40 protein-coding genes, 7 pseudogenes and 1 riboswitch (1 of these 48 only partly in view) are annotated in these 57671 nt (G+C 63.7%); of the genes and pseudogenes, 28 read left to right on the top strand and 19 right to left on the bottom strand.

Annotated elements, in window-relative coordinates; translation table 11 throughout:
• Nucleotides 1-38: 38 nt before the first annotated feature.
• The gene (locus ACZ5KU_RS14620; RefSeq protein WP_425357966.1) at nt 39-746 is read right to left on the bottom strand and encodes a methyl-accepting chemotaxis protein; all 708 of its coding nucleotides are present in this window, start codon (nt 744-746) and stop codon (nt 39-41) included.
• A 150-nt stretch (nt 747-896) separates the two neighbouring features.
• A pseudogene (locus ACZ5KU_RS14615) lies at nt 897-1883 on the bottom strand (nitrate- and nitrite sensing domain-containing protein); the annotation flags it as partial.
• Between the two features lie 539 nt (nt 1884-2422).
• Here ACZ5KU_RS14615 and mexE point away from each other — a divergent pair.
• The 9 genes and pseudogenes from mexE to ACZ5KU_RS14570 all read left to right on the top strand — a co-directional run bounded on the left by mexE (nt 2423) and on the right by ACZ5KU_RS14570 (nt 15763).
• Entirely contained in the window at nt 2423-3679 is a 1257-nt protein-coding gene (gene mexE / locus ACZ5KU_RS14610) for a multidrug efflux RND transporter periplasmic adaptor subunit MexE (protein WP_054062230.1), read from the top strand.
• Nucleotides 3680-3691: 12 nt separating this feature from the next.
• Nucleotides 3692-6870, top strand: a pseudogene (locus tag ACZ5KU_RS14605) (efflux RND transporter permease subunit).
• Nucleotides 6867-8291 carry an efflux transporter outer membrane subunit gene (locus ACZ5KU_RS14600; RefSeq protein ID WP_464737360.1) on the top strand — a complete coding sequence of 475 codons (1425 nt, stop codon included), beginning with the start codon at nt 6867-6869 and terminating at the stop codon, nt 8289-8291. Before ACZ5KU_RS14605 ends, ACZ5KU_RS14600 begins: the two are co-directional and overlap by 4 nt.
• A 231-nt stretch (nt 8292-8522) precedes the next feature.
• On the top strand, nt 8523-9812 hold the full coding sequence (locus ACZ5KU_RS14595; RefSeq protein WP_464737359.1) for an HAF family protein: 1290 nt from the start codon (nt 8523-8525) through the stop codon (nt 9810-9812).
• 66 nt (nt 9813-9878) lie between these two features.
• A complete protein-coding gene (locus ACZ5KU_RS14590) occupies nt 9879-10262 on the top strand; it encodes a hypothetical protein (protein WP_464737358.1) in 384 nt (127 codons plus the stop codon).
• 201 nt (nt 10263-10463) lie between these two features.
• Complete coding sequence (locus ACZ5KU_RS14585) at nt 10464-11363, top strand: bestrophin family protein (protein ID WP_054058148.1); 900 nt, start codon at nt 10464-10466, stop codon at nt 11361-11363.
• Nucleotides 11364-11441: 78 nt separating this feature from the next.
• Nucleotides 11442-12494: a tetratricopeptide repeat protein gene (locus ACZ5KU_RS14580; RefSeq protein WP_054058149.1), complete on the top strand. Its 1053-nt coding sequence runs from the start codon at nt 11442-11444 to the stop codon at nt 12492-12494.
• Nucleotides 12495-12590: 96 nt separating this feature from the next.
• On the top strand, nt 12591-14093 hold the full coding sequence (locus tag ACZ5KU_RS14575) for an ATPase domain-containing protein (protein ID WP_054058150.1): 1503 nt from the start codon (nt 12591-12593) through the stop codon (nt 14091-14093).
• Complete coding sequence (locus ACZ5KU_RS14570) at nt 14090-15763, top strand: response regulator (protein ID WP_464737357.1); 1674 nt, start codon at nt 14090-14092, stop codon at nt 15761-15763. Before ACZ5KU_RS14575 ends, ACZ5KU_RS14570 begins: the two co-directional genes overlap by 4 nt.
• A gap of 1 nt (nt 15764) precedes the next feature.
• Here ACZ5KU_RS14570 and ACZ5KU_RS14565 read toward each other — a convergent pair whose 3' ends face one another.
• The 6 genes and pseudogenes from ACZ5KU_RS14565 to ACZ5KU_RS14540 form a co-directional block, all read right to left on the bottom strand.
• Nucleotides 15765-16142 carry a response regulator gene (locus tag ACZ5KU_RS14565; RefSeq protein ID WP_054058152.1) on the bottom strand — a complete coding sequence of 126 codons (378 nt, stop codon included), beginning with the start codon at nt 16140-16142 and terminating at the stop codon, nt 15765-15767.
• A 64-nt stretch (nt 16143-16206) separates the two neighbouring features.
• Nucleotides 16207-17400 carry a hybrid sensor histidine kinase/response regulator gene (locus ACZ5KU_RS14560; protein ID WP_054062234.1) on the bottom strand — a complete coding sequence of 398 codons (1194 nt, stop codon included), beginning with the start codon at nt 17398-17400 and terminating at the stop codon, nt 16207-16209.
• Nucleotides 17394-17999 carry a chemotaxis protein CheB gene (locus ACZ5KU_RS14555; protein WP_054058154.1) on the bottom strand — a complete coding sequence of 202 codons (606 nt, stop codon included), beginning with the start codon at nt 17997-17999 and terminating at the stop codon, nt 17394-17396. Before ACZ5KU_RS14555 ends, ACZ5KU_RS14560 begins: the two co-directional genes overlap by 7 nt.
• On the bottom strand, nt 17996-18811 hold the full coding sequence (locus ACZ5KU_RS14550) for a CheR family methyltransferase (RefSeq protein ID WP_054058155.1): 816 nt from the start codon (nt 18809-18811) through the stop codon (nt 17996-17998). The genes ACZ5KU_RS14555 and ACZ5KU_RS14550 overlap by 4 nt, the downstream gene beginning before the upstream one ends.
• A pseudogene (locus tag ACZ5KU_RS14545) lies at nt 18811-20070 on the bottom strand (response regulator); the annotation flags it as partial. The gene ACZ5KU_RS14550 and the pseudogene ACZ5KU_RS14545, both read right to left, overlap by 1 nt.
• Before the next feature lie 71 nt (nt 20071-20141).
• A pseudogene (locus tag ACZ5KU_RS14540) lies at nt 20142-22302 on the bottom strand (CHASE3 domain-containing protein); the annotation flags it as partial.
• A gap of 252 nt (nt 22303-22554) precedes the next feature.
• Between ACZ5KU_RS14540 and ACZ5KU_RS14535 the strand changes: the two are divergent.
• The 6 genes and pseudogenes from ACZ5KU_RS14535 to ACZ5KU_RS14510 all read left to right on the top strand — a co-directional run.
• Nucleotides 22555-22911: a response regulator gene (locus ACZ5KU_RS14535; protein WP_464737356.1), complete on the top strand. Its 357-nt coding sequence runs from the start codon at nt 22555-22557 to the stop codon at nt 22909-22911.
• A gap of 132 nt (nt 22912-23043) precedes the next feature.
• A riboswitch (cobalamin riboswitch) is annotated at nt 23044-23267 on the top strand.
• 97 nt (nt 23268-23364) lie between these two features.
• Nucleotides 23365-23550 carry a CbtB domain-containing protein gene (locus ACZ5KU_RS14530; protein WP_054058157.1) on the top strand — a complete coding sequence of 62 codons (186 nt, stop codon included), beginning with the start codon at nt 23365-23367 and terminating at the stop codon, nt 23548-23550.
• Between the two features lie 23 nt (nt 23551-23573).
• Entirely contained in the window at nt 23574-24284 is a 711-nt protein-coding gene (locus ACZ5KU_RS14525) for a CbtA family protein (protein ID WP_054062237.1), read from the top strand.
• Between the two features lie 22 nt (nt 24285-24306).
• Nucleotides 24307-24705, top strand: a complete 399-nt coding sequence (locus tag ACZ5KU_RS14520; RefSeq protein ID WP_464737408.1) for a cobalamin biosynthesis protein — start codon at nt 24307-24309, stop codon at nt 24703-24705.
• Nucleotides 24706-24871: 166 nt separating this feature from the next.
• Nucleotides 24872-25618, top strand: coding sequence for a precorrin-4 C(11)-methyltransferase (gene cobM / locus ACZ5KU_RS14515; protein WP_054058160.1), 747 nt, complete (start codon nt 24872-24874; stop codon nt 25616-25618).
• A gap of 19 nt (nt 25619-25637) precedes the next feature.
• Nucleotides 25638-26048, top strand: a pseudogene (locus ACZ5KU_RS14510) (NUDIX hydrolase); the annotation flags it as partial.
• A gap of 144 nt (nt 26049-26192) precedes the next feature.
• Here the strand turns inward: ACZ5KU_RS14510 and nfuA are convergent.
• Nucleotides 26193-26777 carry a Fe-S biogenesis protein NfuA gene (gene nfuA, locus ACZ5KU_RS14505; protein WP_054058162.1) on the bottom strand — a complete coding sequence of 195 codons (585 nt, stop codon included), beginning with the start codon at nt 26775-26777 and terminating at the stop codon, nt 26193-26195.
• A gap of 57 nt (nt 26778-26834) precedes the next feature.
• A complete protein-coding gene (locus ACZ5KU_RS14500) occupies nt 26835-27713 on the bottom strand; it encodes an EamA family transporter (protein ID WP_464737355.1) in 879 nt (292 codons plus the stop codon).
• Nucleotides 27714-27834: 121 nt separating this feature from the next.
• Here ACZ5KU_RS14500 and ACZ5KU_RS14495 point away from each other — a divergent pair, with 121 nt between their 5' ends.
• A complete protein-coding gene (locus ACZ5KU_RS14495; protein ID WP_054062240.1) occupies nt 27835-28617 on the top strand; it encodes an AraC family transcriptional regulator in 783 nt (260 codons plus the stop codon).
• On the opposite strand, the pseudogene ACZ5KU_RS14490 reads toward ACZ5KU_RS14495, so the two are convergent.
• Nucleotides 28602-30892, bottom strand: a pseudogene (locus ACZ5KU_RS14490) (fatty acid cis/trans isomerase). The gene ACZ5KU_RS14495 and the pseudogene ACZ5KU_RS14490 sit on opposite strands and share 16 nt — an antisense overlap.
• A 155-nt stretch (nt 30893-31047) precedes the next feature.
• Here ACZ5KU_RS14490 and metH point away from each other — a divergent pair.
• The 4 genes from metH to ACZ5KU_RS14470 all read left to right on the top strand — a co-directional run bounded on the left by metH (nt 31048) and on the right by ACZ5KU_RS14470 (nt 37783).
• Complete coding sequence (gene metH, locus ACZ5KU_RS14485) at nt 31048-34758, top strand: methionine synthase (protein WP_054058166.1); 3711 nt, start codon at nt 31048-31050, stop codon at nt 34756-34758.
• A 131-nt stretch (nt 34759-34889) separates the two neighbouring features.
• A complete protein-coding gene (locus ACZ5KU_RS14480) occupies nt 34890-35108 on the top strand; it encodes a DUF2970 domain-containing protein (protein WP_273820755.1) in 219 nt (72 codons plus the stop codon).
• Nucleotides 35109-35646: 538 nt separating this feature from the next.
• Nucleotides 35647-37305: a nitrite/sulfite reductase gene (locus ACZ5KU_RS14475; protein WP_054058168.1), complete on the top strand. Its 1659-nt coding sequence runs from the start codon at nt 35647-35649 to the stop codon at nt 37303-37305.
• Nucleotides 37289-37783, top strand: coding sequence for a DUF934 domain-containing protein (locus tag ACZ5KU_RS14470; RefSeq protein WP_464737354.1), 495 nt, complete (start codon nt 37289-37291; stop codon nt 37781-37783). Before ACZ5KU_RS14475 ends, ACZ5KU_RS14470 begins: the two co-directional genes overlap by 17 nt.
• Nucleotides 37784-37903: 120 nt before the next feature.
• Here ACZ5KU_RS14470 and ACZ5KU_RS14465 read toward each other — a convergent pair whose 3' ends face one another.
• Both ACZ5KU_RS14465 and sohB read right to left on the bottom strand, forming a co-directional pair.
• Nucleotides 37904-42733 (bottom strand): NEL-type E3 ubiquitin ligase domain-containing protein, encoded by a 4830-nt coding sequence (locus tag ACZ5KU_RS14465; RefSeq protein WP_464737353.1) that lies wholly within the window; start codon nt 42731-42733, stop codon nt 37904-37906.
• 126 nt (nt 42734-42859) lie between these two features.
• The gene (gene sohB, locus ACZ5KU_RS14460) at nt 42860-43891 is read right to left on the bottom strand and encodes a protease SohB (protein ID WP_464737352.1); all 1032 of its coding nucleotides are present in this window, start codon (nt 43889-43891) and stop codon (nt 42860-42862) included.
• Between the two features lie 206 nt (nt 43892-44097).
• Between sohB and ACZ5KU_RS14455 the strand changes: the two genes are divergently transcribed.
• Both ACZ5KU_RS14455 and ACZ5KU_RS14450 read left to right on the top strand, forming a co-directional pair.
• A complete protein-coding gene (locus ACZ5KU_RS14455) occupies nt 44098-44808 on the top strand; it encodes a histidine phosphatase family protein (protein WP_464737351.1) in 711 nt (236 codons plus the stop codon).
• A 57-nt stretch (nt 44809-44865) separates the two neighbouring features.
• Nucleotides 44866-45180, top strand: coding sequence for an SCP2 sterol-binding domain-containing protein (locus tag ACZ5KU_RS14450; protein ID WP_464737350.1), 315 nt, complete (start codon nt 44866-44868; stop codon nt 45178-45180).
• Between the two features lie 78 nt (nt 45181-45258).
• Here the strand turns inward: ACZ5KU_RS14450 and ACZ5KU_RS14445 are convergent, their stop codons facing one another.
• From ACZ5KU_RS14445 to ACZ5KU_RS14420, 6 genes and pseudogenes are all read right to left on the bottom strand, one after another.
• Nucleotides 45259-46794 carry an ABC transporter substrate-binding protein gene (locus ACZ5KU_RS14445; RefSeq protein ID WP_081005945.1) on the bottom strand — a complete coding sequence of 512 codons (1536 nt, stop codon included), beginning with the start codon at nt 46792-46794 and terminating at the stop codon, nt 45259-45261.
• Nucleotides 46791-47804 carry an ABC transporter ATP-binding protein gene (locus ACZ5KU_RS14440; protein ID WP_054062247.1) on the bottom strand — a complete coding sequence of 338 codons (1014 nt, stop codon included), beginning with the start codon at nt 47802-47804 and terminating at the stop codon, nt 46791-46793. Before ACZ5KU_RS14440 ends, ACZ5KU_RS14445 begins: the two co-directional genes overlap by 4 nt.
• Nucleotides 47801-48789: pseudogene (locus ACZ5KU_RS14435) on the bottom strand (ABC transporter ATP-binding protein). The gene ACZ5KU_RS14440 and the pseudogene ACZ5KU_RS14435 overlap by 4 nt, the downstream one beginning before the upstream one ends.
• Nucleotides 48786-49643: an ABC transporter permease gene (locus ACZ5KU_RS14430; RefSeq protein ID WP_273820748.1), complete on the bottom strand. Its 858-nt coding sequence runs from the start codon at nt 49641-49643 to the stop codon at nt 48786-48788. Before ACZ5KU_RS14430 ends, ACZ5KU_RS14435 begins: the two are co-directional and overlap by 4 nt.
• A complete protein-coding gene (locus ACZ5KU_RS14425; RefSeq protein WP_054058942.1) occupies nt 49640-50587 on the bottom strand; it encodes an ABC transporter permease in 948 nt (315 codons plus the stop codon). Before ACZ5KU_RS14425 ends, ACZ5KU_RS14430 begins: the two co-directional genes overlap by 4 nt.
• Entirely contained in the window at nt 50584-51477 is an 894-nt protein-coding gene (locus ACZ5KU_RS14420) for a proline iminopeptidase-family hydrolase (protein ID WP_054058943.1), read from the bottom strand. Before ACZ5KU_RS14420 ends, ACZ5KU_RS14425 begins: the two co-directional genes overlap by 4 nt.
• A 167-nt stretch (nt 51478-51644) precedes the next feature.
• Here ACZ5KU_RS14420 and ACZ5KU_RS14415 point away from each other — a divergent pair, with 167 nt between their 5' ends.
• From ACZ5KU_RS14415 to ACZ5KU_RS14390, 6 genes are all read left to right on the top strand, one after another.
• Nucleotides 51645-52409 carry a LuxR family transcriptional regulator gene (locus ACZ5KU_RS14415; protein WP_054058944.1) on the top strand — a complete coding sequence of 255 codons (765 nt, stop codon included), beginning with the start codon at nt 51645-51647 and terminating at the stop codon, nt 52407-52409.
• An 88-nt stretch (nt 52410-52497) separates the two neighbouring features.
• A complete protein-coding gene (locus tag ACZ5KU_RS14410; protein WP_054062251.1) occupies nt 52498-53397 on the top strand; it encodes a proline iminopeptidase-family hydrolase in 900 nt (299 codons plus the stop codon).
• A gap of 212 nt (nt 53398-53609) precedes the next feature.
• On the top strand, nt 53610-54677 hold the full coding sequence (locus ACZ5KU_RS14405; protein ID WP_416773339.1) for a phosphotransferase family protein: 1068 nt from the start codon (nt 53610-53612) through the stop codon (nt 54675-54677).
• A gap of 24 nt (nt 54678-54701) precedes the next feature.
• Nucleotides 54702-55469 (top strand): SDR family oxidoreductase, encoded by a 768-nt coding sequence (locus tag ACZ5KU_RS14400; protein ID WP_054062253.1) that lies wholly within the window; start codon nt 54702-54704, stop codon nt 55467-55469.
• A gap of 197 nt (nt 55470-55666) precedes the next feature.
• Nucleotides 55667-56053 carry a DUF2946 domain-containing protein gene (locus ACZ5KU_RS14395; protein ID WP_464737349.1) on the top strand — a complete coding sequence of 129 codons (387 nt, stop codon included), beginning with the start codon at nt 55667-55669 and terminating at the stop codon, nt 56051-56053.
• Between the two features lie 93 nt (nt 56054-56146).
• Nucleotides 56147-57671: the 5' portion of a TonB-dependent receptor gene (locus tag ACZ5KU_RS14390; RefSeq protein ID WP_464737348.1), read on the top strand. The gene runs 608 nt beyond the window's last position; 1525 of the gene's 2133 nt are visible here — the first part of the coding sequence; the start codon lies at nt 56147-56149; its stop codon lies off the right edge, out of view.

The raw sequence follows: 57671 nt of genomic DNA, 5'->3' as shown, positions 1-57671 counted from the left end.
TCACCTGCGATCGCCTCGTCGTCGCGAAGGTTGCCGAATCAGGCGACCTTGAAGCGGTTGACCAGTTGTTGCTGGTGCTCGGCCAGACGCGCGAGTTCACGGCTGGTGACGGCGGTCTGCTCGGCCCCGGCACTGACCTGTACCACCAGGTCATTGATCTCGTTTACGTTGCGGCTGATGTCTTCGGAAACGGCACTTTGCTCCTCGGCCGCCGAGGCGATCTGGATATTACGGTCGCTGATGCTGGCGACTCCTTCGGAGATCTGCCCCAGCAGCTCGCTCGCCCGCTCGATCCGGGTGGCCCCCGCACGGGCCTTCTCCAGCGTCTCCTGCATCGAACTGCTGGCACGGTCCGAACCCTGCTGCAGGTTGACGATCATCTGCTGGATATTGCCAGTGGACTCCTGGGTCTTCTGCGCCAGGGTGCGCACCTCCGAGGCCACCACTGCGAAGCCGCGACCGTGGTCCCCTGCCCTTGCCGCCTCGATGGCCGCGTTCAGCGCCAGCAGGTTGGTCTGCTCGGCAATGTCGCGAATGACGTCGATCACCGAGGAAATCGCGTCGCTTTCGTGCTTGAGGTCGCCAATGATCGAGGCGGTCTGCCCGGCCTGGGTCGAGACCTGACGAATCAGTTCGATGGTCCCCTCGATCTCGCCGCGCCCCTGGGTGGTGCTGGCATTGACCTGTTGCGACAACTGCGCCGCATCGCTGGTGCTGCGGGCGACGTCGCGTACGGTGGCACTCATTTCGTTGATCGCCGTGGCGACCAGTTCAGTGCCCTGGCGCTGTTGTTCGACACTCTGGCTGGTCTGCACCGTGACTTGCGAGGACTCTTCGGCAGCCGTGGCCACCTGCGCGGTGGCACTGCCGATTTCCTGCACGATATCGCGGATCTCCTGAGCCATGCCATTGAGGTTGCGCGAGATCTGGCCGAATTCGTCCCGGCCGTCATAGGTGGTGCGGGCGGTCAGGTCACGTTGTGCCAGGCCACCCAGCACACGGTTCACCTCGGCCACGGCTTCATTGATATTACAGATGATCAGATAGGAGAGCAGCGAAACGGCCAGCAAGGCCGCGACGGCACCGCCGATCGTCAGCCACAGGGCCCGGCTGGCGTCGTCACGGCGCTCTGCGGCCAGGGCGCTGACGCTCTGCCCCAGTGCTTCCTCGACCCGTCCCATCAGATCGATGCGCTGCGTGGCGGTCTCGAACCAGGCCTGGGGCCTGATCCCCAGTGACTGGCCCATGGGCACTTCAAAACCCAGACGTTGCAGCCTGGCGACTTCGAGCGCCGCCGGTGCCTGCATTTCCCGGTCGAACTGCTGCAACGAGGTTTCGGGAGCCTTGCGGCGGAAGGCATCGGAATACGCGGTGAACTCGCCAAGGTTGCGACTGAAACTGGACAGCAGGGCTTCATCGAAATGATCCTGGTTGAACACCAGGCCCAAGATCACCCGCTCCCGCCCGGCCCGCTCTTTCATCTCGATGAACTGATTGAGCGCGCCCAGTGCATAGACAATCGTTGCGTTATTGACGTGGGCCTCCAGCGATTGCGTATAACCGATCAGCTGTTTAATGGTCTCGGTATAACGCTGGCCGGAGTCATTCGCCGTGATTGCCAGCTTATCAACCTGTCGACGAACTTGCGTCAGCTTGTCCAGGGCATCGATAACCGTAGCGAGGTTCTCGCCGTTAGTTGCCCAAAGGCTGCGCACGACATCGATCGAGTCATCGGATTCCTTGCGCAACTGCCCCAGGCGATCCCCCATCGCCGTACCGCGACTGCCCAGGAAAACTCCGCTGGCACCGCGCTCCCGCTGCAATGTGGTGATCAGGCGACTCAGTTTCTGTGCGGTGGCGCTGGCACTCACTGTCGCATTCATGTCCTTCAGGGTCTTGTAGTTATCGACAACGAAAACCCCCGCCAGCATCAGAAATCCCAACAAGGGCAACATCAGGATCAGCATTAATTTCATGCGCAACGGCAGGTTTCTGAACATGTGACTTCAAGCCTCTTTATGAACCGATAAAGTTTTAGCGCTGTGAAGTTGCTTGTTCTTGTCCCTCGGTGCGCGGAACGCATCTTACGCGACATAGCTAAGTGCTATCACCCTTATTGGAGTAAATAGTCAGTTACTCGGAAATCGCTATCACACTATTTATCGGCATTCATTGACCCAGATCAGCAGAATATATTTAACCTGTCTCGGTCTCTCTCGAAAAACGCCCCCTGTTGCATTTCCGGCAACAGTGATTTGCACCGGAAGAGATTGATAGGCTGCTAACGAAGAGCGCATGCTAGAGGGCTGGCTGCGCGCTCATATCATTCCGAATGATAGTTACCTTCGCTTCATTCGATTCGTGTGCGATCAGCGGCCACCGCATGATCCGCCCATCCTCAATAGATTGGCGGACTCCCCCCATGGAACAGTCACTTAAACTTTTGCGCTTCCCTCTCGCGGCCCTGGCAGTCGTGGTGATGAGCGCTTGCGGTAAGGCACCGGTGGCAGCAGGCGGCGCGATGCCGGCGGCCAAGGTCAGCGTGGCCAAGGTCATCGAACAACCCGTCAACGAATGGGACGAATTCACCGGGCGCCTCGAGGCTCCGGAAACCGTGGAGATCCGTCCGCGTGTCTCCGGCCAGATCGACCAGGTGGCCTTCACCGAGGGTGCGCTGGTGAAGAAGGGCGACCTGCTCTTCCAGATCGACCCCCGCCCCTACCAGGCCGAAGTCCATCGCCTTGAAGCCCAACTGCAGCAGGCCCGCGCCACGGCCAACCGTACCGCCAACGAAGCCGAACGCGGCAAGCGCCTGCTGACCAGCAACGCGATTTCCACCGAGCTGGCCGACACCCGTACCAGCACCGCCCAGGAAGCCAAGGCCGCGGTCGACGCGACCCAGGCACAACTGGACCTGGCGCGCCTGAACCTGAGCTTCACCCGCGTCACCGCGCCGATCACCGGTCGTGTCAGCCGTGCCGAAATCACCGCCGGCAACATCGTCACCGCCGATGTCACGCCGCTGACCAGCGTGGTCTCCACCGACAAGGTCTACGCCTACTTCGACGCCGACGAGCGGGTCTACCTCAAGTACACCCAGCTGGCCCGCCAGGGCAAGCGCGGCCAGACCACGCCGGTCTACCTCGGCCTGTCCAACGAAACCGGCAATCCGCACCTGGGCCAGATGAACTTCGTCGACAACCAGGTCAACCCACGCACCGGCACCATCCGCGGTCGCGCGGTGTTCGACAACAGCGACGGCAGCTTCACCCCAGGCCTTTATGCCCGCCTGAAGCTGGTTGGCAGCGGCACCTACGACGCCGTGCTGATCAACGACGAAGCGGTCGGCACCGACCTGGGCAAGAAGTTCGTGCTGGTGATGGATGCCGACAAGAAGACCGCCTACCGCACCGTCGAGCTGGGTCCGAAGATCGAAGGCCTGCGCATCGTCCGCAGCGGCCTGAACAAGGATGACACCGTCATCGTCAAGGGCCTGCAGCGCGTGCGTCCGGGTTCACCGGTGGATCCGGAAGTGATCCCGATGGCCAGCAAGGAAACCCTCGCCGCCCTGGCGCAACAACGACAAGCCCTGGAAGCCAGCAACCTGTCCCAGGTCGCCCCGGCCAAGGCCGCCCCGACCCAGGCAAACAAGCTGGCCGCAGCGACTCCACGCGGTTAAGGGATACACACGATGAATTTTTCCCAGTTCTTCATATCAAGACCGATCTTCGCGGCCGTACTGTCGCTGTTGATCCTGATCGCCGGTGCGATCTCGCTGTTCCAGTTGCCGATCAGCGAATACCCGGAAGTGGTGCCGCCGACCGTGGTGGTGCGGGCCAACTTCCCCGGCGCCAACCCCAAGGTGATCGGCGAAACCGTGGCCGCCCCGCTGGAGCAGGCGATCACCGGCGTCGAGAACATGCTCTACATGTCCTCGCAGTCGACCGCCGACGGCAAACTGACCCTGACCATCACCTTCGCCCTGGGCACCGACCTGGACAACGCGCAGGTGCAAGTGCAGAACCGCGTCACCCGTACCGAGCCCAAGCTGCCGGCCGAGGTGACCCGGATCGGTATCACCGTCGACAAGGCCTCGCCCGACCTGACCATGGTCGTGCACCTGACCTCGCCGGACCAGCGCTACGACATGCTCTACCTGTCCAACTATGCCCTGCTCAACATCAAGGATGAGCTGGCGCGCCTGGGTGGCGTGGGTGACGTGCAACTGTTCGGCATGGGCGACTACTCCCTGCGGGTCTGGCTCGATCCGAACAAGACCGCTTCGCGCAACCTGACCGCCACCGACGTGGTCAACGCCATCCGCGAACAGAACCGCCAGGTCGCGGCCGGTCAGTTGGGCGCCCCGCCCGCCCCGAACGCCACCAGCTTCCAGATGTCGATCAACGCCCAGGGCCGCCTGGTCACCGAGGAGGAGTTCGAGAACATCGTGATCCGTGCCGGCGACGACGGCGAGATCACCCGCCTGAAAGACATCGCCCGGGTCGAACTCGGCTCCAGCCAGTACGCCCTGCGCTCGCTGCTGAACAACCAGCCGGCGGTGGCGATCCCGATCTTCCAGCGTCCCGGCTCCAACGCCATCGAGATTTCCAACGAAGTCCGGGCAAAAATGGAAGAGCTGAAGAAGGACTTCCCCAGGGCATGGACTACAGCATCGTCTATGACCCGACCATCTTCGTCCGTGGCTCCATCGAGGCGGTGATCCACACCCTGTTCGAAGCCCTGGTGCTGGTGGTCCTGGTGGTGATCCTGTTCCTGCAGACCTGGCGCGCCTCGATCATCCCGCTGGTGGCCGTACCGGTGTCGCTGATCGGTACCTTCGCGGTCATGCATGTGTTCGGTTTCTCGTTCAACGCCCTGTCGCTGTTCGGCCTGGTACTGGCGATCGGTATCGTGGTGGACGACGCCATCGTGGTGGTGGAGAACGTCGAGCGCAACATCGGCCTGGGCCTGAGCCCGGTTGAAGCCACCAAGCGCGCCATGCGCGAGGTGACCGGCCCGATCATCGCCACGGCGCTGGTGCTCTGTGCGGTGTTCGTCCCGGCGGCGTTCATTTCCGGCCTGACCGGCCAGTTCTACAAGCAGTTCGCCCTGACCATCGCCATCTCGACCGTGATCTCGGCGTTCAACTCGCTGACCCTGTCGCCGGCCCTGGCCGCGGTGCTGCTCAAGGACCACCATGCGCCCAAGGACCGTTTCTCCAGGTTCCTCGACGCGCTGCTCGGCGGCTGGCTGTTCCGTCCGTTCAACCGCTTCTTCGACCGCGCCAGCCATGGCTACGTCGGTGCGGTGGCCCGTGTCATCCGCGTCAGCGGCGTGGCGCTGGTGCTCTACGCCGGCCTGATCGTGCTGACCTGGCTCGGTTTCTCGACCACCCCGACCGGCTTCGTGCCCGGCCAGGACAAGCAGTACCTGGTGGCCTTCGCCCAACTGCCGGACGCGGCGAGCCTGGACCGTACCGAGGACGTGATCAAGCGCATGTCCGACCTGGCCCTGAAACAGCCTGGCGTGGAAAGCGCGGTGGCCTTCCCCGGCCTGTCGATCAACGGTTTCACCAACAGCCCGAACGCCGGCATCGTGTTCGTCACCCTGAAGCCGTTCGACGAGCGCAAGGACCCCAGTGAGTCGGCCGGCGCCATCGCCGGTGCGCTGAACGGCAAGTACGCCGGGATCCAGGAAGCCTACATGGCGATCTTCCCGCCACCGCCGGTTCAAGGCCTGGGCACCATCGGTGGCTTCCGCCTGCAGATCGAGGACCGGGGCAACCTGGGCTACGACGAGCTGTACAAGGAAACCATGAACATCATCGCCAAGAGCCGCAGCGTGCCGGAACTGGCGAACCTGTTCACCAGCTACACCGTCAACGTGCCGCAGGTCGATGCCGCCATCGATCGCGAGAAGGCCAAGACCCATGGCGTGGCGGTCAGTGACATCTTCGACACCCTGCAGATCTACCTGGGTTCGCTGTATGCCAACGACTTCAACCGCTTCGGTCGTACCTATCAGGTCAACGTCCAGGCCGAACAGCAGTTCCGCCTCGAATCCGACCAGATCGGCCAGTTGAAAGTCCGCAACAACAAGGGCGAGATGATCCCGCTGGCGACCTTCATCAAGGTCAGCGACACCTCGGGGCCGGACCGCGTGATGCACTACAACGGCTTCATCACCGCCGAAATCAACGGCGCGGCGGCTCCGGGCTACAGCTCCGGCCAGGCCCAGGCGGCGATCGAGAAACTGCTCAAGGATGAACTGCCCAACGGCATGACCTACGAGTGGACCGACCTGACCTACCAGCAGATCCTCTCGGGCAACACCGCGTTGCTGGTGTTCCCGCTCTGCGTACTGCTGGCGTTCCTGGTCCTGGCGGCCCTGTATGAAAGCTGGAGCCTGCCGCTGGCGGTGATCCTGATCGTACCGATGACCCTGCTGTCGGCGATTGCCGGGGTGATCCTGTCCGGTGGCGACAACAATATCTTCACCCAGATCGGCCTGATCGTACTGGTGGGCCTGGCGTGCAAGAACGCGATCCTGATCGTCGAGTTCGCCAAGGACAAGCAGGAAGAAGGTCTCGACCCGCTGAGCGCGGTACTGGAAGCCTGCCGCCTGCGTCTGCGGCCGATCCTGATGACCTCGGTGGCGTTCATCATGGGTGTGGTACCCCTGGTGTTCTCCAGCGGTGCCGGTGCCGAAATGCGTCATGCCATGGGTGTGGCGGTGTTCTCCGGGATGCTCGGCGTGACCTTCTTCGGTCTGCTGCTGACCCCAGTGTTCTATGTATTGATCCGCCGCTTTGTCGAGCGTGGTGAAGCTCGCAAGGCCGCCCGGGCCCTCAAGCTGGAGGCGCAACAATGAGCAGTATGAAGGCCTTTCTCCCGAGCCTGCTGGCACTGGCGCTGAGCGCCTGTGCCGTCGGCCCGGACTACAAGACTCCCGACACCCCGGCGGCGAAGATCAGCGCCGCCAGCGATGACAGCGCCGATCGCAGGAACTTCGACCGCGCACGTTTCGAGGGTGTCTGGTGGCAACAGTTCGACGATCCGACCCTCAACCAACTGGTCACCCAGTCCCTGAGCGGCAACCGTGACCTGCGCGTCGCCTTCGCCCGCCTGAAGGCGGCGCGGGCGATCCGCGACGATGTCAGCGACGATGCGATGCCGACCATCACCAGCCGCGCCAGCGCCAACCTCGGCAAGGGCCAGGTGCCTGGCCAGACCGAAAGCCGGGTCAACAGCGAACGCTATGACCTGGGGCTGGACATGGCCTGGGAAGTCGACCTGTTCGGCCGCATCCAGCGCAACCTGGAGGCCGCCGACGCCGACCAGCAGGCGGCCGAAGCCGATCTGTACCAGTTGCAGGTGACGATGATCGCCGAACTGGTGGATGCCTACGGGCAACTGCGCGGCGCGCAACTGCGGGAAAAGATCGCCCTGGCCAACCTGAAGAACCAGCAGGAGTCCCGGGGCATCACCGAAAGCCTGCGCGATGCCGGAGTCGGCGACCAGCTCGACGTGGTCCGCGCCGATGCCCGCCTGGCGGCGGTCGAGGCCAGCGTGCCGCAACTGCAGGCCGAGCAGGCCCGGCAGAAGAACCGCATCGCGACCCTGCTCGGCGAGCGTCCGGACAGCCTGACGGTGGACCTGAGCCCGAAGGAGCTGCCGGCGATTTCCAAGGCCCTGGCCATTGGCAACCCGGGTGACCTGCTGCAGCGTCGGCCGGACATCCTCAGCGCCGAACGCAAGCTGGCCGCCGCCACTGCACGGATCGGCGTGGCCAAGGCCGACCTGTTCCCACGGGTCAGCCTCAGCGGCTTCCTCGGCTTCACCGCCGGGCGTGGCTCGCAGATCGGCTCGTCGGCAGCCAATGCCTGGGCCTTGGGCCCGAGCATCACCTGGCCGGCGTTCAACCTGGGCAGCGTGCGGGCCCGCCTGCGCGGCGCCAATGCCGAGGCCGAAGGTGCCTTGGCGACTTACGAACAGCAGGTGCTGCTGGCCCTGGAGGAATCGCAGAACGCCTTCACCGACTACGGCAAGCGCCAGCAGCGGCTGATCTCGCTGATTCGCCAGAGCGAATCGAGCCGTGCCGCCGCCGACCTGGCCGCGATCCGCTATCGCGAAGGCAGCGTGGACTTCCTGGTGCTGCTCGATGCCCAGCGCGAACGCCTGGCCGCGGAAGACAGCCAGGCCCAGGCCGAGGTTGACCTGTATCGCGGCATCGTCGCGATCTACAAGGCACTGGGAGGCGGTTTCACGCCGCAGACCGTCGCCAGCAACTGATTCAAGCTCTCCCGGTTGGATGCCCCTCCGACCGCTTCGGCCCCGCAGCCCTTGGGTTGCGGGGCTTTTTTTCATCCCTGAACAACACTGGGCGATAGTGTTACAGGATATTTCTTCAACTTCGAAATACTCTAACGAACTGTCATTTCTGACAGTTACCGGGGAAGCAGGCGCTGGGTACGTTAAGGACGCGCATAGATCGTGCGCTCACTCATCGCAAGGAGAAGCGTCATGAAAATTCCCCCTCGTCTTGTCACCTCACTTGGCCTGGCTATCGCCGTCGCCAACCTGGCCATGACGGCACAGGCTGCCGGATGGGCCTATAGCATCGGCAACGGCTCGTTCAGCAATACCCTGGTGACTGCTATCAATGATTTCCATGTGGCTGTGGGCAGGGCCGAAGGCACAAACTTCATCACCCGAGCCGTCTATGACACTACCGCTGGCGGGGCCACGGCCCTGCCCTCCCTGTTCGCCTCCGCCAGTGGCGTGCAAGCGAGCTGCACCGCCGACGCGGTCAATAATGCGCCGCTCAGCACTGCCGTGGCCATTGGCACCTGTGAAGACGCCAACGAAGTAGGCCAGGGTGTCAAATGGAATCTGAACAATCCCAGTGCAGCCCCTGTGCAACTGCAACCGCTGCCCCCTCTCGCCGTGCTGCACCTGGTAGCTGACGTAGAGACAGAGCCCGTTGCCGTCAACCAGGCAGGTATCGTGGTGGGCAACAGCATCAGCCCCACGGGGGTGACCTCTCCGGTGTACTGGAGTGCGGCCGGGGCGGCGAACCTCCTGCAACCGCCGCTGCTCGGCTCGGTCGACAACTGCAACGTGGTGGATATCAATGACGCTGCGATCCCCTCGGTCATCGGCAATTGCCCGGCAGGGGTCGGAGGCCTGGGAAAAAACCTGGCCGTGCTCTGGACCACTCTCCCCAGCAGCTTTACCGTGTTACAGCTGCCCAGCGGGGCCAGCTACTGCGAGACCAGTGTAATCAATGCAATCGGACAAATCCTCGGCACCTGCTACTACACCGGCACCGGCAGCGGCACGCCCGGTGTGTATAAAACCGTGCAATGGCCGGCCGGCGGTACCAGCGCGCCAGCGGTGATGACGACCATCAACGGCAGTACCTCATTGCGTAACTCCGGGGTAGCCATGAATGCTTCGGGGCAGATCACCGGCAACCGGGTGAAAGCCGGCGGCTTGACCGGGCCCTTCGTCTGGGACCCCGCAACAGGTACCAACGGCATCCCGATCCCACTCTTGTCAGGCAGTTCGCAAGCCGTCGCCAAGGCGATTTCCAACAATGGCATCGTCGTCGGTTGCGGCGAGGTCAATGGTGAAAGTGAAGCCTTTGCCTACCATCTCACCGGCGCTACGCTCATCCCGATCACTTCCCTTGGCGCCGGTGGCAACGACTGTGCCGACGCCATTTCTCCCAATGGCGCCTATACCGCAGGCATCAGCGAAGACGCGAGCGTAAGCCAGCAGGGAGACGGCGTGGTCGCCAACACCCCCTGAGGCGGGCACGTGAAGGGTTCAGGGTTTGCACCTGAGTGTATTGGTTTGATCCAGAGGGATACTGAAATGACTTCTATCGTTCTTTCGTCGTCGGCCTGTTCCGGGGAGACAAAAACGGCGTACTCCTTGCGCTCCCGAAAAGGGCTTGCATTGGCCTTGCTGGTCGCAGCGGGGATTATCTGCCCGCTGATCGCGACACCCAGCCAGGCCGCGCTCGCCTGCCGCACTATTTGCCATAGTAACGTGCCCGCCAGACCCCTGAGTTCCGCTTCGGCTTACACTGTCGGATACAACAATGGGTACAACAGTGGCTATAAAGCGGGTTACATAGCGGGCAACACCCATGCTCTTGCCATGCTGTACAATGCAGGCTACGACTATGGCTTCTCAGGTGGTTACAGCGGCGGTTATCCCGCCCACCCGCCGATTTATCGCCCGGCCCGCTATTAAGGCTGGCTGAGTGGGTTGCAGGAAAGGAATGAGTCCGGCAGCGGATCCATCCCTTTTTAATGGCTGATCAGTCAAGGCCGCATTCAACGCCACCTTGATAGACCTCGTCGATCAAACCGTCAGATAAAGCGATTGGACAAGCCCGACCCGGACTTCTAGTCTACGCCTGCGTAAACCCCGCGCTTCAAGCAGTTCCTGCCCATGATCGTCCGTCCCAAGCCGAACCTGTTCGCCATCCTGTTTTCCCTCAAGGGTTCGATCGCCCGCCGGATTGCCCTGCGTTGCCTGATGGTGACCCTCCTCGCCGCAGTCATCGTGCTGGTGGAAACCGCGCGCCCGGAGCTTTTTTCCAAGGTCAACGCCACGCCGTTCACCCTGCTCGGCCTGTCGCTGTCGATCTTCATGAGCTTTCGCAACAACGCCTGCTACGACCGCTGGTGGGAAGGCCGCAAACAGTTGGGGCAGATGATCATCGATATCCGCTCGCTGATCCGCGAAAGCCAGGTGCTCGGCGAGGGTCCGCAGCGCACCGTGCTGTTGCGCGAGCTCTGCGGCTTCGCCCATGGCCTGATCGCCCGCCTGCGCCGGGAAGACGAACGCCAGGCCATCAGTCCCTGGCAGCAGGCCATGCCAGACCCCGGCCACCCGAATGTCACCGACCAGTTGCTGCAAGGCATCGGCGCCCGTTGCCAGGCCCTGGCGCACCAGGGGTTGATCAGCGAATGGCGCTATACGGTGTTCGCCGGGCTGCTGCTCAGCCTCAGCCAGGTCCAGGCCAGTTGCGAACGGATCAAGCTGACACCACTGCCCTTCCCCTACAACCTGCTGCTGCACCGGACCATCTACCTGTTCTGCATCCTCCTGCCCTTCGCCATGGCCGAACCGCTGGGCTGGCTGACGCCGGTGTTCACCGCCATCGTCAGCTACACCTTCCTTGGCCTGGACGAGATTGGCGACGACCTGGAGGACCCGTTCGGCTTCGATGAAAACGACCTGCCCTGCAGCGCGATCCTGCGCACCGTGGAACGCGAAATCCTCGCCAGCCTCGGCCACCGCGACCTGCCGCCACCGCTGCAACCGGTGGAATACGTCCTCAACTGAGCCCCGGGGTTTGACTCCGGGACGCTGCTGACCGAAGCTGGCAACCTCACGAAAAGCTCGCCAGCTCACGGACCCTGCATGACGAAGCCCCGCCGCTATCTGCTGATCAGCCTGTCGCTACTGCTCGCCCTCGGCTTCATCTGGCACAAGCTGCCCGGCAAGCTGGCCGCGCCCCAGGCGCCGCACGTCAACTACGGCCAGGCGCTCAAGCAGGCGCACAACGGCCTGCCGGGGGCCGCGCGGGTGCTCTATCAGCAGTTGGCGCGCACCGATCTCTCGGACATCCGCCGCGCCGCGCTGCATGCCGAACTGCCCAACTACCCCAGCCCGCGCGCGCTGAAACTGGCCGATGCGGACCTGCAGAGCCCGTCGGCGCTGGTGCGCGAAGCGGCGATCCAGAGCATCGTCGGGCTGGTGCCAGGGGCCCAGCGCAGCCTGCTGCTGGGGCCGGTGCTGGAAGACAGCGAACAGGAAGTCCGTTTCGCCGCGGCCAATGCCATGCTCGGCCTCTCACCGGACGACCAGGGACTGTACTTCGGTCCGCTGCAGCAGGTGGTCGACGAATATGAACGCACCCTCAAGGCCCAGCCGGAAAGCGCCGAGGCGCAGTTCCAGCTGGCCCGGCTGTACCTGCATGAGGGGCAGCTGGACGAAGCCCAGCAGTCCCTGGAACGCGTCTCGCAACTGGAGCCGAACAACCTCAAGGCAGTGGTCGCGCAGGTCGAACTGCTGGATAAACGCAACCAGCCGGACCAGGCCCGCCAGTTGCTGGCCAGGCAGTTGGAGCTGCAACCGCAGTCGGCCTACCTGCAACATGCCCTGGGTGTGTGGCTGTTGCACCACGGGCAGAGCGAATATGCGCTGCTGAGCCTGGCCAAGGCGGTGGAACTGGAGCCGGACAACAGCGAGTACCGCTTCAAGCTCGCCACGACCCTGCATGATCTCGACCAGCTCGAGGCCGCCCAGCGCCAGTTGGAGGAACTGGTCCAGCGCCACCCGGCGAACCGCAAGGCCCGGGTACTGCTGATCGCCTACTGGAAGGAAAGCGGCCAGTTGCAGAACGTGCAGATCCTGCTGGCCCAGCTGGAGCAGCAGAATCCGGATGACCCGGCGTTGCAGCAAGGCCTGTAGCCCTCCCACACAGACACAATAGCGCCGTTGAAGTGGGGAACCGTGGGTGACGCTGAAGGTCCAGTAAGGAACTCCCAGTCAAAAGAGCCCCTGGAATTGACTACATCCACTGCCCCCAGCACACCCAAGGCAGCCACTGGCATCGAAGGCCTGGACGACATTCTTTCCGGCGGCCTGTCCCGCGGCCATGTATTTCTGCTCGAAGGCGAACCCGGTACCGGGAAGACCACCGTCGCATTGCAATTCCTCCTGGCTGGCGCCGCCGCCGGGGAACGCTCGCTGTATATCACCCTCTCGGAAACCGAGGAGGAACTGCGCCAGGGGGCCAGCTCCCATGGCTGGGACCTCGACGACAACATCGAGATCTTCGAGCTGACGCCGCCGGAGAACCTGCTCGATACCGAACACCAGCAGAGCCTGCTGTATTCCTCGGACCTGGAACTGGGCGAAGCCACCCGGCAAATCTTCGAGGCGGTCGAACGGGTCAAGCCGACCCGCGTGGTGCTCGACAGCCTGTCCGAGATCCGCCTGCTGGCCCAGAGTTCGTTGCGCTACCGCCGGCAGATCCTGGCGATCAAGCATTACTTCGTGCGCTACGACGCCACGGTCCTGCTGCTCGACGACCTGACCAACGAATCTCTCGACAAGACCGTGCACAGCGTCGCCCACGGGGTGATCCGGCTCGAGGAACTGGCGCCCAACTACGGCGCCGAACGGCGCCGGGTCCGGGTGGTCAAGTACCGTGGGCAGAAGTACCGCGGCGGCTACCATGACTTCACCATCAGCAACGACGGCGTCCATGTATTCCCGCGCCTGGTGGCGGCCGAGCATCGCGGCGAGTACCTGCGCCAGCAGCTGAGCAGCGGTATCAAGGAGATGGACGCCCTGCTCGGCGGCGGCATCGAAACCGGCTCCAGCACGCTGATTCTCGGCCCGGCCGGTACCGGCAAGACCCTGATCGCGATGATCTTCGCCGCGGCAGCCGTGGCCCGCGGTGAAAAGGCCGCGCTGTTCATCTTCGACGAGGAACTGGGCCTGCTGTACGAGCGCATGAAGAACATCGGCATCGACCTTGCCGCCCTGCGCGCCACCGGCAACCTGTGGATCGACCAGGTCGACGCCGCCGAACTCTCCCCCGGGGAGTTCTCCCACAAGGTCCGGCGCTGCGTGGACGAGGGCCATATCAAGACCGTGGTGATCGACAGTATCAACGGCTACCAGGCGGCCATGCCGGAAGAAAACGCGCTGATCCTGCACATGCACGAACTGTTGCTGTACCTCAATCGCCGCGGCGCCGCGACGTTCATGACCGTCGCCCAGCACGGGCTGGTCGGTGACATGCAGGCCCCGGTGGAGATCACCTACCTGGCCGACACGGTGATCCTGCTGCGCTACTTCGAGGCCCTCGGCCAGGTGCGCCGGGCGATGTCGATCATCAAGAAACGCACCGGCTCCCATGAGTCGACCATTCGCGAATACCGCATCAGCCCGCGCGGGATGACCATCGGCGAACCGCTGGAGGCCTTCCAGGGCGTGCTGCGCGGCGTTCCGACCTATCTCGGCGAGGACCTGCCGCTGCTGCAGGACGCAGACTTGTGAGTCTGCGCGACGAGGTCTCCGAACGGGCGATCATTCTCGCGCCCTGGGGGCGCGACAGCCAGATTGCGCGGATGGTCCTCGAACAGGCCGGATTCAGCGGGGTGATCGCGCAGAACCTGCCGACACTGTGCGACGAACTGAAGCTCGGTGCCGGCCTGCTGATCATCGCCATCGAGGCCTTGCAGACGACCGACCTCGAACCGCTGCTGCAGCACCTGCAGGAACAACCGGCCTGGTCGGACCTGCCGATCGTCCTGCTGACCCATCATGGCGGCCCGGAACGACCGGCCTCTTCCCGCTTCGGCAACCAGCTGGGCAACGTCACCTTCCTCGAGCGCCCCTTTCATCCGGCGACCCTGGTCAGCCAGGTGACGTCGGCCATTCGCGGCCGAAGGCGACAGTACGAAGCCCGCGACCGGCTGATCGACCTGAGCCAGAGCGAATTGCGACTCAAGGAAACCCTGGAAACCCTCGAGCAACAGGTCGAGGAACGCACCGCACAACTGCGTCACAACGAGGAAGCCCTGCGCCAGTCGCAGAAAATGGAAGCGGTCGGCCAACTGACCGGCGGCATTGCCCACGACTTCAACAACATGCTGACGGGCATCATCGGCAGCCTGGAACTGCTCAAGCGCCGACTGGCGCGCGGGCGTCTGGAAGACCTGGAAAACCTCATCGACCTCGGCGTGACCTCGGCCAACCGCGCCGCCGGCCTGACCCACCGGCTGCTGGCCTTCTCCCGACGCCAGTCGCTGGACTCCAAGCCGGTGGACATGAACGAGCTGGTCAGATCCATGGGCGAACTGCTCCATCGCAGCCTGGACGAGAGCATCGAACTGCGCATGAACCTGGCCGAAGCGCTGTGGACCGCCGAAGCCGACCCCAATCAACTGGAAAGCGCCCTGCTCAACCTGGTAATCAACGCCCGCGACGCCATGCCGGACGGCGGCCAGTTGCTGGTCAGCACTTCCAACCAGACGCTGGACCTGGCCTTCACCCAGACCCAGGGCCACCTGGAACCCGGCGACTATGTGCTGCTGCAGGTCCGCGACACCGGCTGCGGCATGCCGGAGAGCATCATCAGCCGGGTATTCGACCCGTTCTTCACCACCAAACCGATCGGCCAGGGCACCGGCCTCGGCCTATCGATGATCTACGGTTTCAGCAAGCAGTCCCATGGCCACGTCTGCATCGACAGCCATGTCGGCCAGGGCACCTCGGTCAACCTCTACCTGCCGCGCTACAAGGGCGAGCCGACACTGCAGGACGATTCGCTGCAACTGCTGCCGACCTCACACGCCGCGCAAGGCGAAACCGTGCTGATCGTCGAGGACGACCCGGCCGTGCGGGTGCTGGTGCGCGATGTGTTGAGCGAGCTGGGCTACCACTTCGTCGAGGCGGCGGACGCCAATGCCGCCGTACCGGTGCTGGAGTCCGGCCAGCGCATCGACCTGCTGATCAGCGATGTCGGCCTGCCGGGGATGAACGGCCGGCAACTGGCGGAGATCGGTCGCCAATTGCGCCCCGGGCTCAAGGTGCTGTTCATCACCGGCTATGCCGAGCATGCGGCGGTACGCGGCGGCTTCCTCGATCCGGGCATGCAGATGATCACCAAGCCCTTCAATCTGGACCTGCTGACGGCCAGGGTGCGGGAAATGATCAACGCCTGAGTCAGGCCAGCAGGCGCTGGATCTGCTCCTGCAGGGTATCGAGGTCAAACGGCTTGGCCAGGATCGGCGCCTTTCGGGTGATCGGGCTGTCCGTCTCGAGGATCTCCGCCGGATAACCGCTGATGAAAATCACCTTCAGGTCCGGGCGCAGCTTGATCGCGGGCTCGGCGATGTCGACCCCGGAAATCCCGCCGGGCAGCCGGAAGTCCGTGACCATCAGGTCCAGGTTGGGCTTGGTCGCCAGGATCTCGAATGCCTGCTCGCCGTTTTCGGCCTGCAGCACCCGATAGCCCACACTGGACAGATAGGCCGACAACACCATCAGGATCGACGGGTCGTCCTCGACGATCAGGACGACGTCTTGTGCATCTTCACTCATGGAAAACCTTCATTCTCAAAATTCTGCCCATACGACCACCGGCCCGCCCGGAGGTTGCGTCGGTTTACCGGTTTTCCTGTAACGGCAGGTGAACGCAAAAGGTCGAGCCTTCACCCAACCGGCTGCTGACCGTGATGGTACCGCCATGGGCGGCGACGATCTGCTCGGAAATGAACAGGCCCAACCCCAGCCCGGCGACCGCATGGGCCGCCGAAACCCGCTCGAACTGCTGGAAGATACGTTTCTGGTTCTCTTCGCTGATGCCGATACCGCGGTCACGGACCTCGATGCAGGCCTGATTGTCCCGTGTATAGACGCGGACATCGATCGGGCTTTTCGCACCGTAGCGCACAGCGTTGGTCAGCAGGTTGGAAACCACCTGCTCGATACGGAACTCGTCCCAGTTGCCTTCCACCGGCCCGCTCGTCTCGAAGTTGAGAGTCGATTCGGCAGCCTGGACCTGGGGAGCAAAGCCTTCCAGCAGCTTGCTCACCAACTGCGACAGGTCGAAGCGGCTCGGGCGGATCGACAGCTTGCCGGTACGGATACGCGACACGTCGAGCATGTCCTCGATGAGCCGGATCAGGCTCCGGATCTGCCGCTCGTCACGCTCGACCATGGCCGTCATCTTGTCGAGGGTGAAGGCCGCGGCGTTGTTGCGGGCCAGATGCATCTTGCGCAGCTGGGTTTCGAGGATCAGCCCGTTGAGCGGCGTGCGCACCTCGTGGGAGACGATCGACATGAAGTCGTCCCGCATGCGCACCGCGCGTTGCAGTTCCTCCTGGGTCGCCTGCAACTCGCGCAGCAGTGCCTCCTGCTCGCGCCGGCTCTGTTCCAGGGCCTCGACCTGCTGCTTCATGGCCTTGCTCTGCCGGTACAGGTCGACGAAGACGTTGACCTTGCTCTTCACCGCATGGGTATCCAGCGGCTTGTAGAGAAAGTCCACCGCGCCGCTTTCATAACCCTTGAAGGCATAATTGAGCTCGCGCCCGCCGGCACTGACGAAAACGATGGGAATGTTCTTGGTCTTTTCCGTGCCGCGCATCAGTTCGGCCAGTTCGAAACCGTTCATGCCGGGCATCTGCACATCGAGAATGGCCATGGCGAACTCATGCTGCAACAACAGCGACAGGGCCTCGTCGGCGCAGTGGGCCTTGTAGACGACACGATCCTCACGTTTGATCAGCGCTTCCAGCGCCAACAGATTTTCCGGCAGATCGTCGACGATCAGCAGTTTGGCCTGGATAGTACTTAGCATGCGATTCGTTCCAGCTCGGCAAGCAGGCGGCCAATGCCGCGAAGAGGGAGTATGTAGTCGGGAGTATGCAGCGCCAGGGCCGCCTCGGGCATGGTGGCCACCCGCGCCTCGCGCGGGTCCTGCACCACCGTCAGGCCACCCTGGGCCTTGACCTGGGCCAGTCCGCCGGCGCCATCGTGGTTGGCTCCGGTCAGCAGCACCGCCAGCAGTCGTGAGCCATAGGCATCGGCGGCCGATTCGAACAGGTAGTCGATGGAGGGACGCGAATAGTGCACGCGCGCCTCGCAACTGAAGGAAAACGTGCGGTCCTGCTCCACCGACAGGTGATAGCCGGGTGCCGCGAAATACAGGGTGCCGGGGCTGATCAGCTCCTTGTCGGCCGGTTCCCTGACCGGCATCGGCACACGCCGGGCGAATACCTCGGCCAGGTGGCTCTGGCGCTCCTCGGGCAGGTGCAGCACCACGATGATCGGCAGGCCGAAACCTCTCGGCAACTCGCCGAACACCGTCAGCAACGCTTCGACACCGCCAGCCGAAGCCCCCATCGCTATGGCTTCGACACGCTGTCGCTGGGTGAACTCAAGGGCCAGTCTGTTCATAGCTTGCGATAGATCCGCTCTTGCTTGACCAAGGTCTCGAACTGCTTGCCAAAGGAGGAAAATTCCAGGGTTTCCTTGTTGCCCAGCGCGAGGAACCCCCGGTAGCAGAGCGACTCGTGAAACAAGCCAAAGGCTCTATCCTGAAGCTTTTTATTGAAATAAATCAATACGTTACGGCATGAAATTAATTGAGTTTCTGAGAATACGCTGTCGGTTGCCAGGCTGTGATCGGCGAAGGTCACGTTCTCACGCAGCGTCTTGTCGAAAATCGCATAGCCATAAGCGGCCGTGTAGTACTCGGAAAACTCCCGCTGCCCACCCGCCAGCTGATAGTTACGGGTATAGGCAGGCATGTTGTCCAGGGAAAAGATCCCCTGCTTGGCCTTTTCCAGCGAACTGGGATTGATATCGGTGGCGTAGATGATGGTGCGTTCCAGCAGGCCTTCCTCGCGCAGCAGGATCGCCATCGAGTAGACCTCTTCCCCCGTGCTGCAGCCGGCCACCCAGATCTTGATCGACGGGTAGGTCCGCAGCAGCGGCACCACCTCCTGGCGAATCGCCAGGAAATGGCTGGGGTCGCGAAACATCTCGCTGACCGGAATGGTCAGGAACTGCAGCAGTTGCATGAACGCCGCCGGGTCGTGCAGGACCCGTTCCTGCAGCGCGGAGATGGTTGCGCAGTCGAACTGGCGCATGGCGTGAACGACCCGGCGCTTGATCGATGCACCGGAGTAATCGCGAAAATCGTAGCTGTACTTGAGGTAGATCGCCTCGATCAACAGGCGTATTTCAATGTCGATATTCTGCTGCACTAGATCCTTTCCATTTTCGGCAACCACACGCGAATCAGCGAGAACAGGCGGTCCAGGTCGATCGGCTTGGCCAGGTAGTCGTTGGCGCCGGCCTGCAGGCAGCGTTCCTGGTCGTCCTTCATCGCCTTGGCCGTCACCGCGATGATCGGCAGCTTGCGCCAGCGCGGGTCCTTGCGGATTTCGACGGTGGCTTCATAACCATCCATTTCCGGCATCATCACGTCCATCAGCACCAGGTCGATGTCCTCGACCTCATTGAGCCGCTCGATCGCTTCGCGGCCGTTACGCCCGATCTCGACCACCGCGCCCTTGTGCTCCAGGGCGCTGGTCAGGGCGAAGATGTTGCGCACGTCGTCGTCCACCAGCAGGATCCTGCGACCTTCGAAGACCTTGTCGCGGCTGCGGGCGGTCTTGAGCATGCGCTGACGTTCATGGGACAACTGCGATTCGACTTTGTGCAGAAACAATGTCACTTCGTCGAGCAGGCGCTCCGGCGAGCGGGCGCCCTTGATGATGATCGAGCGCGAATACTTGCGCAGGTCGGCCTCTTCATCGCGGGTCAGGTTGCGTCCGGTGTAGACGATCACTGGCGGGAACGAGCGGATCTCGTCGGTGGACATCCGCTTGAGCAACTCGTTGCCGAGCATGTCCGGCAGCTTGAGGTCGATGATCATGCAGTCGTAGACATTCTCGCGCAGCAGGTCCAGGGCCTCCTGAGCCAGCCCCACCGCGGTGATCTGGATGTCGTCGTCGCCGATCAGCCGGGCGATGCTGTCACGCTGCAGGTCGTCGTCCTCGACCAGCAGGACGCGCTTGACCTTCTGGGTCAGCTTGGCCTCGAGCCGGGAGAAGACCTCCTTGAGTTCCTCGCGGGTGGTCGGCTTGACCGCGTAGCCCATGGCGCCCATGTGCATGGCGGTTTCGACGCGGTCCTCCACGGAAATCACGTGCACCGGGATGTGCCGGGTAGACGCCTGCTCCTTGAGGCGTTGCAGCACGGTCAGGCCGGAGTGATCGGGCAGGCGCATGTCCAGCAGGATCGCATCCGGGATGAACTGCGCCGCCAGCCCGAAGCCCTCGTCGGCACCGTGGGCCACCAGGCACTGGTAGCCCAGTTCATGGGCCAGGTCGTAGAGGATCTGGGCAAAGCTCGGCTCGTCCTCGATCACCAGGATGCTGCGGGTGGTGAACGGCGCCTTGTCACGATCGTCGGCGAAACGCTCAATCGGCGTTTCGATCGCCGCCGGCGGCTCGACACGGGGGCTGGCCGCCATGATCGACGGCACGTGGGCCGGCACCGGAGCCTGGGTGACCTCGTTGGTGGCCATGGTGTACTCGCGCGGCAGCGCCAAGGTGAACACACTGCCCCGACCCGGCTCACTGGCCACACTGATCGAACCGCCCAGCAGCGCCGCCAGGTCGCGGGAGATCGACAGGCCCAGGCCGGTACCGCCGTAGCGCCGGTTGGTGGTGCCATCGGCCTGGTGGAAGGCCTCGAAGATGCTTTCCTGCTGCTCGGCGGCAATGCCGATACCGGTGTCGCGCACACTGAAGACAATGCCGACACCGGGCCGGCTGGAAACGGTCAGGTTGACATGGCCCTGCTCGGTGAACTTCAGCGCGTTCGACAGCAGGTTCTTGAGCACCTGCTCCAGGCGCTGGCGATCGGTGAACAGCATCTCGGGCGCGCCCTCCTCGATCACCACGCTGAATCCCAGGCCCTTGTCGTTCGCCAGCGGCAGGAACAGGTTGTCCAGGCCTTCAACGAGCCGTGCCACGCTGGTGTTCTCGGGGCGCACCTCAAGCTTGCCCGCCTCGACCTTGGCGATATCGAGAATGTCGTTGATCAGGTTGAGCAGATCGTTGCCGGCGGAATAGATCGACTCGGCGAACTTGACCTGCTCGTCGGTGAGGTTTTCTTGGGGGTTCTCCGCCAGCAGCTTGGCCAGGATCAGCGAACTGTTGAGCGGCGTGCGCAGCTCGTGGGACATGTTGGCGAGGAACTCGGACTTGTACCGGCTCGAACGCTGCAGTTGATCGGCCCGTTCTTCCAGCTCGACCTGTGCCTGGTTCAGCTCGCTGTTCTTGCGGTCCAGTGCGTCGCGCTGTTCGGCCAGGGCAGTGGCCTGCTCGGCCAACTGCTCGTTGCTCTGCTCCAGCTCGGTCTGCTGGGTCTCCAGGTGCACCTGGGACTCCTTGAGTACCCGGGATTGCTCCTCCAGTTCCTCGTTGGCGGTCTTGAGCTCCTCCTGCTGCACCTGCAACTCTTCGTTGAGTTGCTGGGTCTCGGCCAGTACCTCCTGCAGGCGCTGGCGATAGCGGGCGGCCTCGACGGAAGTGCCGATACTGCCGGCAATCAGCTCCAGCAATTCGATGTCGCGCTCGACGAGCTCACGCAGGAAGCCCAGTTCGATCACGCCGTTGACTCGCCCATCGTCGCGGGTCGGCACCACCACCACGTGGCGTGGCAACCCCTCGCCGAGACCGGAACTGACCTTGAAGTAGTCCTGCGGAAGTCCGTCGAGACGAATCAGGCGGTCCTCGGTGGCGGCCTGGCCGACAATACCTTCATCGGTAAAGACCTCGACCCGCTGCTGCTCCTGCTCGCGAGACAGACCATAGGTGGCGATGCGCCGGAAACCACCATGCTCCTCACGGACATACAGGACACCCACGGCACTGCCCAGGTACTGGGCGCAGAACTGCAGAATATTGCGCCCCAGGGGGCTCAGCCCGAGCTGGCCGAGCATCTGCGTGGACAGTTCGTTCTGACCGCCACGCAGCCAGGCCTGCTTCTCAAGGCGCTCGGAACTCTTCAGTTGCGACTCGAGATTCTTCCCATAACTCGCTGAAAGATTTAGTAAATCCCTTCTACCAACGTAAGCCAGGAGCGCACTCAGGCCCAGCACGAAGACCAGATAGGCAGTGATGCTCCATAGGGTGGTACGCCGCACATCGTCATTGCGGGACAGGCGCAGTTGCTGCTCGGTGTCGATGGCATTGGCATACTCGCTGCGGATCTCGTCGGTCAGGCGCTTGCCACGCCCGGCCTTGATCGCTTCGCGATAGTCGCCCTTACTGCGCTGCAGATCGATCATCGATTGCGCGTATTCGGTCCAGGCCCCCTGCAGGGCCTCGATGCGCCTGAAACGATCGACCTGCTGCGGGTTGTCCGCCACCAACTGCTGCAAGCCGCGCAGTTCGGCAATGATCTTCGGCCTGGCGACTTCATAGGGGTCGAGGAAGTGCTCATCGCCGGTGATCAGGAAACCGCGCATGCCGGTTTCCAGGTCCACAGACAGCGTCATCACCTCATTGATGTTGTTGATCACCCGGTCCGTGTGCTGCACCCATTGGATCACCGAAAGCAGATAGCTGATCAGGGAAACGAAGAACACTGCGCTGAGCACACCCACCCCAAGCGGCAGGCTGATGTTGCGACTCAGGAGTTTGCGAAAACTGCTCTCATCAACCGAAGACGGTGAATTCATTTCGGGCCCCGGAGGAAGTCTTGAAAACCAAGGAGTTTGACGTAATTTTGTAAAAAAAGGATCCATTTTTCTCACAGCGTAGAAGGCATTTTCCTGCCTCGCACTGCCCAGCATCAATCAGACCCGCTATCCTACTCTCTTGTACAGCAAAATATTTTTGTACAAGAAATAGAACTTGTGGCAATTGGCCGCTTACCAATACAAAAGACAGGCACCTTCCTGCTCCGCTTTCACTTTTTTGGGAAACCCCTTATGTGCGCAGCCAGCTCCACCATCCTGGTCGTCGAAGACGACGCCATTGTCCGCATGCTGATTGTCGATGTGCTGGAGGAACTGGAGTTCAGGGTCCTGGAGGCCAGCGGCAGCGACGCGGCCCTGGAGTTTCTCAATGACACCACCACCCCCATCGACCTGCTGATGACCGATGTCGGCTTGCCCGACATGGACGGCCGAGACCTGGCGAGGACCGCGTGCCAGGTCCGCCCCGGACTCTCGGTGCTGTTTGCCAGCGGCTACGCCGACAGCCTCGAAGTACCCGCCGGCATGCAGGTGATCGGCAAGCCGTTTTCGATCGATCAGCTCAGAGATAAGATTAAAAACATTATCTAACTAGTTGTTTTTATTGGGATTATTATTCTAGAAATAACTTTAGGTTCGGCTTTTTACCGCAGCCCTCCCCACCTTTTCTCGACCCGGTGGTCACCCTGCAGCTCAGTTGACGCACCGGTAGATGGCATGCTTTCCTACTCGCCTGTTCTGGGTGCCCTTCACAGGGTGAAACGGGAAACCGGTGCGTCGGCGGATGCTTCATCATGCCTGACAAGTCCGGTGCTGCCCCCGCAACGGTAAGCGAGAGAAGCGTCAGATCCACTGTGCCAGCCGGCATGGGAAGGTGATGCTGGAAGGTTCGAGCCAGACTGGAACCCCTCGCGAGCCCGGAGACCGGCCCGGAAATATCGAATGACAAACCTGCGGTGGGCAGGCGCTGTTGAAACCTCCGGGCCCGGCCCGCCGAGGTTTTTCTGCGCGTGGCCGCCTGCTGAAGACCCAGAGGGAAGCGCCATGTCCGTCACCACCGCCAGCCATTCCGGCACCGTCACATCGACCCGCAGCCAACGTCTCGTCGCCGCCATCGGCGCCAGCGTCCTCGGCGTGCTGCTGGTTTATTTCGCCGGGTTCTCGCACATCGATGCGGTCCATAACGCCGCCCACGATACACGTCACAGCGCCGCCTTCCCTTGCCACTGAGCCGTGCCACCGAGAACCCTGCCATGATCAAGCGTATCGCCCAAACCGCTGGTTTCAGCGGACTGCTGGCCGCCCTGCTGCTGACCCTGCTGCAAAGCTTCTGGGTCGCCCCCCTGATTCTCGAAGCGGAAACCTACGAGAAGGCCCCGGCCAGCGAAGCCCATGAGCACACCGGCGCCGCCATGGCCGGGCATAGTCACGAAGGCCACGATGAAGCCGCGTGGGAGCCGGAAGATGGCTGGCAGCGCGTGCTCTCCACTACCGGCGGCAACCTGGTGGTCGCGGTCGGTTTCGCCCTGATGCTCGCCGGCCTGTATACCCTGCGTACGCCCAATCGCACTTCCCAGGGGCTGCTCTGGGGACTGGCCGGCTACGCCACCTTCTGCCTGGCACCGACCCTCGGCCTGCCGCCGGAACTGCCCGGCACCGCCGCGGCGGACCTGCTGCAACGGCAGATCTGGTGGGCCAGCACCGCGGCCTCCACTGCCGTGGCCATCGCCCTGGTCGTGTTCGGCCGGCATTGGCTGCTCAAGCTGCTGGGCGTGGCCATTGTCGTGGTGCCCCACGTGATCGGCGCGCCGCAACCGGACGTGCATTCCAGCCTGGCACCAGAAGCGCTGGAGGCGCAGTTCAAGATCGCCTCGCAACTGACCAACGCGGTGTTCTGGCTGGCCTTGGGCCTGATCAGCGCCTGGCTGTTCCGTCGCAAGGCCGACACTCGGCACCGGGCATGACAAAGCCCCCGCGCAGCCAGCCCTGGCGGCTGGCTTCGGTTGCCGGCAAGGCTGCGAGGCGTCGGTCCTGCGGCAACTGCTGGAAAGTGCCCTGCAGAGCTGTCGACTCGACCTCTCGGCAGTCACCGGACTGGCCAGTATCGATGGAAAACGCCATGAGCCGGGATTGCTGGAACTCGCTCGACAACTGCAACTGCCACTGCTGTTCTTCAGCGCCACGGCGCTGCAACCCTACGAGCCACATCTGAGCCATCGCTCCAGCCTGGCTTTCGCCCATACCGGCTGCCACGGCGTTGCCGAAAGTGCCGCCCTGGCCCTGGCCGAACAACAGGGACAGTCCCCGGCAAGCCTGCTGATTTCACGCCAGAAGCACCCGCAGGCGACCTTCGCACTGGCCTGGACCGGGCAAAACCCTGGATAATCCCCTCCTCCTGCATGAGCGTTGTTCATGTGAACCCAGGATTTACCCGCAAACCCACCCGGCGAGCTCCGCGTGCGTTCGACGCGAAACCAGCGACTGCCGTCAGGGCTTCGCGGATAAATCCGGTGCCCATGGAACCTTGCGCGCAGCCCGTTCAGAGAAGTTTATGACCGTCTATTTCATCGGTGCCGGCCCCGGCGATCCGGAACTCATTACCGTCAAGGGCCAGCGCCTGATCCGCAGTTGCCCGGTGATCATCTATGCCGGCTCACTGGTACCTGCGGCCGTGCTGGAGGGCCATGGCGCCAGCCAGGTGATCAACAGCGCCGAACTGCACCTGGAACAGATCATCGAGTTGATCAGGGCGGCCGATGCCCGCGGCCAGGATGTGGCCCGGGTGCATTCCGGCGACCCATCGCTGTACGGCGCCATCGGCGAGCAGATTCGCCACCTGCGCGAGCTGGGCATCGCCCACGAAATCGTCCCCGGGGTCACTGCCACCGCTGCCTGCGCGGCCCTGCTCGGTGCCGAGCTGACACTGCCGGATATCTCCCAGAGCGTGATCCTGACTCGTTACGCCGACAAGACCGCGATGCCCGCAGGCGAGGAGCTGGGCGACCTGGCCCGGCACAAGGCGACCATGGCGATTCACCTGGGGGTCAACCATCTGGCGAAGATCGTCGCCGAGCTGCTGCCTCATTACGGCGCGGACTGCCCGGTTGCGGTGATTCACCGCGCCACCTGGCCCGACCAGGACTGGGTGCAGGGCACGCTGGCGGACATCCAGGCCAAGGTCGAGGCCAAGGGATTTCGGCGCACGGCGCTGATCCTGGTGGGACGGGTACTGGGCAGCGACCATTTCAGCGAATCATCCCTGTATCGGGCCGGTCATGCCCACTTGTATCGACCCTGAACAGGCGGAGGAAAGAACGATGCCCGAACCGACGTTTTCCGGAGCCAAGCTGGCACTGCTCTGCGGCGATCAGTTGTTGACCTACCTGCGCGACATGAAGGATGGCATCCCCTACCCTGGCCACTGGGACTTTGCCGGCGGTGGCCGCGAAGGCGAGGAAACCCCGAGCGAATGCGCGCTGAGGGAACTGGACGAGGAGTTCTCCCTGCGGATCGGCGCCGAACGCATCGAGTGGGCGCGACGCTACCCCAGCGTCACCCAGCCAGGCAGCCACTCATGGTTTCTGGTGGGGCAACTGGACCCGGCGGAGATCGAGGCGATCCATTTTGGCGATGAGGGACAGTACTGGCGGATGATGCCGATTGCCGAGTACCTGGAGCATCCGCTGGGGGTGCCGTATCTGCAGGAGCGGTTGCGCGACTACCTGCGGGGCGCTAGCGAGCTTCAGGACGTATTCGCGGGCAAGCCCGCGAATGGGCCGACACAGGCACCACAAATCCTGCCCCCAATAAAAAACGGTGCTCACGGGCACCGTTTCTTGCGACTCAAGGCAGCGAACGCCCTGCTACCGGACTCAGTAGTAGGCGTTTTCTTTCTGCGTATGGTCGGTCACATCACGCACACCCTTGAGCTCGGGCACGCGTTCGAGCAAGGTGCGCTCGATCCCTTCCTTCAGGGTCACGTCCGCCTGGCCGCAGCCCTGGCAACCGCCACCGAACTGCAGCACGGCGATGCCGTCGTCGACCACGTCGATCAGGCTGACCTGGCCGCCGTGGCTGGCCAGCCCCGGGTTGATCTCGGTTTGCAGGTAGTAGTTGATGCGCTCGTTGATCGGGCTGTCGGCATTGACCATCGGCACCTTGGCGTTCGGCGCCTTGATGGTCAGCTGGCCGCCCATGCGGTCGGTGGCGTAGTCGACCACCGCGTCATCGAGGAACGCCTCGCTGAACGAATCGATCCAGGCGGTGAAGCTTTTCAGGCCCAGCGCGGTGTCTTCCGGTTTTTCCTCGCCCGGCTTGCAGTAGGCAATGCAGGTCTCTGCGTACTGGGTGCCCGGCTGGGTAATGAAGATGCGGATGCCGATCCCTGGAGTGTTCTGCTTCGACAGCAGGTCCGCCAGATAATCGTGGGCGGCATCGGTAATGGTTATGGCGCTCATGGAATCTCCTCACAGATTGCTGTCAGTCTACGCCAAATCGCGCCACTCGACAAAGTCCTAGTATTTTTGTCGGAAAAGCATCGAGACCCCATTCGTCGAACCGACCAGCAGCGCCGAGAAAATCAGTGCGCTCGCCAGCCAACCCGCCGGACTTGGCCAGACCCCCAGCAGCAGGATCGAGCCGAGAATGCCAAAGACCGGAATCAGCAATGACAGCGGCGCCACCCGGGACAACGGGTACTCGCGCAACAGCAGGTTCCAGCCCCAGTAGCTCAGGTGCGTGGCACCATACACCTGAAACGCCAGCGAGCCCAGCAGGCCGGTGCCGATCTGCCCCGGCAGTTCGACGAAGGGTGTCACGCCGCCCCGGAGCCAGGCCAGCAGCAACAGTGGCAACGGTGCGAACAGGCTGGCCCAGAGGACAAAGGCAAACACCTCCTTGACCCGTGACAGCTTGATCAGCACGTTGCCCAGGCTCCAGGCCACGGCGCTCAATACCACCAGCAGCAAGCCGGCCCTGCTCGCCCCCACCGGGCTGTCGAACAGCACGCAGGCCAGCCCCAGGGCCGCCAACAGCGCGCCGACGAGTTGGGACGCTTTCAGCGTCTCGCGAAACAGCAGCACGCCCCAGCCCAGGGTAAAGAAGGCGCTGGTCTGGATCAGCAACGAAGCCGTCCCCGGCGGCACTCCCAGGCTGATGCCGAAGTTGATCAGGCCCCACATGGCAACGCCGAAAATCATCCCGTAGGCGGCTATCCAGCCCATGGCCACCTGCGGACGGCGGATGAAAAACACCCCCGGCAGCGCCGCCAGGGTGAAACGCAACGCGGTCAGCAGCAAGGGATCGACCCGCGCCAGGCCGAGCTTGGTGACAGGGAAATTCAGGCCCCAGACCGCCGTGACCAGCACGGCGAGCAACAGGTGTTTTTTCTGCATGGCAAACCATCCGGATAATCAGTTCCGGGCTACTTTGCCCGCAGGTGCAATGGCCCGCTTGCAGCTCAAGGCCAGATAAGGATAAAAATGGGCCAAAGATCAACCCCTGCCCCTTTATCCCATGCCCGACTTCTACCCGAGCAGCACCCAGAACGTCATCGTCACCCGTCATGACTACCGTGACGGCCAGCGATTCGACTCGCACCGCCACGAACGCGGCCAGTTCGCCTATGCCGCGTGTGGCGTGATCACCGTATTCACCGACGACGGTGACTGGGTGGTGCCGCCGGGACGCGCCGTCTGGGTGCCCGCGGACCTGCCGCACGCCATGTGCATGCGCGGCCCGGTGACCATGCTCAACGCCTATGTCCTGGCCGAAACCGGGCAGCGCCTGGCACTGGCCGGGCAGTGCCAGGTCCTGGAGGTTTCCGAGCTGCTGCGCCAGTTGCTGGCACAGGCGGCCGAGGTTGGCAGCAACGGCGGCGGCAATGAGCGTGACAGCTACCTGCTGGGCCTGCTGCTCCACGAGATGGCCCGGATGCCCCGGCTGGCACTGAACGCGCCGCTGCCCCGGGAGCCTCGCCTGGCGCGGATCTGCCGCCGCCTGCTGGACCAGCCCTCACTGGAGGTCGCCATCGACGACATGGCCCGTGACGCCGGCATGAGCCGCCGCACCTTCACCCGACTGTTCCGCCAGCATACCGGGGTCAGCTTTGTCGAATGGCGCCAGCAGGCCTGCCTGCTGGCGGCCGTGGTGCGCCTGGGCAACGGCGAAGCCGTGACCCGGGTCGCCCTGGAGCTGGGCTACAGCAGCCCTGGCGCCTTTGCCACGGTCTTTCGGCGGGCGCTGGGGGCGTCCCCCAGTCGCTACTTTCAGCAGGACACGCCCTACAGGTTCTCGTAGCGGTTCATGTCCAGCACACCGGCATTCACCGGGTCGGTTTCCTTGAGGTACGTCGTCAGGTCATGGAAATAGAACCAGAACTGCGGGTGGCTGCGACGAATGCCCCAGCGCTGGACGATCTGCTCGAACGCCACCGCATCCCGGGCCCGCTCCATGGCATCGACGAACGCGGTCACCTGCTCGGCCGGCACGTTGAACATGAAGTTCGGATAGCTGCTCAATACGCCGGGGTAGATGGTCACGGTATCCAGGCCCGGCTGGTAGCGGTAGGCCTCGCCGAGCATGAATGCGACGTTACTGTGGGCCCGGTTGCGCAGCAGGCTGTAGACCTCGCGTTTGCCGCCACGGGTCTCGACGCGCAGCATCGTCGCCTCCGGCAGTTGGTCGATCACCTTGAGCCCGGCCGCCGGGCGCGAAGCCAGCCGGCTCAGGGACTGTTCGGCCTCCTGCAGCGCCGGGTCGATATTGGGCCGCGAGCAGTAGGCGCCGTCACAACGGTTGATCGGGTCCGGGTGGACGTTGAGATCGCCGTAGCGCGCCAGCAACTGCCTGGCAAAGTCGAGTTTCGGGTCCTTGCCATGGAGCTTCAGCGCGCTCGGCTTGCTGTCGTCGATACGCTCGTAATCCAGCCACATCTTGATCTTGCCGCTGTTCTGGTACCAGTCGTCGAGATAGCCATCGCGCGAATCCGCCGGCATCAGACGCAGGAAGTTCTGCTCGGCGCCGTTGCGGATGAGGTCGAAGTACAGCCGGGTCTGGGCCTGGTGCGAAACGTTGCCGAACACGTCGAAGTTCACCGCCAACTGATAGTAGGTGCGCTCCAGCAGCGGGTAGTCGAACAGCCACAGGGTCTGCGGGACTTCGCCGATCAGTCCCTTGCTGACCGTGGCGCTGTCGAAATGCCGGAAGATGCTCAGCAAGGCGTTGTCATTGCCGGCCCACAGGCTCGACCAACTCGGCGCCGGCACGGCGGCATAGGCTTCGGTGCGCAGCGACTCGTATTCGTTGCGCTTGTCCCGGTAGGCCAGCCACAGGCTCAGCACGCTGCCGACATCGTCGTTCTGCCCGGGCATCGCCAGCAGCGGCGTGGCCTTGCCCCGATAGCTCGGGTCGGTGATGTACAGATCATGCTCCGGCGCCTGGAAGAGCGCCCAGAAGTTGTCACGGATCACGTCGGTTGCAATCTGCCCGCGGCAGACCGGCCCGCGGATGAAGGTGTCGACGAAATACTCGGCATTGTCGAGCATGAACTGGTAGCGCGCTGCAGCCGGGATCGCCTCGAAGGTCTCGAACGGATTGGCCCGGCGCTGCGGGCCATAGCCCGGCAAGGCGCTGACCTGCCAGTTGCCGCTGTAGAACAGGGTCTTGATCCGCGCCATCTTCGCCGCGTTGAGGGCATAGGTGATGTGGGTCTTGTGGACGATCGCCCCTGCACCGGCCACAGGCGGTAGTAGACCTGGGTGCCGGGATCGTCATTGGGGCGCCGGGTGTTGATCAGGTCGATCGGCTGGCCGCTGGGCGTACGCGAACGCACCCACTGGTAGAAGTGCCCGGATTCGCCGCCATCGAAATAGATGTGGGCCAGGAACCAGTGCTCGTACAGCCAGCGCGCCACCAGGCTTTCCCGGGCGCCCGGGGCGTTGAGCAGGTTTTCCCACTGGCTGATCTGCTGCGCCTCGCGGGCCGTCGGCGCCAGCGGCTGGGCATCCATCGGCGCACCGAGCGCCAGCCAGGCGCGCAGGGTCTGGTACTGGCGGTCGGTCAGGCCGGTCACCGCCAGCGGCATGCCTTCCCGGGGGTGGGCACTGGCATAACCGTCGAACTCCTCGGGCAACGGGCACAGGTTCTGCCGGTTCAAGCCCAGCACGATGTCGTCCGGCAATTTGGCATTGGGCTGCAACGGCGTGCGGTGCCCCAGTTCCAGCATGCGCGCCATCAGCGCCGCCTGGCTGCCCTGGGCATCGAGCACCGAATAGAACTTCTTCTGACGCCACTGCAACGGGGTCTGCGCATCGATATACAGACGTGTCGGCTTGAGCGCCTTGCTGCGGTCGCCATCATAGACCGGCAGCTTCGACGCCCCCCGCGCCGCCCCCTCGGCGCTGCCCAGGTTGAGCTGGCAGGCGGAGTCGTAACAGGCGTGGCAGGCCACGCACTTCTCGGTGAAGATCGGTTGTATATCACGGGTGTAGGAAATCGCAGGGGCCGGGCTTTGCGCCTGAGTGACACTGCTGAACAGCAGCAGTAAGAAAACACTGACAAAGCGATGCGACATATCCCTGGTCCTGGAAGTAAAAAAACGCGCTGATTCTACCCTGTCGCCAAGGTTTCAACATGAGCGATTTTCATGGAAAAGCCCGACATGCTCTCAAAGCGTACAGCTTTGCTATCATCGCGGCTCTTTTTGTATCCGTCTTTCCAGGTAGTCCCATGTCCGACCGCAGCGCTCGCCTCAACGCTCTCCAGCAGGCCCTCAAAGAACGCATCCTGATTCTTGATGGCGGCATGGGCACCATGATCCAGAGCTACAAGCTCGAGGAGCAGGACTATCGCGGCAAGCGCTTCGCCGACTGGCCGAGCGACGTCAAGGGCAACAACGACCTGCTGGTCATCACCCGTCCGGATGTGATCGGTTCGATCGAGAAAGCCTACCTGGATGCCGGTGCCGACATCCTGGAGACCAACACCTTCAACGCCACCCGCGTCTCCCAGGCCGACTACGGCATGGAAGAGCTGGTCTACGAACTGAACGTTGAAGGTGCGCGCCTGGCCCGCCAGGTGGCCGACGCGAAAACCCTGGAAACCCCGGACCGGCCACGCTTCGTCGCCGGCGTCCTCGGCCCGACCAGCCGTACCTGCTCGCTGTCGCCGGACGTGAACAACCCCGGCTACCGCAACGTCACCTTCGACGAACTGGTGGAGAACTACACCGAGGCCACCCGTGGCCTGATCGAAGGCGGCTCGGACCTGATCCTGATCGAGACCATCTTCGACACCCTCAACGCCAAGGCGGCGATCTTCGCCGTCCAGGGTGTCTTCGAGGAACTGGGCTTCGAACTGCCGATCATGATCTCCGGGACCATCACCGATGCCTCCGGCCGTACCCTGTCGGGCCAGACCACCGAAGCATTCTGGAACTCCGTGGCCCACGCCAAGCCGATCTCCGTCGGCCTGAACTGCGCCCTCGGCGCCAGCGAACTGCGCCCGTACCTGGAAGAGCTGTCGGACAAGGCCAGCACCCACGTCTCCGCCCACCCCAACGCCGGCCTGCCGAACGAATTCGGCGAGTACGACGAATTGCCCGAGGCAATGGCCAAGGTGGTCGAGGAATTCGCCCAGAGCGGCTTCCTGAACATCGTCGGCGGCTGCTGCGGCACCACTCCGGCGCATATCGCGGCGATCGCCCAGGCGGTCTCGGCGTATGCGCCGCGAGTGATCCCGGACATTCCCAAGGCCTGTCGCCTGTCCGGCCTGGAGCCGTTCACCATCGATCGTCAGTCGTTGTTCGTCAACGTCGGCGAGCGGACCAACATCACCGGTTCCGCCAAGTTCGCCCGGCTGATCCGCGAGGAGAACTACACCGAAGCCCTCGAAGTCGCCCTGCAGCAGGTGGAAGCCGGCGCCCAGGTGATCGACATCAACATGGACGAGGGCATGCTCGACTCGAAGAAGGCGATGGTCACCTTCCTCAACCTGATCGCCAGCGAGCCGGATATCTCCCGCGTGCCGATCATGATCGACTCCTCCAAGTGGGAAGTGATCGAGGCCGGCCTCAAGTGCATCCAGGGCAAGGGCATCGTCAACTCCATCAGCATGAAGGAAGGCGTCGAGCAGTTCATTCATCACGCCAGGCTGTGCAAGCGCTACGGCGCCGCCGTGGTGGTGATGGCCTTCGACGAGGTCGGCCAGGCCGATACCGAGGCGCGCAAGAAGGAAATCTGCAAGCGCTCCTATGACATCCTGGTCAATGAAGTGGGCTTCCCGCCGGAAGACATCATCTTCGACCCGAACATCTTCGCCGTTGCCACCGGCATCGAGGAACACAACAACTACGCGGTCGACTTCATCAACGCCTGCGCCTACATCCGCGACGAGCTGCCCTATGCCCTGAGCAGCGGCGGCGTGTCCAACGTGTCGTTCTCGTTCCGCGGCAACAACCCGGTGCGCGAAGCGATTCACTCGGTGTTTTTGCTGTACGCGATCCGCGCCGGCCTGACCATGGGTATCGTCAACGCCGGCCAGCTGGAGATCTACGACCAGATCCCGCTGGAGTTGCGCAACGCGGTGGAGGACGTGATCCTCAACCGCACGCCGGAGGGCACCGACGCCCTGCTCGCCATCGCCGACCAGTACAAGGGCGACGGCGCCGCCAAGGAAGCCGAAACCGAGGAGTGGCGCGGCTGGGACGTCAACAAGCGCCTGGAGCACGCCCTGGTCAAGGGCATCACCACCCATATCGTCGAGGACACCGAGGAATCGCGCCTGTCCTTCGCCCGCCCGATCGAAGTCATCGAAGGCCCGCTGATGGCCGGCATGAACATCGTTGGCGACCTGTTCGGCGCCGGCAAGATGTTCCTGCCCCAGGTGGTCAAGTCCGCCCGGGTGATGAAGCAGGCCGTGGCGCACCTGATTCCGTTCATCGAACTGGAGAAAGGCGACAAGCCGGAAGCCAAGGGCAAGATCCTGATGGCCACGGTCAAGGGCGACGTGCACGACATCGGCAAGAACATCGTCGGCGTGGTGCTGGGCTGTAACGGCTACGACATCGTCGACCTCGGCGTGATGGTCCCGGCGGAGAAGATCCTGCAGGTGGCCCGCGAGGAAAAATGCGACATCATCGGCCTGTCCGGGCTGATCACCCCGTCGCTGGACGAAATGGTCCACGTGGCCCGGGAGATGCAGCGCCAGGACTTCCACCTGCCGCTGATGATCGGCGGCGCGACCACCTCCAAGGCGCACACCGCGGTGAAGATCGAACCGCGCTACAGTAACGACGCGGTGGTCTACGTGACCGACGCCTCGCGTGCCGTCGGCGTGGCCACCCAACTGCTGTCCAAGGAGCTCAAGGCCGGTTTCGTCCAGCGCACCCGCGAGGAATACATCGAGGTCCGCGAGCGTACCGCCAACCGCAGCGCCCGCACCGAACGCCTGAGCTACGCCGCCTCGATCGCGAAGAAGCCGCAGTTCGACTGGAGCGGGTACCAGCCGGTCAAACCGACCTTCACCGGCACCCGCGTACTGGACAATATCGACCTGCGCACCCTGGCCGAGTACATCGACTGGACGCCGTTCTTCATCTCCTGGGACCTGGCCGGCAAGTTCCCGCGCATCCTCGAGGATGAAGTGGTCGGCGAAGCCGCCACCGCGCTGTACAAGGACGCCCGGGAGATGCTCGACAAGCTGATCGACGAGAAGCTGATCAGCGCCCGTGCCGTGTTCGGCTTCTGGCCGGCCAACCAGGTACAGGACGACGACATCCAGCTGTACGGTGACGAGGGTCAGCCTCTGGCCAGGCTGCATCACCTGCGCCAGCAGACCATCAAGACCGACGGCAAACCGAACTTCTCCCTGGCCGACTTCGTCGCACCACAGGGCAGCGGCCTCACCGACTACGTCGGCGGTTTCATCACCACTGCCGGCATCGGTGCCGAGGAAGTCGCCAAGGCCTACCAGGACAAGGGCGACGACTACAACTCGATCATGGTCAAGGCCCTCGCCGACCGCCTGGCCGAGGCCTGCGCCGAGTGGCTGCACGAACAGGTGCGCAAGGAGCACTGGGGTTATGCCAAGGACGAGCAGCTGGACAACGAGGCGCTGATCAAGGAGCAGTACAGCGGGATCCGCCCTGCCCCCGGCTATCCGGCCTGCCCGGATCACACCGAGAAGGCCACCCTGTTCAGCCTGCTGGACCCCGAGGCCAGCGAAGGCAAGGCCGGTCGCAGCGGCGTGTTCCTCACCGAGCACTACGCGATGTTCCCGGCGGCGGCGGTCAGCGGCTGGTACTTCGCCCATCCGCAGGCACAGTATTTCGCCGTGGGCAAGGTCGACAAGGACCAGATCGAAAGCTACACCGCGCGCAAGGGCCAGGACCTGGCCGTCAGCGAGCGCTGGCTGGCACCGAACCTGGGTTACGACAACTGACGCGATTCGCGGGCAAGCCCGGCTCCTGCAGTTACCTCCACGTTCGCGCGTGGGAAGGTCTCACCGCACGCCCGGCGACCACCGCGGAAATTGTCTATGCTCTCCACACACAGACCTGTGTGGAGGGCTTTATGGACGACCCTATCAATAACAAGCCACCGACCTTCTGGCAGATGCTGCACAGTGTGATGGCGGCGGCGTTCGGCGTGCAGAGCGGGAAAAACCGCGCCCGCGACTTCACCCACGGCAAGCCCAGCCATTTCGTGATCCTGGGCATCCTGTTCACCGCCGTGTTCGCCTTGACCCTGCTGGGTATCGTCAAGCTGGTGTTGCACTTCGCCGGCGTCTGATGCGCACGAGACTTCGCGGCTCCCCGCTCCTTCGGGGAACCGCGTGCTGCTGCATCCGACTACACCCCTTTCATTCCTGAGCCCCACAACGGACTGCACACAGACCCGGGAACGACCTTCAGTTCAGGCCAGGCCAAACGGCCCGATCACTGATGACTGACCCAGAACACCGCCGTGACCACCACCAGGATGATCAGGAACAGGATGGCCCAGGCATCGACCGCGCTGTCGCTTTTCCTTGTCTTGGTTGGATTGCTCATCGCATCGCCTCTTGTAGATTTTGTCGGTGATTGCTCGAAGACTCATCGACAGTTAAGACCACAATTGTCCCCACCACAACCAAGGGCTTTGCGGCTTCGCGGAGCATATCGATTTTGGTTATGTTCATATTCAAAAACATCATTTTTGCACATAACCGCAAACTGCTATCTTTCGCCGGCTCCCCCTGGGAGTGCGCGGCCGTGCGCGCGGAATTGTTCAGGTCTGGCGACGGTGTCTTGCCCTCGACAGACCTATAAAGCCTGAAAACAGGATCAATATGTACGTATACGACGAGTACGATCAGCGAATCATCGAGGACCGCGTCAAGCAGTTCCGTGATCAGACCCGACGCTATCTGGCGGGCGAACTGAGCGAAGAAGAGTTCCGCCCCCTGCGCCTGCAAAATGGCCTCTACATCCAGCGCTTCGCGCCGATGCTGCGGGTCGCCGTGCCCTACGGCCAACTGAGTTCGCGCCAGACGCGGATGATGGCCAAGATCGCCCGCGACTATGACAAGGGCTACGCCCACATCAGTACCCGGCAGAATATCCAGTTCAACTGGCCGGCGCTGGAAGACGTTCCGGATATCCTCGAGGAACTCGCCACCGTGCAGATGCACGCGATCCAGACCAGTGGCAACTGCCTGCGCAACGTCACCACCGACCAGTTCGCCGGCGTCGCCGCCGACGAGCTGATCGACCCGCGCCCCTGGTGCGAAATCGTCCGCCAGTGGACCACCTTCCACCCGGAATTCGCCTACCTGCCGCGCAAGTTCAAGATCGCCATCAACGGCTCGAGTTCCGACCGTGCGGCCATCGAAGTCCATGATATCGGCCTGGAAGCGGTGTACAACGCCGCCGGCGAGCTGGGCTTCCGGGTCCTGGTCGGCGGTGGCCTGGGCCGTACCCCGGTGGTCGGTGCCTTCATCAACGAGTTCCTGCCGTGGCAGGACCTGCTGAGCTACCTCGACGCCATCCTGCGTGTTTACAACCGCTATGGCCGTCGTGACAACAAGTACAAGGCGCGGATCAAGATCCTGGTCAAGGCCCTGACCCCGGAAGTCTTCGCCGAGAAGGTCGAGGCCGAGATGGTCCACCTGCGTGGCGGCCAGACCACCCTGACCGAAGCCGAAGTGCAGCGGATCGCCAAACACTTCGTCGGCCCCGACTACAAGGTGCTGCAAGACCAGGCTGCCGAACTGGCGGCACTGGACCAGCAGCACCCGGGCTTTGCCCGCTGGCGCGTGCGCAACACCCTCGCGCACAAGAAGCCGGGTTATGTCGCCGTGACCCTGTCGCTGAAGCCGACCGGCGTTGCCCCGGGCGATGTCACCGACAAGCAGTTCGACGCGATCTCCGATCTCGCCGACCGCTACAGCTTCGGCCAACTGCGCACCTCCCACGAGCAGAACATCATTCTCGCCGACGTCGAGCAGAGCAAGCTGTTCGAACTGTGGGGTGAACTGCGCGAATACGGTTTCGCCACGCCGAACATCGGCCTGCTGACCGATATCATCTGCTGCCCGGGCGGCGACTTCTGCTCCCTGGCGAACGCCAAGTCGATCCCGATCGCCGAGTCCATCCAACGCCGTTTCGACGACCTGGACTACCTGTTCGACATCGGCGAACTGGACCTGAACATCTCCGGCTGCATGAACGCCTGCGGCCACCACCACGTCGGCCATATCGGCATTCTCGGGGTGGACAAGAAAGGTGAAGAGTTCTACCAGGTTTCCCTCGGCGGCAGCGCCAGCCGCGACGCCAGCCTGGGCAAGATCCTCGGCCCGTCCTTCGCCCAGGACGACATGCCCGACGTGATCTCGAAGCTGATCGACGTGTACGTGGAACAGCGTACCGAAGACGAGCGCTTCATCGACACCTACCAACGTATCGGCATCGACCTCTTCAAGGAACGCGTCTATGCAGCGAATCATTAAGAACAACCAGGTGGTCGACGAGACCTGGCACCTGCTGCCCAAGGACGCGACCCTCGACGGCATCACCAACTGCGACGACCTGATCGTCCCGCTGGCCCTGTGGCGCGACCACGGCCATGCCCTCAAGGCCCGCGACGGCGGCCTGGGCGTGTGGCTGGACGCCGACGAGGAAGCCGAGGAAATTGGCGATGACGTCCAGCACTTCCAGGTGATCGCCCTGAACTTCCCGGCCTTCACCGATGGGCGCAACTACTCCAACGCCCGCCTGCTGCGCGACCGCTACGGTTTCAAGGGTGAACTGCGGGCGATCGGCGACGTGCTGCGCGACCAGCTGTTCTACCTGCATCGCTGCGGGTTCGATGCCTTTGCCCTGCGTGCCGACAAGGACCCGTATGAAGCCCTGGAAAGTCTCAAGGACTTCTCGGTGACCTACCAGGCCGCCACCGACGAACCGCTGCCGCTGTTCCGTCGTCGCTGAAACGCCGTGGTCCGGGCTCGCCAGAGCCCGGACCCGGTCGCTCCACGGCAAAAGCCGAAACGCTTGATCGATTTGAATGTTGCGGTGCTCTTATGGGCGATTTCCGGCCAAGCCCAGCGTCTACAATTGCCCCTGCGGCGTCCTTTGCAGTATCTCTCCAGTCAGTTTCTCCAGTTCCCTGCCCTGCTCTTCACGCCAGGCCTTGAGCTGGTCGCCCATCTGCGCCTCCAGTTCGATATCGATGAATTCATGCCACGCCGGGTCCTGGCGACTGGTACGCCGGGCATCGAGCGCCTGCACCACCGCCTGGTGCCGGCTGTTGATCGCCTCGAAGCGCTCGGGATAGCGGGCCTTGAGATGGTCACTCCAGAACTCGCGCGCGGCCATCGAGCGGAGGTAGTCCGGGCTCTTCTCCCGTTCGAGCACCTTGAGATAGGCGGCATCCAGCGCCGGCTGCGGCACCCCGGCCAACTCGGTGAAGGTCATGTGGGCGGGCTGTCCCGGCAGGCCGAGTCGGCTGGCCAGGCCGATCCGGTAGGCCAGCCGGACTTCCAGCGGGTCGACATGGACGCCCGGTTTCTGCAGGCGTGCCTCGACATCGACCTGCGCCAGGGCCTCGATCTCGTCCAGGCGCCACAGTCCCCTGGCCAGTTTCAGCAGGTTCGTCTCGGTGAGCGTCGGGCTGTCGCCAGCCATGACCCTGGCCTGGAAGACCAGGGTACGCACCTCCATGTCACTGAAGATCAGTTCCGCACCGTCGGAACAGGTCTGTGGCTGGGACGCGGTAACGAACAGCTCCTCGCGCAGATCGGTGTACTGGCTGGCCGCATCCAGCACCTGCCAGACCCGCCTGCTCAGGGCCTCACGCGCCTCGCGGTACTCGGCCGTGGCCGTCAGGTCGGCCAGCAGGCGGAAGAAATCCCCCGCGCCCTGCTCGCGGAACAGGGCTCGCCATTGCTGCTCTTTCAACATCTTCTGCCCCCGGGACAAGCCCACGGTCCAGCGGTCGTAGGCCTGCAGCGAGGGCGTCCGGTGAATGGCGTGGACGCGGCGCCTGGCCGGCGTATCGACGCCGAAGTTGATCCCGGTCTGCTGTTCGTAACGCTGCAGGCGCTCCATCTGCCCGGTCGACAGCCGCGGGTTGTCGTGCAGATGAATCACCCGGTTGATGGCGACCGGATTGGCGTAGACCGACTCGGGAATCGTCACGATCAGGTTGTCGCGCAGGTCCAGCATCTGCAAGCGGTGCAACAGGCCCAGGCCCGTCGGCCACTCCTCGATGTGGGTATGGCGCAACAGCAGGTGTTCCAACGCGGGCATGCCGCTGACATCCGGGGGCAATACCAGCGGATTGTCCGAGAGGTTCAGGAACTTGAGCCTGGTCAACCCGGCAAGGACACTGCGGGCCTGGGTATTCATCACGATCTGGTTGCCTGGCAGATGCAGATGCACCAGTTCGGACATTTCCGCCAACGCTGCCGGCAAGCCATCGAGGTGATTGAACCCCATCGACAACCAGCGCAACTGCCGAAAGTTCGTCAGAAACGACAGCTCGCTACTGCTGAGGCCCATGTCGTTCATGAACAGAAACCCCACATGACTGAAATCGGCGGTGAGCGGCGGCAGGTCGCCGACGCGCATGCCCAGCAGGTCCAACTCATGGAAATGGCGTCCGCCCAGCAGGTTGCGTGGTGACTGCCGCCGCCAGCAGGCCAGGATCGCCTCGGCCACCCGTTGCTTGTTATCGGTGACCACGGGCGCCACCTGCAGGCTGCCGCGCACCCGGCGCCAGGTCTGGCGCTGTACCCAGCGGTCCAGTGTGGCGGACAAGGCTTCATATTCCTCGCGCCGCCGCTCGAGCTCGATCAGGCAGGCCGGTTCGGAAAGATCGAGCGACGTGATGAACGTTCTCACTTCATCGGCGGAAAAACCCGGGTACAGGTCCCGTACCCGCTGGCTCAGGCGTTCGGAGTGACCGACAACGGCACCAACGTCGCTCAGCGGGTAGCCGATACGTCCCGAGGCCAGGCGCATCGGCGGCTTGAAGTGCTGACTGTACGGCGCCAGGCCCAGGATGCGCTGGCCGCTCTGCGAATCGACGGTGACCCGGCGGACAATCTGGTCCCGAAGCCAGGTGCCATTGACCGTCGCTCCAGAGCCGAGGCTCTCGCGCGCCGATTGCGGCAAGGCCAGCGCCAGGGCGTCGAAGATATCCTGTGCCGTCCCCAGGATCAGCCCTTCGCCATCGAGGGCCGTGTATTGGTGACCGACCTTGAGCAGCACACGAAGGGTCGTGGCCTGCGCCGCGCCCACGGCCTCGACCGCCTCACTGATGATCCGCTGCCGGCGTAGCTCCAGGCGCAGGTTCTTCGGCCAACCGGGCAGCAATTCAAGAGCATGCAACGCCAGGCGATCGGCCTGGGGCTCTTCATTGCTGGCCAGATACCAGCTTTCACAGACCCGATTGAGCCTGAGCTGCTTGAGGTACCAGCGAATCTCCTCGACCAGACGCAACGGAATCCGTTCGCCCATCTGCTCCAGCTCGGCACCGCTGGCCTGGCTGATCAGTTCCTCGGCGACGCTCCTGGGCAGCCCGGGAAAACTGTCGAGCATGCGCCTTTCGAGCGCGTTGTCGGTCATTTCGCTGACCTCATACAAGGTATCGAACAACCACTGCCGACGCTGGGCCGCGGCCTGTCGAAGGCGTAACGCCAGTACCCTGGCACGTTCGGCCCGGTCCGGCAGGGTGCTGCCCAGCAGCTCCAGGCGTTCGGTTTCGCTCAGCATGCCCAGGGACAGGTTCAGCGTATCGCCCGACTTGAGTTGCGATTCGCTGACCTGCAACGACGAGAATTGCTCCGACGTGCGCAGGCCGTACTCTTGCAGTATGTCGCCCTCGGCATTGAACAGATGGATAACATGGTTTTCCGGCCAACCCGGCAGTGATGTCAATAGCCGGAGCTGCATATCGCCCTGCTCCAGGGTCCGTATCCGGGCACCCGGCGCATCGGCGATGAACTGCTCGATGGCCTGGTCGATTCGGAAACGCTTGAGGGTATCGAGCAACAACGCTGGCGGGCGCTGGTTGTCCACCAGGCTGCGGCGCAGGGCGGGTACCTCGCGGCCGTGCAACTGCCGGACCTGCTGCAGGATCCGCTCGCCCAGCCCGGCAACCGGCCGCCCCAGGCGCTGGAACAGTTGCATCACCGACCACTGCGCCGGCCGTGCATGCAGTGTCTGCCAGGTACCCATGCCATTGTGCCGCAGGGCCGGGGAATGGAAGGCCTCACCGCCTGGATGTTCGATTCGCCAGCACAGGCGCTGGCGGTCATAGCCCACCACGTAGAGCTTGCCCTCCAGGGGCAGGTAATGATTGCCCTCGAACGGATAGAGCCCGGTTTCGTCGGGCATCGTGCCCTCCGGCAGCCGGATGCCCCGCTCGTAGGGCGCCAGGTCGGGGTTCCACAAGCGGGTGCGTCCGCCGACCTCGACCGGAATCAGCGAGTCGACCAGAGGTGATACCTTGATCGACTTGAACAGCGCCCGGCCACCACCGATGACCAGTGCTCCGGCCGCGAACAGCGCGACATTCTCCGCCACATCCATCAGGTAACCGAGGGCTTCGTGCCTTTGCCCCAGGTGCCAGGCCTCCAGCCCGTTATAGACGTCCGTGACCAGTTGCACCACGGTCGCCGCCAGGATCACCTCGCCGATCACCGGCACGAACGACAGGGCCAGGGTCAGCAGGCTCAGCCCGGCCTGGAGGTAGGCATCCAGCCTGGCCTGTCGCACCCGGGCATCGACATCGGCCGTGGCCACCACCAACTGCCGTGCATGAGCCTTGATCTGCTGGTAGCGCTGCTGCTGCAGGCTCTCGAACAGGTCACCCTCGATCGGGATTTCACTCAATGTTACGTGGCGCGGCAGGATGCCCATCGGCGGCCGACCGTAGCGCCTGAGCGCGATTCGACCGTGGATGGTGGCGAGGAAACGCAAGCGTTGCTCCTCGGCGATGAAACGGCTGAAAAAACGCCGGTAGTCGGGGGACTGCAGCTTGAGGGCCAGGTCCTGCTCAAGGGAGAAGAAGCTGCTGTAGCGCTTGAGGGGCGCCTGGGGATCCCCCGGAATATAGGCGATGCAAGGGGCGACCGTGTCACTCGAGAGTTGCGCCCCGATCACTACCCAGCCGAAGGACTCGATGTCGAACAGGTTCATCCGGCTGCAATGAACCCTGGCCCCTTCCAGCTTCAGGTCGGTTTCTCCGTTGGCCAGGCGTATCAACAGATCATGCACCGACGAGGTGATCGCCCCTTTCATGCAGGCGATATCGGCGCTGACCCTCAGCGCACGCTTGTCATAGTCGAGAAAACGCCGATTGACCGAGCCCGGAGCGCGGTCGGCGGGTTTGAAGACATCGTCGATATGCGCCTGGTAATGCCTGCCGAGATCCAGGCCGCGGCAGATTCCGGCGAAGATCTCCGGCGCGAGCACCGTTCGCCGGCCGGGTATGCGGCCGGGCAGCCTGATGATACCCCTGCCCCTGAGCGCGCCCGGCTCGGTCTCGCCAGCCTCGAAATTCTGCAGGGCGGCGCCCAGCAGCGTCTGGCGCTGTACGAAGGAATAGAGCCTGCTTTCGAAGATACTCAGCAGGTAGGTCTCGTCGATCCTGATGAACTCGGTGCGATCCACCTCCAGGGCGGTATTGAGATGCTTCTCCAGGGCCGTGAGCAATAGCGGTCGGCAGAACTGCTCGATACCCTGCAACTGTGCGAGGATCTGTTGCACTTCATGCCTGGAGGTTTCCAGCGCCAGCAGGTGCTCGCGAAACGACTGGCGCATGGCCGCACCGGCCTGGTACAGCCAACCGGGTATCTTTTCCCTGACCGTATCGAAATGCACCCCCAACTCTGCCGGCGCAGCACTGTCGACCGTGGAACCTGTTTCTGCCATGAGCCTCGTCCTGAAAATCCATTGAAGGTTCCAGCGTATTGACGGGGCGACGACAGGGAGGGGTATTTATCGCTGGCCCCCTGGCCGCTGGCGACAGGAGGCGCCAGCGGCCAGGGAGCGGAGGGGTTACCAGAAACGCTGGCGGGTCAGGCGATTCCAGCCGTTGAGCAGCACCCGCTCGAACGAGGCGCTGGCGGCCAGGCCGACACGCTCCTGCAGGCTCTTGCGCTCTGCATAGTGCAGATGGAACAGTTCGGCGCTCTTGGCGCGTTCGGCCAGGTATTCGTCACTGGTGCGCAGTTCGTCGACCAGTTGCTTGTCCAGCGCGGCAATGCCCAGCCAGACCTCGCCGGTGGCCACGTCGTCGATCGCCAGTTGCGGGCGATAACGGGCGACGAAGTTCTTGAACAGTTGATGGGTGATGTCCAGATCCTGCTGGAACTTCTCCCGGCCCTTGTCGGTGTTCTCGCCGAACACCGTCAGGGTGCGCTTGTATTCGCCGGCGGTCAGCACCTCGAAGTCGATGTCGTGCTTCTTCAGCAGCTTGTTGACGTTGGGCAGTTGCGCCACCACGCCGATGGAACCGAGGACGGCGAACGGCGCGCTGATGATCTTGTCGCCAATGCACGCCATCATGTAGCCACCACTGGCCGCCACCTTGTCGATGCACACGGTCAGGGGCACCCCGGCCTGGCGGATACGCGCCAGTTGCGAGGAGGCCAGGCCGTAGCTGTGGACCATGCCGCCGCCGCTTTCCAGGCGCAGCACCACTTCGTCCTTCGGCGTGGCCAGGCTGAGCAACGCGGTGATTTCATGGCGCAGGCTCTCGGTGGCACTGGCTTTGACGTCACCCTCGAAGTCCAGCACGAATACCCGGGACTTGGCCTGGGGCTGTTTCTTCTGCTTCTTCTGTTTCTTGTCGTCCTTGCCCTGTTCCTTGCGCAGCGCCTTGAGCTGCTCCTTGTCCAGCAAGCTCTGCTCCAGGCGTTCGCGCAAGCCCTTGTAGAATTCGTTCAGCTTGCTGACCTGCAACTGGCCCGCGGACCGGCGCCGGCCCTTGCTGCGCAACGAAGCCGCGACCACCAGCACCACGATGATCGCGATGACCAGGGTGACGGTCTTGGCCAGAAAACTGGCGTATTCGGAGAGAAACTCCACGATAGCTCCTTAAAAATCCAGACAGCCCCGGTTCCGGCGGCTTGACGCCCCAAGCATACCGTCGGGACAGCCCTGCGGCCAGCCGCCGTCACCGCGCGATACAAGTCTCTAACAGACATTTCAAACGAGCGTATGTTTTTTCATTGACAGGCTTCCGGCATCCTCATAACCTCGCCAGAACATCAACGTACCGGGATGACGCGGACGTGGGCAGCATCTATCTGATTCGACATGGCCAGGCTTCCTTCGGCGCGGACGACTACGACGTCCTCTCGCCGACCGGCGTGCGCCAGGCGCAAGTCCTCGGCCAGCACCTGGCCGAGCTGGGCCTGAGTTTCGATCGTTGCCTGGCCGGCGACCTGCGTCGCCAGCAGCACACCGCGGAGCTGGCCCTGGAGCAGTTCGCCCGGTTCGGCATGCCGGTGCCGCCGCTGGAGATCGATGCCGCCTTCAACGAGTTCGATGCCGACGCGGTGATCCGCGCGCTGCTGCCGGCCATGCTGCCGGACGAACCCGAGGCCCTGCACATCCTGCGCAACGCCGCGCAGAACCGTGGCGAGTTCCAGCGCATCTTCGCCCTGATCATCGCGCGCTGGCTCGACGGCAGCCACGACCCGGCGGGCCTGGAAAGCTGGCCGGGTTTCGTCGAGCGGGTCAATGGCGGCCTGCAGCGGATCCTGGACAGTGCCGACAACACCCAGAAGATCGCCGTGTTCACCTCCGGCGGGACCATCACCGCCCTGCTCCACCTGATCACCCAAGTTCCCGCCAGGCAGGCTTTCGAGCTTAACTGGCAGATCGTCAACACCTCGCTCAACCAGCTCAAGTTCCGTGGTCGCGAGGTGGCCCTGGCTTCCTTCAACAGTCAGACCCACTTGCAACTGCTGAAGGCGCCGGAACTCATCACCTTCCGCTGAGTACCGGCCAACCGTGACCCTTGGGGTCGCTGTAATCACCCATAAAAGGATCGAACCATGACCGCTGTAGCCAAAGCCGTAGAAGCGATGAAAGCCAAGTTCAACTCGAAAGCCGCTACCGGCCTGGATGTTGTCTTCGGTTTCCGTATCGATGAAACCCAGCACTTCTCGCTGATCGTCAAGGATGAAACCTGCGAACTGAAGGAAGGCGAAAACCCGGACGCCAACGTGACCCTGGTGACCGACAGCGAAACCATGCAGGGCATCGTCAGCGGCGACACCGACGGCATGCAGGCCTTCATGAGCGGCAAGCTGCGCGTCGAGGGCGACATGATGCTGTCGATGAAGCTGAGCGAGCTGTTCCCTGCCTGATACCGGCAGCGTAGCGCTTGAAGACAAAAGCCAGGGATTTCCCTGGCTTTTGCGTTTTACCGCCCCGACATTCGCCGATCAGTTGCTGGCGAGCTTGTCGTCCTTCTTCACCGTCTCTTCCAGCGAGAAGCGGCCCAGCGGGTTCTGCTGGAAGTTCTCGATGTTCTTGCGCGAGATGTTGATGTAGGGGCTGTAGTACAGGTCGATCCAGTTGACATCGGCCTTGGCCATCTTCTGCAGGTCGACGTACATCTGCTGGCGCTTGGCCGGGTCGCTCTCGATACGCGCCGCCGCCACCAGTTCCTTGACCTTCTCGTTGCGGTAGCCGGTCATGTAGTTGTTGTTGGTGTCGTGGCCGAGGACGAAGGTGGTCTTCTGGTCGGCATCGAGGATGTCGTTGGTCCAGTACATCACCGACAGGTCATAGGCGCCGTCGATCAGCATCTGCCAGCTCTGGGTCGGGTCGACCTTCTGCAGGTTGGCGGTGACGCCGACCTTGGCCAGTTGCTGCTGGACCATGACCGCGATCTGCTCGTCCGCCTCGTTGCCGGCGTTGACCACATAGTTGAGCTTGAGGTCCTTGACGCCCGCCTCGGCCAGCAGCTTTTTCGCCTTCTCGGGGTCATACGGGCGCTGCAGGTTGTCCGCGTAGTGGTACTGGCCGCCCTTGGGGATGTAGGAATAGGCCACGGTGCCCTTGCCGAAGGTCACGGTATTGACCAGCGATTTCTTGTCGATGGCGTAGTCCAGTGCCTCACGCACCTGCTGCTTGGCCAGATCGCCGTGGGCGTGGTTGATCAGCAGGTGGTCCTCACGGGTCGACGGATCGAGGTGAACCACCAGGTTCTTGTCTTTCTGCAGGGCATCGACCCGCGAGAACGGCACGAAAATCGCCGAATCCAGCTCACCGGCCTGGACCTTCAGCATCCGCGTGTTGTCATCCGGAATGGAGATCCACTCCACGCCATCCAGGCTGACGTTGGCGGCCTGCCAGAAGTCCGGGTTCTTCTCCAGCACCACGCGATCGCCACGGATCCATTCCTTGACGGCGAAAGCCCCGGAGACCACCGGTTTCTCCGCATAGGCGTCTTCGCCCATCGTCTCGATGGCCTTCTGCGACAGCACCGAGGCGGTCGGCGAAGCCAATTGCGAAACGAAGGGGGTCGATGGGGTCTTGAGGGTCACCACCAGGGTCTGCGGGTCCCTGGCTTCGGCCTTGTCGATCAGCTTGAACGAATCGCTCCACAGCGAGGCCTTGTTGTCACGGATGCGCAGCAGGCTGAAGGCCGCATCGCCGGCGGTGATCGGCGAACCGTCGGAGAACTTCGCCGCGCGCAGCTTGAAGGTGTAGGTCAGACCATCCGGCGAGACCGACCAGGACTGCGCCAGGCCGGGCTGCAGTTCGGTGCCGGCCTTGTCGACCCGCACCAGGGTGTCGTAGACGTTGGCGAACACCCAGGTATCGCGGTTCTGCGCACTCTTGATGGGATCGAAGGTGGTGCTGTCCTCCCGGCAACCGATGGTCAGCACGCCCGCGGCCTGCGCCACGCCCGCCGCCAGCGAGCAGACGGCCAGGGCGGCCGCGCTCAACAGTCTGAAGTGCCTGGATCTCATGCGTATAACTCCCTGTTAATCGAGGTTGGGGTTGGGGTTTGCGACAACGGTTGCTCGAGCACGCAGCTGTAACGCTGGTGTTCGAGCTGATGGGTGGGCGGCCGGGCCTCGGCACAGGCGGGCCGGGCCTGCCGGCAGCGCGGATGAAAGGCGCAACCGCTCGGGGCCTGCAGCGGGCTCGGCGGCTCGCCGGGCAAGGGTTCGACGGGCAGGCGGCGTTCGGGGTCGATATCGGGGATCGAGTCGATCAGGGCCGCGGTATACGGATGGCGCGGCGCGCCGAACACCGCCTCGACATTGCCCTGCTCGACGATCTGCCCCAGGTACATCACCGCCACCCGGTCGCACAGGCGCCGGACGATCGCCAGGTCGTGGGCGATGAACAGGATCGACAGATTCAGGCGCTGGCGCAGCTCCAGCAGCAGGTTGACGATCTGCCCCTGGATCGACACGTCGAGCGCCGCCAGGCATTCGTCGGCGACGATCAGCCGCGGTTCCACCGCCAGGGCCCGGGCAATGCCGACCCGCTGGCACTGCCCGCCACTGAGGCTGCCCGGCTTGCGCCCGGCCAGCTCGGGGCGCAGGCCGACCAGCTCAAGCAATTCCTCGACCCGCGCGGCGATCCTCGCGGGCGCCACCTTGCGCTGTACCCGCAGCACTTCGGCGAGGGTCTCGCCGATGCTCAGGCGCGGATTGAGCGCGGCATAAGGGTCCTGGAAGATCATCGCGGTCTCGCGACGCAGTCGCTCCAGCTCGATGGCACCGCCCCGGGCGACGTCGACACCGTCGAACAGCACCTGGCCAGAGGCGATATCGTTCAGGCGCAGGATCGCCCGGCCAAGGCTGCTCTTGCCGCTGCCGGACTCACCGACCAGACCCAGGGTCTCCCCCGCCGCCAGGCTCAGGGACACGCCATTGACCGCCCTCACCCATTGCCGCCGCAGGCCCAGCAGGCCGCGGCCCTGGGCGGCGAAGCGCACGTGCAGGTCCTTGACTTCGAGCAGGCTCATGGCTGACCTCCGACCCGCAACGGATAATGACAGGCGACCCGTTGCCCCTGGTCGAGGGCCCGCAGGTCCGGCAAGGTTTCACGGCAGTCGGCCGCGGCTTGCTGGCAGCGCGGATTGAAACGGCAACCCGCCGGCAGGTCGGCGAGCAACGGCGGCTGGCCGCCAATGGTGCGCAACGGCTCCTGGCTGGCGCCACCGGCCGGCTGGCAGGCCACCAACCCGGCGGTATAAGGATGCCGCGGGTACGCCAGCAGGTCCTGCTTGCGCCCATGCTCACAGAGGCGACCGGCATACATCACGGCGATCGAGTCGCAGGTCTGCGCCACCACACCCAGGTCGTGGGTGATCATGATCAGCGACAGACCGCGCTGATCGCGCAAGTCCAGCAGCAGCCGCAGGATCTGCGCCTGCACCGTCACATCGAGGGCGGTGGTCGGCTCGTCGGCGATCAGCACCTTCGGCTCGCAACCGAGAGCCACGGCGATCATCGCCCGCTGGCGCATGCCACCGGAAAATTCGTGGGGTAGTTGTCGACCCGGCGCTGCGGGTCGGGAATACCCACCTGGCGCAGCACCTCGATGGCCTGGGCCCGGGCCTCGCGGCGCGAGCACTGCTGGTGCTGGCGGATGCCTTCGGCGATCTGCTCGCCGATACGCATCAACGGATCGAGATGGCTGCCGGGGTTCTGGAACACCATGCCGATCTGCCGACCACGCATGGCTCGCATGCCCTTTTCGTCCAGCGCCAGCAGGTTCTGCCCGGCCAGACGCACGGCCTTGCCCTCGACACTCAGGCTGCCGGACGGCAACAGGCGCATCAGCGCCCGACAGGCCAGGGTCTTGCCCGAACCGCTTTCCCCGACCAGGCCGAGGATCTCGCCCTCGCCCAGGTCAAAGGACAGACGGTCGACCAGGGTCAGGGGTACCGGGCCATTGTGGGCCACCACGCTGAGCTCCTGTACCTGCAACACCGGCGCACGACTCATGTCCGCTCCCCCATGGCTTCGGCGACACCGTCGGCCAGCAGGCTGAAGCCCATGGCGAGGGTGACGATGGCAATCCCCGGAAACGTGCAGATCCACCAGGCGCTGGTGATCAGGCTCTGCCCTTCGGCGACCATGGTGCCCCACTCCGCCGTCGGTGGCTGCACCCCCAGGCCGAGATAACTCACCGCCGCACCGTTGAGCAGCACCAGCACCGCATCGGACATGGCGAACACCACCGAACTGAACAGCGCATTGGGCAACAGGTGGCGGAACAGGATGCGCCCATGGCCGAAGCCCAGGCTCCTGGCCGCCAGGGCGAAATCGCTGTGCTTGAGAATCAGGATCTGCGAGCGGATCAGCCGTGCATAGGACACCCAGCCGACCAGGGCCATGGCGATGTAGAAGCTGGTGAGGCCCGGGCCGAGGATCGCCATGATCGCCAGCATCAGCACCAGGAACGGAAAGGCCAGGACGATATCGATCAGGCGCATGCAGAGGGTATCGAAGCGCCCCCCGATGTAGCCGCACAGGGCACCGACCACGGTGCCGATCAGGAACGGGAAGACCACCCCCAGCACCGCCAGTTGCAGGTCGACCCGGGCGCCCCAGATCACCCGCGACAGCACGTCGCGGCCGAAGTGATCGGTGCCGAACCAGTGCGCCGCGCTCGGCCCCAGCAGGCGCACCTCGGTGTCCTGCTGGATCGGATCGTAGGGCGCGATCCATGGCGCGAAGAGCGCCAGCAGCAGCCAGCCACCGAGAATCGCCAGGCCCAGGACCATCGCCAGCCGACCGTTGCCCAGCCGCAGGCCGAGCAAGTTGCGCCGCAGTGTCATCGTCTGTGCGTTGCTCATCGGACGTTCACCCGCGGGTCGATCGCCACCGTGGCCACGTCGGCCAGAAAGTTCACCGCCACCGTCGCCAGGGCGAGGACCATCGCCACCCCCTGCACCACCATGTAGTCACGGCCGAAAATGCCGCGCACCAGCAACTGGCCGATACCGGGGATGGCGAACAGGCTCTCCACCACCACCGTGCTGCTGATCAGCCAGCCGATGTTCACCGCCAGCAGGTTGACCGTCGGCACCAGGGAATTGGGCAGCACATGCCGACGCAGGATCGCCGCTTCGGACAGGCCGCGGGCGCGGGCGGCGGTGACATGATCGGCCTGCAGTTCGGCCAGCATGCTGGCGCGCAGGTTGCGGATCAGCACCGAGGACAGCGCCAGGGCGATGGTCAGGCACGGCAGCGTCAAATGGTGCAGCTTGTCCAGCCAGGTGCGCCCGTAGCCGGTCACCGGGAACCAGCCCAGTTGCACGCTGAACACCAGGATCAGCATGATGCCCAGCCAGAACGCCGGCACTCCCAGGCCACTGGTGGTGAACACCCGCACCAGGTTGTCGGCCCAGCCGCCCTTGTGCCGCGCCGCCAGGGTCGCCAGCGGAATGGCGATCAACAGCGCCAGCAGCACGCTGCCCAGCACCAGGGTCAGTGTCGGCTCGATACGGCTGGCAATCAGCTTGAGCGTATCGACCCGATACTGGATCGACTGCCCCAGGTCGCCCTGCAACAGGTTCCGGAGGAAATAGAAGTACTGCAGCGGCAATGGCTGGTCGAGGCCGAACTGCGCCCGGACATTGGCCAGGGCCTGCGGCGTGGTGCGCGAGCCCAGCAGGGCCCGCGCCGGATCGCCGGGAATCGAGCGGATCAGCACGAAGGTCACCAGGCTGATACCGAACAGCACCGGCAGCAGCTGCAGCGGCCGGGTCAGGATGAAACGGTAGCGCTGCAGGTTCATGCAGCGCCCCGGTGACGCCGCAGGAAGTCGAGCAGGACCGGGAAGTAGGCCTGAGGCTCCTCGTAGAACGGCATGTGGCTGCTGTTGGGGAAGACATGCAGCTCGACATCGCGCAGCGACCGCTTCATCCGGTAGGCGCAGGCCGGGGTCAGTTCATCGTGCTGGCCGGTGGTGATCAGCACCGGCATCTCGAAGGCCTTCATTTCCTCGATGCGGTTCCAGTCCTTGAGGTTGCCGACATACAGGAACTCGTTGGGCCCCTGCATGGTTTCGTAGGGTCCCATGTTCCAGTCGCCCAGGGAGCGCTGCACCGGTGCCGGCCACTCGTCGAGACGGCACACATGGCGGTAGTTGAGCAAGGTGATCGCCGCCTGGTACTGCGGGTGGTCGAACCGCCCTTCGGCTTCATGGCGCTGCATCATCGCCACGGTCTCGTTGCCCAGGGCGCTGCGCAGGCGCTCCAGTTCCAGGGTCAGGTGGGGGATGTCGCCGACGGTGTTTTCCAGCACCAGGCTCTTGAGGTGGCCGGGATGGTGGATCGCATACTCGATCGCCAGCCAGCCGCCCCAGGAATGCCCGAGCAGGTGCACCCGCCCCAATTCCAGGGCCTGGCGCACGTGTTCCACCTCGGCGACGTAGCGGGTGATATCCCACAGCGCCGGGTCGGTCGGCCGGTCGGAGGCACCCGTGCCCAACTGGTCGAACGCCACCACCCGCAGGCCCTTTTCCTTCAGCCAGCCATGGGCGTCGCGCAGATAGTCGCACGGCAGGCCGGGGCCGCCGTTGAGGCACAGCAGCACGTCATCGCCGCTGCCGAAGCTGTAGGCCACGATGCTGTGACCATCGACTTCAAGGGTGTAACGCTGATCCGGTTCCAGCTCGTACCACATTGCCGCTCTCCCTGTTGCAGGCCTTGTGGCCTGTCGGCTTCACCCTAACGGGTAATTTCCTAGCCCATAAGCTAGCAATTCTTATAGGTTTGGTATGGCTGTCCCTCGCCGAGGCGTGGCATTCTACTTGCTTGATTTCAGGATTGAAATTTTCAGGAGAGCAAAGGATGCAGACCAAATTCACTGAAGTCGACCCCCGCCGCTTATCCGGCAGCACCCTGGATGAGCTGATGGACAACGCGATGGTCCTGGCGGGTCAGCTGGGCTTCGATGCCCTGGTCTACGACTACACGCCGGTACCGACGGACCACGAGGGCGCCCTGATCACCCCGTCGCTGCTCAAGGTGCGCAACACCCCGTCGGACTGGCATTCGCTCTGGTGCGAGCAGGGTTTCTACCAGATCGACCCGGTGCAACACCTGGCCCTGAACAGCACCTCGCCCTTCGTCTGGTCCTACCGGCCCAAGGCCGAAACCGCCCTGCAGAAGGTCATCGACCAGCGCCACTCGCCCGTGACCAGCTACCTGCATGACCGCCAGATGACTTGCGGCGTGAGCGTGCCGATTCACCTGCCCAAGGGTGGATTTGCCTCGTTGACGGGATTACGCACAGGTAATGGTAAATATGTCCTAAAGGACGCCCAGCAGACCCTGACAGAATTCAGCGTTATTTCCCACGCATTACAGGAAGCGGCCTACCCATTATTCAGCCCTGAGATACGCGCCTACCCGCACATCCATCTGACCCGGCGCGAGCGGGAGTGCCTGCAATGGGCTGCCGAGGGGCTCACCGCCAAGGAAATCGCCGAACAACTGCACCGTTCACTGGCTACCGTGACCCTGCACCTGGCCTCGGCCATGCATAAACTGGGGGCGAAGAACCGCGTACAGGCAGTATTGCGCGCCGTGCACTATCGACTGCTGGACAACTGAGCCGCAAAACCTAGCAATTCACCTAGTTATGCCGGCCGGCCAGTTTCGCTATCGTTCCCCACATCGTGCATACAGGGAGCTTGGCGAGATGGAATTCAAGGAAATACAGGAAGGCTTTGCGAACTTCGGCCCCTACCAGACCTGGTATCGGGTGACCGGTGATCTGGCCAATGGCCGCACACCCCTGGTGATTCTCCACGGGGGCCCGGGTTGCACCCACGATTATGTCGACGCCTTCAAGGACATCGCCGCCAGCGGCCACGCGGTGGTGCATTACGATCAACTGGGCAACGGCAAGTCCACCCACCTGCCCGATCAGGACCCTTCATTCTGGACCGTCCAGCTGTTTCTCGACGAACTGGACAACCTGCTCGACCACCTCGGCATCCGCCAGCACTACGTGCTGCTCGGCCAGTCCTGGGGCGGCATGCTCGCCAGCGAGCACGCGGTTCGTCAGCCGGCCGGGCTCAAGGCGCTGATTCTCGCCAACTCGCCATCGTGCATGCGCACCTGGGTCAGCGAAGCCAACCGCCTGCGCGAGCAACTGCCACCCGCGGTGCAGCAGGCCCTGCTCAAGCACGAGAAGGCCGGTACCTACAGTGATCCGGAATACGTCGAGGCGTCGCGGGTCTTCTATGACCGCCACGTCTGCCGCATCAGTCCCTGGCCGGAAGAGGTGGCGCGCACCTTCGCCCAGGTCGATGCCGACCCGACCGTCTACCACACCATGAGCGGCCCGACCGAGTTCCATGTCATCGGTTCGCTGAAGGACTGGACCATCATCGATCGCCTGCACCGGGTCCAGGTGCCGACACTGGTCATCTCCGGCCGCCACGACGAAGCGACCGAAGCGGTGGTCAAACCCTACGTGGAGAAGATCGCCGGCGCGCGCTGGGCGCTGTTCGAAGACTCCAGCCACATGCCCCACGTCGAGGAACGCCAGGCGTGCATGGGCACGGTCCTGCAATTCCTTGACGAAAGCCTCTAGCCCGCTGCTTCGCCCCTGCCCCTTCGAGAACTGCCCGGTCTGATCCAGACCGGGCTTTTTCGGCTACGCTGCATTCCGGCTCGCGCATCAGGAACGCTGATCATCCTGCAACACCCAGACCTATAAGGCCCGCTCAGGCTTGTGAGCGACGCAGGGCGAGCATTAGATTAGCCAATAATCTCTGGCCTCCAGAATAAGCAGAAGGGATAAGCATGGCGCTTACTGACCAGTCCACTCAAATCCGTGCCGGCGAAGAACTCGATGCCGCCCTGATCGACCCATACCTCAAGGCGCATATTCCCGGCCTCAGCGGCCAACCGAGCATCAGCCAGTTCCCCGGCGGGGCCTCGAACCTCACCTACCTGATCCAGTACCCCGAGCAGGAGTTCGTCCTGCGGCGGCCACCGTTCGGCCACAAGGCCAAGTCGGCCCACGACATGGGCCGCGAATTCCGCATCCTCAACCAGCTCCGGGACGGCTTCCCGTACTGCCCCAAGGCCTATGCGCACTGCACCGACGAAAGCCTGATCGGTTCCGAGTTCTACGTCATGGAGCGGGTCAAGGGGATCATCCTGCGCTCCGAACTGCCGCCGGAACTGGGCCTCGATGCCGCCCGTACCGAGGCCCTGTGCAAGAGTTTCATCGACCGCCTGGTGGAACTGCACCGCGTCGACTACACCGCCTGTGGCCTGGCCGACCTGGGCAAGCCGGAAGGTTATGTCGAACGTCAGATCCGCGGCTGGAGCGAGCGTTATGAAAAGGCCATGACCCCGGATGCGCCGAGCTGGGCAGCGGTCAAGGCCTGGTTGAAAGACAAGATGCCGGCCGACCACCCGACGTCCAGCATCGTCCACAACGACTACCGCTTCGACAACGTCATCCTCGACCCCGAGAACCCGATGCAGATCATCGGCGTACTCGACTGGGAACTGACCACCCTCGGCAACCCGCTGATGGACCTGGGCAACACCCTCGCCTACTGGATCGAGGCCGACGACCCGGCACCGGTGCAACTGATGCGCCGCCAGCCCAGCCACGCGCCAGGCATGCTCAGCCGCCGCCAGTTCGTCGAGTACTACGCCGAGCGTGCGGGCCTGGCGATCGACAACTTCGACTTCTACTACACCTACGGCCTGTTCCGCCTGGCCGGCATCGTGCAACAGATCTACTACCGCTTCTACCACGGCCAGACCCAGGACAAACGCTTCGCGCAATTCATTCACATGAACAAGCTGCTGGAGCAGATGAGCCTGCAGGTCATCCGCAACTCCAGCCTCTGATCGCGACTACAACAAGGAAAAACCATGTCCAAGACTCAGTTGTTCGACCTCGACGGCAAGATCGCCTTCGTTTCCGGTGCCAGCCGCGGCATCGGTGAAGCCATCGCCCGGCTGCTGGCCCAACAGGGTGCCCACGTGATCGTCTCCAGCCGCAAGCTCGAAGGCTGCCAGCAGGTGGCCGACGCGATCATCGCCGACGGCGGCAAGGCCACCGCGATCGCCTGCCACATCGGCGAGATGGAGCAGATCAGCCAGGTCTTCGCCGGCATTCGCGAACAGTTCGGGCGCCTGGACATCCTGGTCAACAACGCGGCGACCAACCCGCAGTTCTGCAACGTGCTGGACACCGACCTCGGTGCTTTCCAGAAAACCGTCGACGTGAACATCCGCGGCTACTTCTTCATGTCGGTGGAAGCCGGCAAACTGATGCGCGAGCACGGCGGGGGCAGCATCATCAACGTCGCCTCGATCAACGGCGTCACCCCGGGCATCTTCCAGGGCATCTACTCGGTGACCAAGGCCGCGGTGATCAACATGACCAAGGTCTTCGCCAAGGAATGCGCGCAGTTCGGCATCCGCTGCAACGCCCTGCTGCCGGGCCTGACCGACACCAAGTTCGCTTCGGCCCTGGTCAAGAACGACTCGATCCTCAAGACCGCGCTGCAGCAGATCCCGCTCAAGCGCGTGGCCGACCCGAGCGAAATGGCCGGCACGGTGCTGTACCTGGCCAGCGACGCCTCCAGCTACACCACCGGCGTGGCGCTGAACGTCGACGGTGGTTTCCTCTCCTGACCCCTGGGTTGCAAAGTCCTCCTTGCAGGAGCCGGCTTGCCCGCGAAGCTTCAGGCGCCCTCACCGCCGCCTTCGCTGGCAAGCCCGGCGCCTGCGGTCTTGGCCGCCACAGGCCGATCGCTCCGACAGATCCAGCTTCCCTGCGCCGATGACCTCGGCTTTGTAACCGTTCGTCGCTCCTGTTAAAGTCCGCGCCCATGAAACTGGCCCGTACCGACCGCTCGCTCATTGCCTGGATGCTTTACTGCTGCGTCCTGTTCAATGTGTTCGCCTGCAGCATCGGCCACGGGCAGATGGTCGGCCAGCAGCTCAACGGCATCGGCGGGCAGTTCTGTGCCGTCGACCCGGGCACCCGGGCGCCGCTGTCGAGCAATCCCCCCGAGGAAAAGCTGCCCACCCTGGCCAAGGCCTTCGGCTGCCCGCTGTGCTCCACCGGTGGCATGGGCCCGGCGCTCAACTCCAGCCTGACCCTGGCGATCCTCCCGGAACAGCACAGCCCGCCGCGGCTCCACAGCCCCCACCTGCCACTGCCCAGTCGCTTCACCTGGCCTTCGGCCCATCCCCGCGCACCACCCCTCGCCTGATTCATTGCGCCCAACGATCAGCCCATCCGGTCGACGCCCAACCGTGTCGTGCCCGTGCGCGCTGGAGATTTGCCATGACGTCAGGAATTCACCATGAAACGCTTCCCCCTTTTTGCGGGCCTGCTCGGCTGCCTGTGCGCCGGAGCCTGGGCGCAAGACACGCTCGACCTCGCCCCCATTACCATCGAAGCACAGCCAGCCACCGAACCGGGGCTGGACCTCGACACGCCGATCGCCACCGGCTCACGCCTGGGCCTGAGCCCACGGGAAACCCCGGCCTCGGTCAGCGTCGCCAACCGTGACAGCCTCGAACGCCACGGTGCGCGCAACTTCCAGGATGCCGCCAACAGCCTGCCAGGGGTCAACGCCACCGCTCCGCTGGGCTTCGGTGGCTTCGTCTCCTACCGCGGCTTCACCAGCGGCCAGGTCAGCCAGATGTTCAACGGCATCGTCGTCCCCACCGGCCTGGCGCGACCGGTGGATGCCTGGATCTACGACCGGGTCGAACTGGTCGGCGGCCCCTCCTCGCTGCTCAATGGCGCCGGCTCCGTCGGCGGCTCGCTGAACTACATCACCCGGCTCGCCAGCCGCCAGGAACAGGCGGCCGAAGGCAGGATCAGCTATGGGAGCAACGACACACGGGAAATCTCCTTCGGCCTCAATCACGCCCTGAGCGATCCCGGCGCCGACGTGCAGCACTACGCCCGCCTGGATGTCAGCCACAACGCCAGCAACGGCTACATCGACCGCAACCGGCGTGATGCCTGGAGCGCGGCATTCTCGCTGCTCAGCGACCTGACCCCGGAGCTGTCCCACACCCTGGCCCTGGAGTATCAGGACGAGGTGCTCGACAGCCCCTACTGGGGCACGCCGGTGCTCAACCCCAAGGTCGGCGAACTGAAGATCGACAGGCACAACCGTTTCAACAACTACAACGTCGCCGATGGCCAGTACGTGCAACGCACCCGCTGGCTGCGCTCGATCATCGACTACCGGATCAGCGACAGCACCAGCCTGCGCAACACCCTCTATCACCTGGGCAGCGAACGTGACTACCGCAACCTGGAGACCTATCAGTACAACGCCGACAACACCGCCGTGAACCGCTCCACCGCCTACCTGGTGCGCCACGCCGGCGAGCAGAACGGCAACCAGTTCGAGTTGCGCCACCAGTCCAGCCTGTTCGGCCTGGACAGCCGCTGGGCCGGCGGTTTCGAGTACCGGGTCAACACCACCACCAACCACCCGTGGAATGTCTCGGCCGCCAACAGCGTGAGCCCGGACCACTTCGATCCCGGCTACTTCTATGCGCTCCCCGGTACCCGTCCGGGTTTTGTCAGCGACAAGACCAACCAGGTCACCACCCGCGCCCTGTTCGTCGAAAACCGACTGATGCTGACCGACAAGCTGGCCCTGCTGACGGGGCTGCGTTACGACGACATCGACCTGGACGTGACCAACCACCGTGTGGTGACCGCCAGCAATCCGCGACACCTGCGCCGGCGCTGGGAACCGATCACCGGGCGCGCCGGGCTGACCTACCAGTTCGTGCCCTCGGCCAATGTCTACGTGCAGTACAGCACGGCGGCCGAACAACCCGGCGGCACGCAGAACTTCG

The sequence above is a fragment of the Pseudomonas sp. Tof1 genome (assembly GCF_055390395.1).
The sequence above is the reverse complement of the archived record's forward strand: the minus strand, read 5'-3'. Positions and strand labels throughout refer to the sequence as shown.

Coding starts and splice junctions, on each gene's coding strand:
- ACZ5KU_RS14620 (WP_425357966.1), bottom strand. CDS start 746: ATGAGTGCCACCGTACGCGACGTCGCCCGCAGCACCAGCGATGCGGCG.
- mexE (WP_054062230.1), top strand. CDS start 2,423: ATGGAACAGTCACTTAAACTTTTGCGCTTCCCTCTCGCGGCCCTGGCA.
- ACZ5KU_RS14600 (WP_464737360.1), top strand. CDS start 6,867: ATGAGCAGTATGAAGGCCTTTCTCCCGAGCCTGCTGGCACTGGCGCTG.
- ACZ5KU_RS14595 (WP_464737359.1), top strand. CDS start 8,523: ATGAAAATTCCCCCTCGTCTTGTCACCTCACTTGGCCTGGCTATCGCC.
- ACZ5KU_RS14590 (WP_464737358.1), top strand. CDS start 9,879: ATGACTTCTATCGTTCTTTCGTCGTCGGCCTGTTCCGGGGAGACAAAA.
- ACZ5KU_RS14585 (WP_054058148.1), top strand. CDS start 10,464: ATGATCGTCCGTCCCAAGCCGAACCTGTTCGCCATCCTGTTTTCCCTC.
- ACZ5KU_RS14580 (WP_054058149.1), top strand. CDS start 11,442: ATGACGAAGCCCCGCCGCTATCTGCTGATCAGCCTGTCGCTACTGCTC.
- ACZ5KU_RS14565 (WP_054058152.1), bottom strand. CDS start 16,142: ATGAGTGAAGATGCACAAGACGTCGTCCTGATCGTCGAGGACGACCCG.
- ACZ5KU_RS14560 (WP_054062234.1), bottom strand. CDS start 17,400: ATGCTAAGTACTATCCAGGCCAAACTGCTGATCGTCGACGATCTGCCG.
- ACZ5KU_RS14555 (WP_054058154.1), bottom strand. CDS start 17,999: ATGAACAGACTGGCCCTTGAGTTCACCCAGCGACAGCGTGTCGAAGCC.
- ACZ5KU_RS14535 (WP_464737356.1), top strand. CDS start 22,555: ATGTGCGCAGCCAGCTCCACCATCCTGGTCGTCGAAGACGACGCCATT.
- ACZ5KU_RS14530 (WP_054058157.1), top strand. CDS start 23,365: ATGTCCGTCACCACCGCCAGCCATTCCGGCACCGTCACATCGACCCGC.
- ACZ5KU_RS14525 (WP_054062237.1), top strand. CDS start 23,574: ATGATCAAGCGTATCGCCCAAACCGCTGGTTTCAGCGGACTGCTGGCC.
- cobM (WP_054058160.1), top strand. CDS start 24,872: ATGACCGTCTATTTCATCGGTGCCGGCCCCGGCGATCCGGAACTCATT.
- nfuA (WP_054058162.1), bottom strand. CDS start 26,777: ATGAGCGCCATAACCATTACCGATGCCGCCCACGATTATCTGGCGGAC.
- ACZ5KU_RS14500 (WP_464737355.1), bottom strand. CDS start 27,713: ATGCAGAAAAAACACCTGTTGCTCGCCGTGCTGGTCACGGCGGTCTGG.
- ACZ5KU_RS14495 (WP_054062240.1), top strand. CDS start 27,835: ATGCCCGACTTCTACCCGAGCAGCACCCAGAACGTCATCGTCACCCGT.
- metH (WP_054058166.1), top strand. CDS start 31,048: ATGTCCGACCGCAGCGCTCGCCTCAACGCTCTCCAGCAGGCCCTCAAA.
- ACZ5KU_RS14480 (WP_273820755.1), top strand. CDS start 34,890: ATGGACGACCCTATCAATAACAAGCCACCGACCTTCTGGCAGATGCTG.
- ACZ5KU_RS14475 (WP_054058168.1), top strand. CDS start 35,647: ATGTACGTATACGACGAGTACGATCAGCGAATCATCGAGGACCGCGTC.
- ACZ5KU_RS14470 (WP_464737354.1), top strand. CDS start 37,289: ATGCAGCGAATCATTAAGAACAACCAGGTGGTCGACGAGACCTGGCAC.
- ACZ5KU_RS14465 (WP_464737353.1), bottom strand. CDS start 42,733: ATGGCAGAAACAGGTTCCACGGTCGACAGTGCTGCGCCGGCAGAGTTG.
- ACZ5KU_RS14450 (WP_464737350.1), top strand. CDS start 44,866: ATGACCGCTGTAGCCAAAGCCGTAGAAGCGATGAAAGCCAAGTTCAAC.
- ACZ5KU_RS14445 (WP_081005945.1), bottom strand. CDS start 46,794: ATGAGATCCAGGCACTTCAGACTGTTGAGCGCGGCCGCCCTGGCCGTC.
- ACZ5KU_RS14440 (WP_054062247.1), bottom strand. CDS start 47,804: ATGAGCCTGCTCGAAGTCAAGGACCTGCACGTGCGCTTCGCCGCCCAG.
- ACZ5KU_RS14430 (WP_273820748.1), bottom strand. CDS start 49,643: ATGAGCAACGCACAGACGATGACACTGCGGCGCAACTTGCTCGGCCTG.
- ACZ5KU_RS14425 (WP_054058942.1), bottom strand. CDS start 50,587: ATGAACCTGCAGCGCTACCGTTTCATCCTGACCCGGCCGCTGCAGCTG.
- ACZ5KU_RS14420 (WP_054058943.1), bottom strand. CDS start 51,477: ATGTGGTACGAGCTGGAACCGGATCAGCGTTACACCCTTGAAGTCGAT.
- ACZ5KU_RS14415 (WP_054058944.1), top strand. CDS start 51,645: ATGCAGACCAAATTCACTGAAGTCGACCCCCGCCGCTTATCCGGCAGC.
- ACZ5KU_RS14410 (WP_054062251.1), top strand. CDS start 52,498: ATGGAATTCAAGGAAATACAGGAAGGCTTTGCGAACTTCGGCCCCTAC.
- ACZ5KU_RS14405 (WP_416773339.1), top strand. CDS start 53,610: ATGGCGCTTACTGACCAGTCCACTCAAATCCGTGCCGGCGAAGAACTC.
- ACZ5KU_RS14400 (WP_054062253.1), top strand. CDS start 54,702: ATGTCCAAGACTCAGTTGTTCGACCTCGACGGCAAGATCGCCTTCGTT.
- ACZ5KU_RS14395 (WP_464737349.1), top strand. CDS start 55,667: ATGAAACTGGCCCGTACCGACCGCTCGCTCATTGCCTGGATGCTTTAC.